Annotated in this window: 36 protein-coding genes and 1 rRNA gene (1 of these 37 cut by a window edge); 23 read left to right on the top strand and 14 right to left on the bottom strand. The window is 63.6% G+C overall.

Annotated elements, in window-relative coordinates; genetic code table 11:
* The 3 genes from rrf to ACQ4WL_RS20835 all read left to right on the top strand — a co-directional run.
* Positions 1-102 (top strand): 5S ribosomal RNA (rrf, locus tag ACQ4WL_RS20845); the annotation flags it as partial.
* Positions 103-340: 238 nt separating this feature from the next.
* Positions 341-814 carry a MarR family winged helix-turn-helix transcriptional regulator gene (locus tag ACQ4WL_RS20840; RefSeq protein WP_436511433.1) on the top strand — a complete coding sequence of 158 codons (474 nt, stop codon included), beginning with the start codon at positions 341-343 and terminating at the stop codon, positions 812-814.
* Between the two features lie 18 nt (positions 815-832).
* Positions 833-1684 (top strand): CPBP family intramembrane glutamic endopeptidase, encoded by an 852-nt coding sequence (locus ACQ4WL_RS20835; RefSeq protein WP_436511432.1) that lies wholly within the window; start codon positions 833-835, stop codon positions 1682-1684.
* A gap of 15 nt (positions 1685-1699) precedes the next feature.
* On the opposite strand, the gene dacB is transcribed toward ACQ4WL_RS20835, so the two are convergent.
* Positions 1700-3202 (bottom strand): D-alanyl-D-alanine carboxypeptidase/D-alanyl-D-alanine endopeptidase, encoded by a 1503-nt coding sequence (dacB, locus tag ACQ4WL_RS20830; protein ID WP_436511431.1) that lies wholly within the window; start codon positions 3200-3202, stop codon positions 1700-1702.
* An 8-nt stretch (positions 3203-3210) separates the two neighbouring features.
* A complete protein-coding gene (locus tag ACQ4WL_RS20825; RefSeq protein ID WP_436511430.1) occupies positions 3211-4449 on the bottom strand; it encodes a nucleoside recognition domain-containing protein in 1239 nt (412 codons plus the stop codon).
* Between the two features lie 217 nt (positions 4450-4666).
* Between ACQ4WL_RS20825 and ACQ4WL_RS20820 the strand changes: the two genes are divergently transcribed.
* The 4 genes from ACQ4WL_RS20820 to ACQ4WL_RS20805 all read left to right on the top strand — a co-directional run bounded on the left by ACQ4WL_RS20820 (position 4667) and on the right by ACQ4WL_RS20805 (position 11629).
* Positions 4667-6469, top strand: coding sequence for an ABC transporter substrate-binding protein (locus ACQ4WL_RS20820; RefSeq protein ID WP_436511442.1), 1803 nt, complete (start codon positions 4667-4669; stop codon positions 6467-6469).
* A 217-nt stretch (positions 6470-6686) separates the two neighbouring features.
* Complete coding sequence (locus ACQ4WL_RS20815) at positions 6687-9479, top strand: TonB-dependent receptor (RefSeq protein WP_436511429.1); 2793 nt, start codon at positions 6687-6689, stop codon at positions 9477-9479.
* 89 nt (positions 9480-9568) lie between these two features.
* The gene (locus ACQ4WL_RS20810; protein WP_436511428.1) at positions 9569-10648 is read left to right on the top strand and encodes a S66 peptidase family protein; all 1080 of its coding nucleotides are present in this window, start codon (positions 9569-9571) and stop codon (positions 10646-10648) included.
* Positions 10649-10735: 87 nt separating this feature from the next.
* Positions 10736-11629 (top strand): YihY/virulence factor BrkB family protein, encoded by an 894-nt coding sequence (locus tag ACQ4WL_RS20805; RefSeq protein WP_071074951.1) that lies wholly within the window; start codon positions 10736-10738, stop codon positions 11627-11629.
* Between the two features lie 365 nt (positions 11630-11994).
* On the opposite strand, the gene ACQ4WL_RS20800 is transcribed toward ACQ4WL_RS20805, so the two are convergent.
* From ACQ4WL_RS20800 to ACQ4WL_RS20775, 6 genes are all read right to left on the bottom strand, one after another.
* Complete coding sequence (locus tag ACQ4WL_RS20800; RefSeq protein ID WP_436511427.1) at positions 11995-13122, bottom strand: acyl-CoA dehydrogenase family protein; 1128 nt, start codon at positions 13120-13122, stop codon at positions 11995-11997.
* Positions 13123-13161: 39 nt separating this feature from the next.
* Positions 13162-13830 (bottom strand): SDR family oxidoreductase, encoded by a 669-nt coding sequence (locus tag ACQ4WL_RS20795; protein ID WP_436511426.1) that lies wholly within the window; start codon positions 13828-13830, stop codon positions 13162-13164.
* Positions 13831-13905: 75 nt separating this feature from the next.
* Positions 13906-15102, bottom strand: coding sequence for an acetyl-CoA C-acyltransferase (locus ACQ4WL_RS20790; protein ID WP_436511425.1), 1197 nt, complete (start codon positions 15100-15102; stop codon positions 13906-13908).
* Positions 15095-16897 (bottom strand): bifunctional isocitrate dehydrogenase kinase/phosphatase, encoded by a 1803-nt coding sequence (gene aceK, locus ACQ4WL_RS20785; RefSeq protein WP_436511424.1) that lies wholly within the window; start codon positions 16895-16897, stop codon positions 15095-15097. Before aceK ends, ACQ4WL_RS20790 begins: the two co-directional genes overlap by 8 nt.
* Before the next feature lie 53 nt (positions 16898-16950).
* A complete protein-coding gene (locus ACQ4WL_RS20780) occupies positions 16951-18135 on the bottom strand; it encodes an isovaleryl-CoA dehydrogenase (protein ID WP_436511423.1) in 1185 nt (394 codons plus the stop codon).
* A gap of 123 nt (positions 18136-18258) precedes the next feature.
* Positions 18259-18663: a MerR family transcriptional regulator gene (locus ACQ4WL_RS20775; protein ID WP_436511441.1), complete on the bottom strand. Its 405-nt coding sequence runs from the start codon at positions 18661-18663 to the stop codon at positions 18259-18261.
* Positions 18664-19374: 711 nt separating this feature from the next.
* Between ACQ4WL_RS20775 and ACQ4WL_RS20770 the strand changes: the two genes are divergently transcribed.
* Entirely contained in the window at positions 19375-19782 is a 408-nt protein-coding gene (locus ACQ4WL_RS20770; RefSeq protein ID WP_034753756.1) for a hypothetical protein, read from the top strand.
* A 62-nt stretch (positions 19783-19844) separates the two neighbouring features.
* Here the strand turns inward: ACQ4WL_RS20770 and ACQ4WL_RS20765 are convergent, their stop codons facing one another.
* From ACQ4WL_RS20765 to ACQ4WL_RS20740, 6 genes are all read right to left on the bottom strand, one after another.
* Positions 19845-20246, bottom strand: a complete 402-nt coding sequence (locus tag ACQ4WL_RS20765) for a hypothetical protein (protein ID WP_436511444.1) — start codon at positions 20244-20246, stop codon at positions 19845-19847.
* Between the two features lie 64 nt (positions 20247-20310).
* Entirely contained in the window at positions 20311-20925 is a 615-nt protein-coding gene (locus tag ACQ4WL_RS20760) for a UbiX family flavin prenyltransferase (protein WP_436511422.1), read from the bottom strand.
* Entirely contained in the window at positions 20918-21229 is a 312-nt protein-coding gene (gene grxD, locus ACQ4WL_RS20755; RefSeq protein ID WP_436511421.1) for a Grx4 family monothiol glutaredoxin, read from the bottom strand. Before grxD ends, ACQ4WL_RS20760 begins: the two co-directional genes overlap by 8 nt.
* Positions 21230-21334: 105 nt before the next feature.
* Entirely contained in the window at positions 21335-21796 is a 462-nt protein-coding gene (locus ACQ4WL_RS20750; RefSeq protein WP_436511420.1) for a GNAT family N-acetyltransferase, read from the bottom strand.
* Positions 21797-21814: 18 nt separating this feature from the next.
* Positions 21815-24163 carry a Tex family protein gene (locus tag ACQ4WL_RS20745; protein ID WP_436511419.1) on the bottom strand — a complete coding sequence of 783 codons (2349 nt, stop codon included), beginning with the start codon at positions 24161-24163 and terminating at the stop codon, positions 21815-21817.
* 94 nt (positions 24164-24257) lie between these two features.
* The gene (locus ACQ4WL_RS20740; RefSeq protein ID WP_436511418.1) at positions 24258-24623 is read right to left on the bottom strand and encodes a hypothetical protein; all 366 of its coding nucleotides are present in this window, start codon (positions 24621-24623) and stop codon (positions 24258-24260) included.
* A 257-nt stretch (positions 24624-24880) separates the two neighbouring features.
* Between ACQ4WL_RS20740 and ACQ4WL_RS20735 the strand changes: the two genes are divergently transcribed.
* The 15 genes from ACQ4WL_RS20735 to ACQ4WL_RS20665 all read left to right on the top strand — a co-directional run.
* Positions 24881-25543 carry a secretin and TonB N-terminal domain-containing protein gene (locus ACQ4WL_RS20735; RefSeq protein WP_436511417.1) on the top strand — a complete coding sequence of 221 codons (663 nt, stop codon included), beginning with the start codon at positions 24881-24883 and terminating at the stop codon, positions 25541-25543.
* A gap of 2 nt (positions 25544-25545) precedes the next feature.
* Positions 25546-26103, top strand: coding sequence for an RNA polymerase sigma factor (locus ACQ4WL_RS20730; RefSeq protein ID WP_131689786.1), 558 nt, complete (start codon positions 25546-25548; stop codon positions 26101-26103).
* A gap of 16 nt (positions 26104-26119) precedes the next feature.
* Positions 26120-27043, top strand: coding sequence for a FecR family protein (locus ACQ4WL_RS20725; RefSeq protein ID WP_436511416.1), 924 nt, complete (start codon positions 26120-26122; stop codon positions 27041-27043).
* Between the two features lie 192 nt (positions 27044-27235).
* Positions 27236-40924 carry a filamentous hemagglutinin family protein gene (locus tag ACQ4WL_RS20720; protein ID WP_436511415.1) on the top strand — a complete coding sequence of 4563 codons (13689 nt, stop codon included), beginning with the start codon at positions 27236-27238 and terminating at the stop codon, positions 40922-40924.
* A gap of 153 nt (positions 40925-41077) precedes the next feature.
* Entirely contained in the window at positions 41078-42709 is a 1632-nt protein-coding gene (locus tag ACQ4WL_RS20715; RefSeq protein WP_436511414.1) for a ShlB/FhaC/HecB family hemolysin secretion/activation protein, read from the top strand.
* Between the two features lie 56 nt (positions 42710-42765).
* Complete coding sequence (locus ACQ4WL_RS20710) at positions 42766-44547, top strand: DUF2341 domain-containing protein (RefSeq protein ID WP_436511413.1); 1782 nt, start codon at positions 42766-42768, stop codon at positions 44545-44547.
* 13 nt (positions 44548-44560) lie between these two features.
* Entirely contained in the window at positions 44561-44971 is a 411-nt protein-coding gene (locus ACQ4WL_RS20705; protein WP_034753784.1) for an ExbD/TolR family protein, read from the top strand.
* A gap of 10 nt (positions 44972-44981) precedes the next feature.
* Complete coding sequence (locus ACQ4WL_RS20700; protein ID WP_436511412.1) at positions 44982-45698, top strand: energy transducer TonB family protein; 717 nt, start codon at positions 44982-44984, stop codon at positions 45696-45698.
* 37 nt (positions 45699-45735) lie between these two features.
* Positions 45736-47475, top strand: a complete 1740-nt coding sequence (locus ACQ4WL_RS20695; RefSeq protein WP_436511411.1) for a putative porin — start codon at positions 45736-45738, stop codon at positions 47473-47475.
* Positions 47476-47481: 6 nt separating this feature from the next.
* Positions 47482-48174: a hypothetical protein gene (locus ACQ4WL_RS20690; RefSeq protein ID WP_436511410.1), complete on the top strand. Its 693-nt coding sequence runs from the start codon at positions 47482-47484 to the stop codon at positions 48172-48174.
* 25 nt (positions 48175-48199) lie between these two features.
* Positions 48200-48688 (top strand): YbjN domain-containing protein, encoded by a 489-nt coding sequence (locus tag ACQ4WL_RS20685; protein WP_436511409.1) that lies wholly within the window; start codon positions 48200-48202, stop codon positions 48686-48688.
* 208 nt (positions 48689-48896) lie between these two features.
* The gene (locus tag ACQ4WL_RS20680) at positions 48897-52001 is read left to right on the top strand and encodes a DEAD/DEAH box helicase (RefSeq protein ID WP_436511408.1); all 3105 of its coding nucleotides are present in this window, start codon (positions 48897-48899) and stop codon (positions 51999-52001) included.
* 51 nt (positions 52002-52052) lie between these two features.
* The gene (locus ACQ4WL_RS20675; RefSeq protein WP_436511407.1) at positions 52053-53195 is read left to right on the top strand and encodes a PAS domain-containing sensor histidine kinase; all 1143 of its coding nucleotides are present in this window, start codon (positions 52053-52055) and stop codon (positions 53193-53195) included.
* Between the two features lie 137 nt (positions 53196-53332).
* Positions 53333-54013 carry a response regulator transcription factor gene (locus tag ACQ4WL_RS20670; RefSeq protein WP_034753797.1) on the top strand — a complete coding sequence of 227 codons (681 nt, stop codon included), beginning with the start codon at positions 53333-53335 and terminating at the stop codon, positions 54011-54013.
* A 154-nt stretch (positions 54014-54167) separates the two neighbouring features.
* Positions 54168-54867, top strand: the 5' portion of a protein-coding gene (locus ACQ4WL_RS20665; protein ID WP_436511406.1) for a transposase. 8 nt of this gene lie beyond the right edge of the window; only the first 700 of its 708 coding nucleotides appear in the window; the start codon lies at positions 54168-54170; its stop codon lies off the right edge, out of view.

Genomic DNA, 54867 nt, shown 5'->3' with positions numbered 1-54867 from the left:
TAGCAAGTTGGTCCCACCCCTTCCCATCCCGAACAGGACCGTGAAACAACTTTGCGCCGATGATAGTGCTGCAACCAGTGTGAAAGTAGGTTATCGTCAGGCTTGTTATTTGGTGAAACAGCCCCCGGCTGTTTCTCCTAGAGAAAAACCCCGCCAGCAATGGTGGGGTTTTTTTTCGTCTGGTGGTTTTATATCGTCAAACCACAAATGTGAATGGCCATCCATCTTCTCCACCGCTTTCCCTATAGCATCCAGGCACTCACCTGGCACGTTGTGCATGAAATGCAACGGCTTCCAATATTTATATAAGTGCTTATATAAATGCTGCTACTATCACTACATGAAACAAGGACTCGGAACACAACTACGCCATCTGATTGAACTGCTCGACGGTGCCGTCCAGCAGGCTTATGCGGACGCGGGTCTCGATTACCGGCCGCGCTACACGCCGGTGATGCGGGTACTGGCGCAACAGCAGAGCGCGACCATCGGTCAATTGGCCGAACTGGCAGGCATCACGCAGCCAGCCGTCACGCAAACGGTGGCATTGATGAAAAAGGAAGGCTTGCTGATGGTGGCTGCCGGTGGCGACGATGGCCGGCAGCGTGTGGTACGCCTGAGCAGCCAGGGCGAGGCCTTGCTGCCCCATTTGCAGACTTGCTGGCAGGCGACCAAGTGTGCCGCCGACAGCCTGGATGCGGAACTGGCATTTCCTTTATCCACATGCCTGGCGCAAGCCATCACGATGCTGGAACAGCGTTCATTCGGCGAGCGCATCCGCGATGCAAACAAAAAAGAAACAGCCACTCCCTGACAACCCACGAGGAACGCGATGATGGATAACACCCTGAACATGGCAACGAAAAAATCCCCTTTGGTGCGCCTGATGGCCTATCCCCTGGTGCAGATCGTGCTGGGCATGGTGTTGACGTTTGCCGCAGTACCACTGACGATGATCATCGCGTCCCAGCTGGTGGACAAGTCCTACCGCATCCTGTGGCCACAATTGCTGGCGGCGGTACTGGTGTGGTGCGGCTATCGTTTCTATGTGTGCCACATCGAAAAGCGCCAGCCGGCCGAACTGGCGATGCCGGGCATGGCGCGTGAACTGGGACGTGGACTGCTGTTCGGTGCCGGCCTGGTCGTCCTCACTTTTGCCGTGCTCGCGGCGCTGGGCGTGTATCAGTTTCGCGGCGTCAATGCCCTGAGCGTCTTGTTGCTGCTCCCGCTGGCCGAACTGGTGCTGGTGGGGATGGCCGAGGAGATGATGTTTCGGGGGGTGCTCTTTGGCGTGACGGCACGTGCGCTGGGCAACAAGGCTGCCATCGTGATTTCATCCCTGGTGTTCGCCCTGGCCCATTTGCCCAATGCGGGCTTTTCGCTGCTGGCAATCCTTGCGATTACCTCGTATGGCGTGCTGCAGGCCGCCCTGTACATGCAGACGCGCCGGCTGTGGGTGTGTATCGGCACGCATATCGGCTGGAATTACTGTGTCAGCCAGGTATTTTCATCGACGGTGTCGGGCCATGCGGCCACGGACGGCTTGCTGCGCGGCGAACTGGCAGGCAGTGCCATGCTGACTGGCGGTGCCTTCGGCGTGGAAGCTTCGCTGGTGACCGTCTTGCTGATCAGCACCGTCGCCGCGTACGTGCTGCGCCTGGCTTTTGCCAGCGCAGCACGTTAGGCGGCTGCACCGGCATTATTGGCCAGTCACCACCGGCGTGGCGCCGCTCCTGGCCACCCACTCGATCAGCGCATCGACGGCGGCGCGGCCGTTGCCGTTGCCCACCAGGTCGCTATTGATCATGGCGACCACCACGCACAGCTGGTTAGTTGCGTCGGGCACATAGCCGGCGATGGCGACGACATTTTTCAAGGTGCCCGTCTTGATGCGCGCGCGCGCGGCGGCCGGACTGTTCAACAGGCGCTTGCGCATGGTGCCGTCCAGCGCGACGATGGGCAGGCTGGACTGGAACTCGGGCGCCCACGGGCTTTGCTGCATCGCCTGCAAGACGCCGGCCATTTGCGCCGGTGCAATGCGTCCCGTTCGCGACAAGCCGGAACCGTTGTCGACCAGCATGCCCTGGGTATCGATATTGTGCCGCTGGAACCATTCCTGGATGACTAGCCGCGCCCGGCTGGCCGTGTCTTCCGGCGCCGCCATGGCGACGGGGCGGCTGCCCAGCCAGCCATCGCTTTGCAAGCTGCCCAGGCTCAGGAACAGGGTGCGGGCCAGGGTGTTATCCGACGTCTTGTTGATATCGCGCAGCACTTCCGGCAAGGCGCGCGCCACGTGGTCGGCCAGCATGCGCGTACCGACCGGTTCTGCCGTCGGCGGCAAGCCTGTTGCCGGCGCTTCGCGCACAGTACCCGTGATCGTGCCGCCCAGGCGTTTCCAGGTGGTACGGAACAAGCGGTCCGCATAATCGTTGCGGTCGAGCACATTGATGCTGGTGGCTTTGCTGCAATTTTGCGGGAAGGTGCCGTGCAAGATCACCTGCAGCTTGCCGCTCGCATCGCGCCGGTATTCGGGCGGGCGCCAGCCATCTTCCCACCGGGCGCAGCTGCCCTTGACGAGCTTCATGTCGCTGGTGATGCTGACGTTCTCGAGCGGCGGCTGCATCAGGATGCTCAATTGCCGGTCCGTCGAGTTCATGTTGATATCGATCAGATTGGTGTTCAGCAATAAGGCATCGGGGATGACGTTGTAGCGGAACTCGGCCGACTCATCGAAGGGCGGCGTACCGATATCGGGCCGGGCCGGCTGGAACAGCTGGCGGTCGAGGATCAGGTCGCCCTTGATTTTCACGATACCCTGGTTGCGCAGGGTTTGCAGCATGTGTGCCAACACGTCCGCGTTGAAATCCGTGTCGGCGCCGCCGCGCAGGATCAGGTCGCCTTTCAGTACGCCATTGATGACGTCGGCGCTGGTGCGCAACTCCGTGCGGCCGCGAAAGATGGGACCCAATTGCTCCAGACCCACAGCCGTCGTCACCAGCTTCATGGTGGACGCGGGCTGCATGCTGCGCTCGGCGCCGTGCGACAGCACGGTGGTGTTGCCGCGCAAGACGATGGCGCCCATGGCGTCTTCGGGAATATTCGCGCTGCGCAGCAGCAGGCTGACGGATTCGGGCAATTGCGCGTGGGCAGTCGACAGGCCAAGACCCGCCAACAGCGCAGCCATCAGAACAGGACGTAACATGGTGCTCCTTAGTGGAAAAAGACGTAGGCGACAAAGACGGCCGTGACCACGCCAGCGAAATCGGCGATCAGGCCGGCCGTGATGGCATAGCGCGTCTTGCGGATGCCGACGGAACCGAAGTACAGGGCCACGATATAGAAAGTGGTGTCGGCCGAGCCCTGGAAGACGCAGGCCAGGCGGCCGACGAAGGAGTCGACGCCGTAGGTGTTCATGGCGTCAATCATCATGGCTTTCGAGCCGGAACCGCTGAGCGGCTTCATCATGGCCGTCGGCAGGGCCGGCACGAAGTCCGTATTGATGCCCAGGTTGGCAAAGAACCAGTTCATGCCGCTCATCAGGAAATTGAACACGCCCGCGTTGCGGATCACACTGATGGCCACCAGCATGCCGACCAGGTAGGGAATCACGGTGATCGAGGTCTGGATACCGCCTTTCGCCCCCTCGATGAAGGCGTCATACACGTTCACCTTCTTGCGCAGGGCGCCGATGATGAAGATGGCAATGACGCTGATCAATACCAGGTTGCTGACCACTTTCGAGACCAGCTCGATTTCCTGTTTCGTCAGGTATTGCGTGAAGTACCAGATCATGGCGACGATGGCGCTCGTCATGCCGCCCATCCAGCCCAGCACGACCCGATTGAGCAAGTTGATGCGCTGCTTGATGGACACGGTGATGATGCCGACCATGGTGGCCACATAGGTGGCGATCATGCAAGGGATGAAGATGTCGGACGGGTCGGCCGCACCGAGAATGGAGCGCTGCGCCATGATGGCCAGCGGAATCAGGGTCAGGCCCGAGGTGTGCAGCACCAAGAACATGATTTGCGCATTCGTCGCTTCTTCCTTGTTCGGGTTCAAGGTTTGCAGGCTTTCCATGGCCTTCAAGCCGAACGGCGTGGCCGCATTGTCCAGGCCCAGCAGATTGGCCGAGAAATTCATCACCATGTGGCCCGTGGCCGGGTGGTCTTTCGGAATTTCCGGGAAGATCCGTGAAAAGAAGGGCGCGATGACTTTCGCCAGCCAGCCGACGATACCTGCCTTTTCACCGATGTTCATGATGCCGAGCCACAAGGTCATCACGCCCGCCAGCGGCAGGGCGATATCCATCACGCCCATGCGCGCCGTTTCGAACGTGCCGTCGATGATGCGTTTGAAGATATCGTTATCGCCGAGAAACAGCCACTGCAGCACTGCGGCCAGGAAGCCAACGAGGAAAAAGCCGGACCAGATGTAATTAAGTGCCATATGCGATCAGTTCTGTGTGTCGGGAGTGAAAAATGTCTGCAAACAAAGTATAGGGGCAGCCCGATACGAGTTGATGAAAGAATGCAGCAATCGCATGCCAAAAAGTTATAAGCTGGCAGCCTGTTTTCATTGGCGCCCCGTACTTTGCCCGAGTAGTCTCGGTGATGCCTGTTCTTCACGTTTGTTTGTTACCCCTGTCTGCACTGGATCACTGATGATGTTTTTACGCAAAACCGCCTGCGCCGCCGGCCTGGCCCTGTTGACGCTGTTCGCTGTACCGGCCCACGCCGCCACCGATGCCCGCGCGAACAAGACCTTGCACTTGTTTTTGAGCACCAGCGAGACGGGCCTGGACCCGGCCGTGGCCTCCGACCTGGCCAGCCTGAACTTGATGGAAAACATCTTCGACCCGCTCTTGCGTTATGACTACCTGGCGCGTCCGGTGCAACTGCAGGGCAATACGGCGCGCGGCTTGCCGACCGTGGAAGACGGTGGACGCACGTATACCTTTCACTTGCAGCCCGGTATTTTCTTTACACCCGATCCCGCCTTCAAGGGCCAGCCGCGCGAAGTGACGGCGCAGGACTATGTTTACAGTTTGACGCGCTTGTATGACCCCAGCCTGAAGTCGCCGTGGTTGTTCTTGCTGGAAGACAAGCTGGTGGGCGATGCGGCCCTGAAAGCCAAATTCAGCTACGACACGCCGATCGCCGGCTTGCAGGCGCTGGACAAATACACCTTGCGCATCCGGCTCAATGGCGTCGACCCGAACTTCCTGTTTTACCTGGCCATGCCGGCGACAGCTGTGGTGGCACGCGAGGTGGCCGAAGCGTATGCTGCGCCCGGGCAGATCGGCAACCATCCCGTGGGCACGGGGCCGTTTCTGGTGAAGGAATGGAAGCGCAGCGACAAGATCGTGCTGCAGGCCAATTCGACTTTCCGCCCCACCGTATTCCATACCGAGGCCAAGGCGCTGGCCGCCTTGCCGCCGGACGCGCGCGCCATCGCCACTGCACTGGAAGGCCAACGCTTGCCCCTGGTCGAGCGCATCGAGGTACGCATCGTCGAGGAATATCAATCGCGCATGCTGGGCTTTTTGAAAGGCGAATTCGATTACCTGGAGCAAGTGCCGGAATCGATGACGGACATGGTGCTGGAAAACGGCGCGCTGAAACCGGCGCTGGCTGCCAAGGGCTTGCAGCTGACGCGCTTTCCCGTGCTGCAGACGTATTACATGTGGATGAACATGGACGACCCCGTTCTGGGCGGCACGAGCAAGGACAAGCTGGCCCTGCGCCGTGCCATCGCCCTCAGCTACAACAGCCGCGAAGACATCGCGTTATTAAAAAAAGGGCTGGCCTTGCCGGCCCAGTCGCCGCTGCCGCCGAATGTGCTCGGTTACGACAAGCACTACCGCAGCCCCGTCGGCTACGATCCCGTGCTGGCGCGCGCCCTGCTGGAGCGCTTCGGCTACAAGGCGGGTCACGATGGTTTCCGCACCCAGCCGGACGGCACACCCTTGTTGCTCACCATGCACACGGAGCCGAGCACAGTGGGACGCTTGCGCGACGAATTGTGGCGCCGCAACCTGAACGCCATCGGCCTGCGCGTGGAATTTAAAAGCGACAAGAAGACGGAAATCATCAAGGCGTCGCGCCTGGGCAAGGTTCAGATGTTCGAGACCAACTGGATCGCCGACTTCCCCGATGGCGATAATTTTATGCAATTGTTGTATGGCGGCAACGTTGGCCGCGCCAACTATGCCCGCTTCAACTTGCCCGATTACAATAAACGTTATGAGGAGGCGCGCCTGCTATCCGATACGCCGCGCCGACGCAGTCTGTACTTCGACCTGTTTCAGCTGATCCACGCTTACACGCCGTGGGTGTTGCTGACGCATCCCATCTCTGCCGACCTGCAGCAACCGTGGCTAAAAAACTACAGGCGCCACCCCGTGGAATTCACGTCCTGGCGCTACCTGGACGTCGATCCCGCCAAGGGCCGCCCCGCAGGTAAGTGACCACGTCGCTGAAAAGGGCATTCATTCCAAAAAGTTATGGTTAGGAAAGCATTTTTCATTGGCTGGCGGCGGATGCATCGCGCTACTCTGAAAATGAAAACAAATAAAGTCATGCGCAAATGTCATAAAAAAATGTACTGCGAGACAGACGTTGCGACATATCTAACAGCCTGACTTGAGAACTCAAGTTTCGATTGCCCAAATAAAGGAGAGACCCGTGAAATTGAAGAAGCTAGCGCAATTGGTGGCATTGATGGGGGTGGTGGGTCCGGTGGTGGCACAGCAAGCGGCGGCGCCGGCGATGCAACGGGTCGAAGTCACGGGCAGCAGCATCAAGCGCGTCGCCAAGGAAGGCGCGCTGCCGGTGCAAGTCATCACCTTTGACCAGATCGAAAAGCAGGGTATCACGACCACCGAGCAACTGGTGCGCACCCTGTCGGCGAATGGCACGGGCGCCGATAACATGACTTCGGGCAATAACGTCTTTGGCGCCGATGCCGACAGGGTCAGCGGCGGCGCTTCGTTCGCCTCGCTGCGCGGCCTGGGGCCGTCGAGCACCCTGGTGCTGCTGAACGGCCGCCGCATCGCCACGCACGGCGCCAGCGGCAAGTCGGTCGACCTGAACTCGATTCCGCTGGGCGCGATTTCACGCGTGGAAATTCTCAAGGATGGCGCCTCGGCCATCTACGGCACGGACGCCATCGGCGGCGTGATCAATTTCATTCTGAAAACCAATTACAGCGGCGTGGAAGCGTCCGTTTCCACCAACGATACGCAAGCGGGCGGCGGCGCCACGCGCCGCGCTTCCATCCTGGCCGGCACGGGTTCGCTGGAAGAGGACCGCTACAACATCATGGCCAGCCTGACGGTCGACAAGGCCGAGCGCCTGAACGGCAGCGACCGCTCCTTCGTCAACGGCTACCAGCCGGGCCGCGGCCTGTCGCCCGATACCACGGGCACGCCATTCGCCAACCAGATGTCGGGGCCGGGCACGGCACTGCAAATCCCCAATCCTGATCCGAAAAAACCAGGGACGTTTATTGGCGGTTACACCTTGCCTGGCGACCCGACGGTGTATCTGCAAGCCAATCCGCTGAGCTTCCAGGGCAAGTGCGACAGCATCGCCGGCATGTCGCAATACCAGACGCAACTGTGGAAAGACGTGACCTCACCGCGCAGCACCACGCATTCGTGTGCGTATGACTACGGCGCCGACTACGTGCTGCAATTCCCTGTCGAACGGGCCAATCTGTTGTCGCGCGGCACCTTCCAACTGGCGCCCGACCACCGCATGTTTGTTGAAGTGCTCGGTTCGCGCACCAAGGCCACGGCCATTTTGACGCCGATGCAGGTGCAGGCGACCGTTGCCAACAAGAATTTGTACCCGGTCGGCGGCGCGTATTACCAGGATCTGTCGGCCTACATCCCCACGTTTGACAATACCAAGCCGATTGCCTACAAATGGCGCGCCAATGACGTGGGCAACCGTACGCAGGAAAACACCACCGACAATGCCCGCGTGCTGGTGGGCTTTGAGGGGAACTTTGGCAAGTGGGATTACAAGGCCGGTATTTCGCGCGCCGAAAGCAGCACCAAGACCAAGCTGACGGATGGCTATTCCTATACAGACAAGCTGTACGCGGCACTGGCCAGCGGCATCATCAATCCGTGGGTGGGCGCGGGCCAGAGCCAGACGGAAGCGGCCAAACAATTGATCGAATCGACCAAGTTCCGTGGCGACTTCCAGCACGGCAAGACGACCCTGACCCAGATCGATGGTTCCGTTTCGGGCGAACTGTTCCAGTTGCCGGCCGGGGCGCTGGCGATGGCGGCCGGCTTTGATTTGCGCCGCGAAGGTTACAGCTTCGGACAAGACGTCGACGCCACCCAGATCCTGCTGGCGCCAGGCAATGCCGCATTAAAAGATGCCAGCCGTACCGTCAAGGCCGTGTATGCGGAATTGCTGGTGCCGGTCACGAAGGACCTGGAAATGCAGCTGGCCATCCGCCGCGACGATTATAGCCTGGTGGGCGCGACGACGAATCCGAAGATTGCCTTCCGCTACCAGCCGACCGACTTCCTGCTGTTCCGCGGTTCGGCCAGCAAGGGTTTCCTCGCGCCAAGCTTCCAGCAGCTGTATTCCGGTTCGCTGAGCCAGGAATTGCCGAACGGCGTGATCGACCAGGAAGGTTGCGCCAAGCATCCGGGCGTGCCCGAATACTGCGCCATCGACCGCCTTGACTACAAGACGGGGGGTAACACGAATCTGAAGCCGGAAACGTCGAAGCAGGGTAGCGTCGGTTTTGTGATCGAGCCGGTGAAGGGATATTCGGCCTCGTTCGACTACTGGGCCATCAACACCAAGGACCGCATCCTGAACCGCACGCCGCAAATCGTGCTGGCCAACTACCAGGCGCTGAACCAGTACATCCACCGCAATCCGGACGGCACCATCGAGTACGTGCAGGCGGGCTGGATCAATGCGGCAGGCAGCCGCGTGCGCGGCCTGGACGTGGGCTTGCGCGGCGAAGGCAAGGTCCAGGACGTGAAATGGACGGCGACCCTGGACGGCACGTATATGGACAGCTTCAAGTTTGCGGAATATCAAGGCCAGGAATACCAGGAACTGGTCGGCAAGTTTTATACGCGCGATCTGTACCTGCGCTGGAAACACAATGCCAGCTTCGGCGTGTCGCGCGGCGACTGGAGCGGCTTGCTGATCCAGAGTTTCTCGTCGGGCTACAAGGACCAGTTGCCGAACGGCGGCAAGGGCGCGCCGCCACCGGGCTTCAAGCCGGACGTGTCCAGCTACACGACGTATAACTTGTCGGGCACGTACACGGGTTTCAAAAATACCACCATCACCGTGGGCATCCAGAACTTGTTCGACCGCGATCCACCGTTCACCGCGCACAACGTGGATGAAGTGGTGGGCGCCGGCTGGGATCCGCGCGTGGCCGACCCGCGCGGCCGTTCGCTGTCGTTCCAGCTGAAGTACAAGTTCCTGTAAGGCAGCCATGCCGGCGGCGATCCTGCCGGCATGCTAACCTCGTGCGGCGGCGCCTGGCGTCGCCGTTTTTTGTTTCAGGAAAGGGCCGCATGTCCAGTCAGACCAATCTCAGCCGGCGCCGCTTCGGCGGCTTGCTGGCCGCCACCTTGGGGGTGGCAGGCACACCGGCATGGGCGGCGGCCGCGCAAGGGAAGGGCAAACGCATGCAACAGCAACACGCATTGATCAAACCGGCGCGCCTGCGCGAAGGCGACCTGGTCGCCATCATCGCACCGGGCGGTTTTACAGATGAGGACGCCATCGCCAAGGCCCAGCGCAACATCGCATCGCTGGGTTTGCGCGCCAGCCTGGGTGCGAATATCCGCGCCGTGCACGGCAACTATGCGGGCACGGTGCAGCAGCGCCTCGACGATTTGCATGCGGCCTTCGCCGACCCGGACGTCAAGGCGATCTGGGCCATCCGTGGCGGCTCTGGCTGCATTTCGCTGCTGGCGCTGCTCGACTATGCCTTGATCCAGCGCAACCCGAAAGTGCTGATCGGCTATTCCGACATCACGGCCTTGCACCTGGCCATCGGACGCCAGACGGGGCTGGTGACGTTTCACGGCCCCGTGGCCTCGTCCTCGTTTTCCGACTACACGGTGACGCAACTGCGCAACGTGCTGATGACGCCGCAAGACAGCTACACGATTCCGATGGCGCTGGAGAATCACCGCCGCGCGCAGACGCAGCCGAATTTCGCCATCCGCACCGTGCATGGCGGCCAGGCGACGGGCCGCTTGACGGGCGGCAACCTGTGCATGGTCAGCGCGCTGGCTGGCACGCCGTATGCGGCCGATTTCCGCGAGCGCATCCTTTTCCTCGAAGAAATCAATGAAGTGCCCTACCGCATCGACAGGATGTTATGCCAGCTCGACCTGTCCGTGGGGTTCAACAAGGCGGCGGCGCTGATGCTGGGCATTTTCGAGCATTGCGAGGCGGCCGAGGGTGATACTGCGCTGACCCTCGATGCGACCCTGGACCAGCATCTGCAGCCGTTGACCGTGCCGGCCGTCAGCGGCTACTCATTCGGCCACATCCGCCACCAGTTCACGCTACCGATGGGCATTCTCGCCACACTCGATGCGGACCGGCAAACCTTGACCTTGCTGGAGCCCGGCGTCTGCTAGCGCACGGTGCAGCAAGGCGATTGTCAGTATGCTAGTGTGATGGCAGGCGTGGCATCAGGCTGCGCCGCTTTCTTCACCGCACCCGACATGATCAACCGCCACGCCAGTACCTACATCCTCAGCCACCCGCTGGCCTTCGTGCTGCAGGTGCTGAAGGGTTTCCGCGCCAACCAGGGCCTGCTGCTGGCGGGCGCCGTCGCGTATTACTCGCTGCTCTCCATCGTGCCCCTGCTGATGCTGGTGGTGGTGGCCCTGTCGCACGTGATCGCGCAAGACGAATTGCTGCAAACCATAGGCCATTACCTGGAATGGCTGGTGCCGGGGCAATCGAAAGCCATCGTGGGCGAGATCGCGCATTTTCTCGACAACCGGGGCGTGATCGGCTGGCTCTTGCTGCTGACCATGCTGTTTTTCAGCTCGCTGGCGTTTACCGTGCTGGAAAACGCCATGAGCGTGATTTTCATTCATCGTGTGGCCATCCGCCGCCGCCATTTCCTCATTTCCGCCGTGCTGCCGTACTGCTACATCCTGTGCCTGGGCATCGGTATTTTGCTGATCACCCTGGTGGCGGGCGGCTTGCAGGTGATGGGCGAGGAAAGCGTGCGCTTCCTGCGCCACGACTGGGGCCTGGAAGGCGTATCCGGCGTGCTGCTGTATTTGCTGGGGCTGGGGGGCGAAATCCTCGTGCTCAGTTCGATCTACCTGGTCATGCCGGTCGGAAGATTGTCGATCACGCATGCGCTGATCGGCGGCGTGACGGCGGCGCTGCTGTGGGAAATCGCCCGCCATGTGCTGGTCTGGTATTTCTCGACCTTGTCGCAGGTCAACGTCGTGTATGGTTCGATGACGACGGCCATCGTCGTCATGTTCAGTCTGGAAATCGGCGCCACCTTGCTGCTGCTGGGCGCGCAAGTGATTTCCGAATACGAAAGAGTGGCCCGTGGCGGCGAAGAGGACAAGCCGCTGGCGCTAAGGACTTGATTTAAAAAGAGTATTGCACCGCACAAAAAGCTGTGCTATACTCCGTTCAGTGATTGAGATTTGGCAGCAAATCATCTCACCATCCAGTTTCAGCGCGGCGACCGACAGGTGTAATGTCGATGGCGTGACAGAGCGAAGAGTGGATTTTGTAATTCCGGATACGATGGTCGATTTACACCTTGGAGTCACCATGCAGATAGCATGGGAGTCCGAAAATCAGGAGGCACTTTGCAGATAGCACTGGCGTCCATGACACGATTAAAGCATTGGTAATACATTGGAACGAAGCCCGCGCTAGCGGGCTTTTTTTTCGTCCATTGTTGGCCCGTATTTGGGGTCAGACCCGGCGGGTCTGACCCCAGCATTTACAAAGCCCTCGCAATCAAAATTTTCTGGATATCGCTGGTGCCCTCGTAAATCTGGCAGACGCGCACGTCGCGGTAGATGCGTTCGACGGGGAAGTCGGACACATAACCATAGCCGCCGTGTACCTGGATGGCGTCCGAGCATACTTTTTCCGCCATTTCTGACGCAAACAACTTGGCCATGGCCGCTTCCTTCAGGCAGGGCAGGCCCGCATCCTTCATGGCTGCGGCATGGCGGATCAGCTGGCGTGCCGCTTCGATCTGCGTGGCCATGTCGGCCAGGCGGAATTGCACGGCCTGGTGTTCATAAATGGGTTTGCCGAAACTTTCGCGCTCGCGTGCGTACTGCAGGGCCGCTTCATACGCGGCGCGCGCCATGCCCACGGCTTGTGAAGCGATGCCGATGCGTCCGCCTTCCAGGCCGGACAGGGCGATCTTGTAGCCTTGTCCTTCTTCGCCGATTAAATTTTCCGCTGGGATACGGCAGTTGTCGAACAGGATTTGCGCCGTGTCCGACGAATGCTGGCCCATCTTCTGTTCCAGTCCCGCCACGATGTAGCCAGGTGTGTTCGTCGGCACCCAGAAGGCGCTGATGCCGCGCTTGCCGGCCGCCTTGTCGGTGACGGCCATGACGATGGCAACGTCCGCATACTTGCCGCTGGTAATGAATTGTTTCGTGCCGTTGATGACGTATGCATTGCCGTCGCGTGTGGCCGTGGTGCGCAGGGCCGAGGCGTCGCTGCCCGTGTGCGGTTCCGTCAGGCAAAACGCCCCCAGCATGGCGCCTTGCGCCAGCGGACGCAGCCATTGCTCTTTCTGTGCGTCATTCGCGTACATCATGCCGATGCTGCACACGGGGCAATTGTTCACGGAAATGATGGTCGAGGTGCCGCCATCGCCGGCGGCGATTTCTTCCAGCACCAGGGCCAGCGACACGTAGTCGAGGCCGGCGCCACCGAGCGCGTCCGGCACGGCCACGCCGAAGGCGCCCAGCGCGGCCAGTTCCTGCAATTCTTCCTTCGGGAAATGATGTTCCTTGTCCCAGCGGGCCGCATTGGGCGCCAGGCGCTCGCGCGAAAAACTGCGCAGTGCTTCCTGGATCATCGATTGTTCTTCATTGAGTATCATGGGACGTCGTCTCGTATATTTTTATAGTGGATGCGGGAATTACCAGGCGATGGGCTTGCCATCGTAGTTGCGGAACACGGCCTTGTCCGTGGCCGGCAAGCTGGCCAGGGTGGCGCGGATACCGGCAGCGCTTTCCTCTGGTGAAATATCGGCGCCGGCGCCGCCCATGTCCGTGCGTACCCAGCCCGGGTGGAAGGCTACGCAGCTGACGCCTTGCGGACCATGCACGAGGGCCGTGTCGATCAGCACGGAATTCAAGGCGGCCTTGCTGGCGCGGTACAGCGAACCGCTGGGGTTGCCCCGTTCGCTCAAGGAGCCCATGTGCGAGGACAGCACGGCGAGTTTCCCTTTGGCATTGGCCACCAGCGGCGCCAATATGGGCAGCAGCCGCATGGCCGCCAGCACATTCGTGTGCATGACGGCATCGAAATCTTCTTGCGTGGGGGAACCGTCGTGACGGGGACCATACACGCCCGCGTTGAGGATGGCCACGTCGAGCTTTTCATCGTCGAGCTTCCAGCCCAGGGCGGCACAGCCTTCCACATCCGTCACGTCGAGCTGGTGCGCTTCCGCGCCCAATTGCCTGAGGGCATCGCAAGCGTCCAGTGTGCGCGCCGTGGCGATCACTCTCCAGCCAGCGTGGCGGTATTGACGGACGATGGCGTGGCCGATGCCGCGCGAGGCGCCGATGATCAATGCGGTAGGCATGTGTTTTCTCCCTGGAAAGTCAAATGAAAAGGCGCGCAACCAACAACCATGCGCGCCTGTCGTCAACAGAGCAGCTTATACCAGTTCGATCGCCATCGCCGTCGCTTCGCCGCCGCCGATGCACAGGGCCGCCACGCCGCGCTTGCCGCCGGTTTTCTTCAAGGCGCCCAGCAGGGTGACGATGATGCGCGCGCCCGAGGCGCCGATCGGGTGGCCCAGTGCGCACGCGCCGCCGTGGATGTTGATCTTGCTGTGCGGAATATCGAGGTCGTGCATGGCGGCCATCGGCACGGCGGCGAACGCTTCATTGATCTCGAACAAGTCGACATTGCTGCTGCTCCAGCCCGTTTTTGCGTAGAGCTTTTTCACCGCGCCGATGGGGGCCGTGGTGAATTCGTTCGGCGCCTGCGCATGCGTGGCGTGGCCGTGGATTTTTGCAATGACGGTGCAACCGAGTTTTTTCGCCATCGATTCGCGCATCAGCACCAGGGCTGCTGCGCCATCGTTGATCGACGAGGACGAAGCGGCCGTGATGGTGCCATCCTTCTTGAACGCCGCTTTCAAGGTGGGGATTTTTTCCAGGCGGGCTTTTTGCGGGCCTTCATCGATGCTGACGATGGTGTCGCCGCCGCGGCCAGAAACGGTGACGGGCACGATTTCCCATGCGAAACTGCCATCCTTGGTGGCCGCTTGCGCGCGTTTCACCGATTCGATGGCAAACGCATCCTGCGCTTCGCGCGTGAAGCTGTACTGGCTGGCGCACTCTTCGGCAAACGTGCCCATCGAGCGGGCATTGCCCTTTTCATCGCGGCTGTAGGCGTCTTCCAGACCATCCATCATCATGTGGTCATAGATCATGCCGTGGCCGATGCGGTAGCCGCCGCGCGCCTTCGGCACCAGGTAGGGGGCGTTGGTCATCGATTCCATGCCGCCCGCCACCACCACGTCGGCGCTGCCGGCGAGCAAGGTGTCATGCGCGAACATGGTCGTCTGCATGGCCGAACCACACATTTTCGACAAGGTTACGGCGCCGGTGGAATCGGGCAGGCCAGCCTTGCGCAAGGCCTGGCGCGCGGGCGCCTGGCCTTGGCCGGCCATCAGGCAATTGCCAAAATACACGTGGTCAACGGCATCCGGCGCCACGCCGGCCCGTTCCACGGCGGCGCGGATGGCCACGGCGCCCAGGTCGCTGGCGGTGACATTGGAAAAATCGCCCTGGAAGGCGCCCATAGGGGTGCGTGCGGCACCGACGATTACGACTGGATCATGCATGTTGGATCTCCGGTTGGGGGTGGGAAGGTGCTTGCTTACAAAAACGCAGGTGTTGCGGATACGGGAAGACGTCCTCGATATGGCCGTCTTCGATGCGCTGCTTGCGCGCCTGCCAGTAGTGCGCCGTCAGCAGGTCGGCATGGTGCTGCATGAAATAGTGGCGGATGCGGGGATTGCCCAGCAGGAAGGTGCCGAATTGTTCGGGAAACACATCGTGCTTGCCGATGGGATACCACGGTTCGGCCGACATTTCTTCCTCCTCCGTGCGCGCCTGGGGAATGACGCGGAACTGGCAATCGGTGATGTACTCGATTTCATCGTAATCGTAAAAAACGACACGCTGATGACGTGTCACGCCAAAGTTTTTATACAGCATATCGCCCGGGAAAATATTCGCCGCGACCAGCTCCTTGATGGCGTTGCCGTACTCGATGATGGCGTGTTCGACCAGGTCATCGCGGCCTTCCTTCTCAGCATTGCTCAGCCACATGTTCAGCGGTACCATGCGCCGCTCGATGTACAGGTGGCGGATGATGATCTGCTCCTGGTCTTCTTCGATCAGCGAGGGGGCGAACTGCTTCAGCTCGGCCAGCAGTTCCGCGGCAAAACGGGCACGGGGAAAGGCCACGTTGGAATACTCGAGCGTGTCGGCCATGCGGCCTACGCGGTCGTGGTGTTTCACTAGCAAGTACTTTTGCTGGACTTGCGCGCGCGTGGTTTCCTTGGGCGGCGGGAAAAAATCCTTGATCACCTTGAAGACATACGGAAACGATGGCAGGGCAAACACCAGCATCACCAGGCCGCGGATGCCAGGTGCGCTTTCGAAGTGGTCCGATGAGTGTTTCAAGTGCTGCAGGTAGTCGCGGTAAAACAGCGTCTTGCCCTGCTTTTGCAGCCCCAGTATCGTATAGATTTCGCTGCGCGGTTTGCGTGGCAGCAAGCTGCGCAGGAATTGCACATAGGCCGACGGCACTTCCATATCGACCAGGAAATAGGCGCGCGTAAATGAAAACAGCACGGCGATTTGCTGCTGCTCGAACAGCACCGTGTCGAGCACCAGCTTGCCGTGACGGTTGTGCAGGATCGGCACGACAAACGGGTATTCGCGGTTGCCGTTGATGCCCTTGCCGACCAGGTAAGCGCCCTTGTTGCGGTAGAACAAACTGGTCAAGACCTGGAGCTGGTGGTTCGGCTCGATCCGGTCGCCGCCGAAGAGCTGCTGCAAACGCGCTTCCACCTGGGCCACGTCACGCTCCAGGTCGGCAAATGCGCAGTCCAGCTGGAAGTTGCCCAGCATGCGCATCAGGGTGTGGCGCAAGCCATCCTTGCCCGGGTAGTACACGCGGTAGGTGGGCACCGGGTCTTGCGTCTCGATGTATTCCGTGGAAACCACGGGACGCACGAAAATATAGTCGTTATTGAAATAGGTGCGGTGCAGGATGTTGCAGCAGACGGAATTGAAGAAGGTTTCCGCCAGTTCTGGCTGCTTGTGTTCCGTCAGCATGCCGATGTAGTGCAGCTTGAGTTCGCGCCACACTTCGTCGCTCAACTCCGACTCTTCGTACTCATCTTCGAGCATCTGCACGCATTCTTGCACGCGCTTGTCATAAAAGTCGATGCGTTCGCGGGCCGCCGTCTGTGCCGCGGCCCAGGCGCCTTGCTCGAAATACCGCTTGGCGTGCTGGCTCGTTTCACGGAACAGACGGTAATGCTTGTCAAAGCCGTCGCGGATGGTGCGCGCGATATCGAATGCAATCTGGGAAGAGAGCAATTTGGGGAAGGCAATGTGCGTCATAGTTGTGCTCGCATGAATGGCTCATCACCCAGTCGATCGCCGCGCGCCCGTGCTTACTTGGTTTCCGCAAACAATTCGCGGCCTATCAGCATGCGGCGGATTTCGCTGGTCCCGGCGCCGATTTCGTACAGCTTGGCATCGCGCCACAGGCGGCCGGCCGGATACTCATTGATGTAGCCGTTGCCGCCCAGGGCCTGGATCGCTTCACCCGCCATCCAGGTTGCCTTCTCCGCACTATACAGAATGGCACCGGCCGCGTCCTTGCGCAACTGGCGCACGGCTTCCGGGGTGGTGGCGCGGTCGCAGGCCTGGCCCACGGCATACACATAAGCCTTGCACGCCATCATGGTCGAATACATATCGGCCAGTTTTCCCTGCATCAACTGGAATTCACCGATGGCCTGGCCGAATTGCTTGCGGTCATGCACGTAAGGCACGACCAGGTCCATGCAAGCTTGCATGATGCCCAGCGGTCCGCCGGACAGCACGGTACGCTCGAAGTCGAGGCCCGACATCAGCACGTTGACGCCCTTGCCCAGGCCACCGAGCACGTTTTCGGCCGGCACTTCGCAATCCTGGAATACCAGTTCGCCCGTGTGCGAGCCGCGCATGCCCAGCTTGTCGAGCTTTTGCGCGATGGAAAAGCCCTTGAAATTCTTTTCGACCAGGAAAGCCGTCATGCCGCGCGGGCCCGCTTCCAGGTCGTTTTTCGCGTACACCACCAGCACGTCCGCATCGGGGCCATTGGTGATCCACATCTTGGTGCCGTTCAAGACCCAGCGGTCGCCCTTGAAGTCGGCGCGCAGCTTCATGCTGACGACGTCCGAGCCCGCGTTCGGTTCCGACATGGCCAGGGCGCCGATGTGCTCGCCTGTGATCAGTTTCGGCAAGTACTTCGCCTTTTGCTCGGCCGTGCCGTTGCGCTTGATCTGGTTCACGCACAGGTTCGAGTGGGCGCCGTAGGATAGGCCGACGGAGGCCGAGGCGCGCGAGATTTCTTCCATGGCGATGATGTGCGCCAGGTAACCCATGCCGGCGCCGCCGTATTCTTCGCTGACGGTGATGCCGAGCAAGCCCATGTCGCCCATCTTGCGCCACAGGTCCATGGGGAACTGGTCCGTGCGGTCGATTTCAGCCGCGCGCGGCGCGATTTCGGCGGCGGCAAATTGTTGGATTGCTTCGCGCAGGGAGGCGATGTCGTCGCCGTGGTCAAAGGTCAAGCCTGGGAGATGGAGCATGTCGTCCTCGTCGTTATAAGTGTGGCGGTCATGGATGCCGGGTCAGTGAAGCTATGATACTCAGTTGTGACGTTTACGTAAACGTCAAGTGAAGCGCGCGGCAGTAGTGCGCCGCGTGCCCGCCTAGTTTGTTTGCGTCTTATCCAGGTTCAAGTCCGCCAGCATGCGCGCGCAAGCGTCTTCATGCGCGCTGATTTCCGCCAGCGCCATTTCGATATCAATGCGCTGCTGCTCCAGCGTCTGCCGGTGCTGCGCCAGCACGCCCAGGAAACGGTCCATTTGCGCGCGCGTGTCCTTCGGCGACTCGTACATGTCGACCAGGCTCTTGATCTCCGATAGCGCCAGACCCAGGCGCTTGCCGCGCAGGGTCAGTTTCAGGCGGGTGCGGTCGCGCGGTGTGTACACGCGGCTACGCCCGCCGGCGCCTTCGCGCTTCGGGCTGAGCAAGCCCTGGTCTTCATAGAAGCGGATGGCGCGCGCCGTGATGTCGAATTCCCGCGCCAGTTCGGTAATGGTATAGGTCGTCATTGCTGCGGGCGGTGTCGGTTGCATGGGTGATCGGTCATAGATTGGGTGCTGCGAGGCACGCGGATGGCAAAGTGCCGTTTACGTCAACGTCAATACCATTGTAGCGTGCCATGTCCGTGCTGCAACAAAGAAAAAAGAGGGTACGGACAGGTAACTTGGCGAATAAGACAACAGTTACTGAAAATAAATTGATTCTTCTTGCGCAAACACGCTTAAGATCGAGAGTTGGTGGCCAAGATGACACCAAAAAGAGCTTTCCTGGCATAACGGCGACATTCTTTTCGTTGCGATGGCAGTAAAATTTTTGAGCGCAGATTCTTTCCAGTAGGCACGATCAAAAAACAACGTTTCACTATGAGCATGTTGTTTAGATTATTTCTATATTGGAAACAAAATGGCCCTTCTGAAAACTTTGTCTACAAGAAATTGTATGACATGGCCATTGCGCGTAACGGTAGAGGAGGGCATTATCCGATACCGTACGTTGTAATGCCAAACCGAGGCTTTGAATCGTGCTGCAGTGCGAAAATCAAGGCTAACCGCGAATTTGAACCGGAGCCACACAGAATCACAAGAGAAAATTCGGCCATATTTTTACCCGAAAAGGCCGGCTGGAGTGTTAATTGTTAATTGATACTTTTTTCAAATGTAACAATCTGTATGGTCATTCAAGAAACTGACTTTCATGTTACAACATGAAATAGTACACCTATGAATTCTTCTAACGAACGCGAAAGCTTCAGCCAGCGACTTCAGTTGGCTCTCAAAAACGCCCATTACTCTCCAGACAGCCCGACCAGACTGGCCCGGGAATTCAACATCCGTTTTGACGGACGCCCGATTACCGTGCATGCAGCTAGGAAATGGTTAGTAGGTGAAGCAATTCCCACGCAAGAAAAATTGCGCATGATTGCCCAATGGTTGGGCGTTCCGGCGGAATGGTTGCGTTTTGGCGGCCCGGAAAGCGCCACGCCGAATGGCGAAGCGGGCAGCGCTTTATCGCGTTTTGAGTCCGCCGATGTGAAATTAATTGCCGATTTGCAAAGATTAGATGAACATCATCGTCAAATCGCGCGAGAATTTATTCGCATGCTGGTTAGAGTCAACTACCAAAAGTAAGCATTCAGGCCATCCCCGGCCGGCGTCGTCCGCCTTTCGCTGACGGTGCTTCTCCTGTTCTTTTATTTGCGCAGAGTCATACTGGAGACATGATTTTGCCGCACAATAAGATCTCGCATGTTGCGCTGCAGCGGAATTATTTGACAATAATCCCGTACGCAGCGGCGCAGCGGCCAATACCAGCGCATAATCACAGCAGAAGTAGCCAGTTCATCCACTACGGAGCCGAGCATTTGAGCCGTCTTATGAAAAGTAACTACAGCAATACCGCGCAGCTGAAGGACTTGATGACCGTGCCCCCCATGACTGCCGCGCAACATGCGGAAGTGATGCGCAAACGGATCGCCCACCGCAGGATGGTTGAAGAAGCCAGGGATTTGAAGCAGGCCAGTGCTGTTCAGTTTGAGAAGCGTTGAGTGGTGGATGCCTGAGCGAAGCTGCTGCGCGTTGCGCTTCTCAGCCACAAATCGCTGCCGCTTGCTACGCTTTTGTCAGGCGTCGTGACGCCAACTAAGTCGTGACGTCAAACTACAGGATAGGGGTGTCGCCAGTGGACTTAAGACCATTCCAGCGCGGCGCCAGGCCGTGCTCGATACCGAGCAGGTCGATGACGCGCGCCACCGTATGGTCGACCATCTCCGCAATGCTGTGCGGGTGGTGATAAAAGCTGGGGAGTGGCGGGAAAATGATGCCGCCCATCTCGGTCACGGCGGTCATATTGCGCAGGTGCGCCAGGTTGAACGGCGTTTCGCGTACCATCAAAATCAGGCGCCGGCGCTCCTTGAGCACCACATCGGCGGCCCGCGTAATCAAATTATCCGACAAGCCATGCGCCACGGCCGCCAGCGTCTTCATCGAGCACGGCGCGACGACCATGCCATCCGATTGAAACGAGCCACTGGCAATACTCGCGCCGATATCGCGCAGCTTGTGCACCACGTGCGCCTGCGCTTCGATTTCCTTGCGCCCTACGCCCGTTTCCTGGTGCAGGGTCAGTACGGCCGCATCCGACAAGACCAGATGCGTCTCAACGCCGGGAATGGCGACGAGCAATTGCAGCAGCCGCAAGCCATACACGGCGCCCGTGGCGCCCGTGATGGCCACGACGATACGGCGCGGCTGCGCAAGCTGGCTATCAGGCATCGATCAGGGATTTCAATTCGCCCGATTCAAACATTTCATTCATGATGTCGGAACCACCGATGAACTCGCCTTTGATATACAGCTGTGGAATGGTCGGCCAGTTCGAGTAATCCTTGATGCCCTGGCGCACTTCCGGGTCGTCCAGCACGTTGACGGTGGCGATGTTTTCCACGCCGCAGGCCTTCAGGATCTGGATGGCGCGGCCGGAAAAGCCGCACTGCGGGAACTGGGCCGTGCCCTTCATGAACAGCACGACAGGCGTGCTCGTCACGGTTTCTTTGATCCAGGTTTGTACGTCGCTCATAGCTGCCTCTGATGGGTAAATAAATAGATGCCGTCATTTTATAAGAAAACGACGGCACGGGTATGCGCTCAAGTCATAAATCGGGCAAGTCAGCCACGTTGGGGCTTATACGGTCTTGCCCAGGCACACCGATTGTGCCGCGCCCACGTATTTGCCCCAGGCAACGACGGGTGCATAGCCGTGTTTGGCATAAAACGCCACGGCGCGGCTATTTGCCACGCGGGTGGACAGGTGTACGGCCTGGTAGCCATGCCGGCGCGCCTGCGCCTCCACATGGGCCAGCAGCGCCGCGCCCACGCCAGCGGCGCCCGGACGCGCATACATGCGCTTGAGTTCTGCCGTGGGACTGTCCGGCTCGCCCAGCGGCCGCAGGGCAGCGCAACCCAGCAGGTTTCCAGCACCGTCGCGGGCCAGGTAAAAGCCGCCGCGCGGCGTTGCCGCTTCGACATCGAAGGAGGAACGGCCGCTGTCGCCATTCAGGCGCAGCAGCACGTCCGACAATTCGTCGAGCAATAACTGCGCCCCGGTACTGGCGGCGTCCACCGCCACAATGACGATAGTTTCCACACTGCGCCTGGCGGCTGCTTAACCGCGCAGCTTGGCGAACGCGGCGGCCATGCTGCCGGCCGGCTCGGGCGCGTTGCGCGACTGCGACTGGTGCTGCGCCATGCTGCGGCGGTCGTTGCGGTCGCCCTTTTGCTCGGGCTTGCTGCCCGCCTGCGGCGCACTGTCCGTCAGACGCATGGTCAGTGCAATGCGCTTGCGCTTTTCATCGACTTCCAGCACTTTCACGCGCACGACCTGGCCAGCTTTCACCACCGTGTGCGGGTCCTTGACGAAGGTGTTCGACAGGGCCGAGATGTGCACGAGGCCATCCTGGTGCACGCCGATATCGACAAAGGCGCCAAAGGCGGCCACGTTGGTGACGACGCCCTCGAGGATCATGTCCGGGCGCAAGTCGCGGATTTCTTCCACACCCTCCTTGAAGGTGGCGGTGGTAAATTCAGGACGCGGGTCGCGGCCTGGCTTTTCCAGTTCCTTCAAAATGTCGGAAATGGTTGGCACACCGAAGGTTTCATCCGCGTACTTTGCCGGACTCAAGGTTTTCAGCAGCGCTGTTTCGCCGATGACGGCCTTGATATCCTTCTTGATGTCGGCCAGGATCTTTTCCACCAGCGGGTACGATTCCGGGTGGACGGCCGAGGCATCCAGCGGGTTTTCTCCGCCCATCACGCGCAGGAAACCGGCCGCCTGTTCGAACGTTTTATCGCCCAGGCGCGGCACGGCTTTCAAGGCCGCGCGCGAGGTGAACGCGCCCTTCATGTCGCGGTAGCTGACGATGCTTTGCGCCACGCTGGCCGACAGGCCGGACACGCGCGCCAGCAGCGGCGCCGAGGCCGTATTCACATCCACGCCCACGGCGTTGACGCAATCTTCCACCACGGCATCGAGCGAGCGGGCCAGCTGGCTTTGGCTTACGTCGTGCTGGTACTGGCCCACGCCGATCGATTTCGGATCGATTTTGACCAGTTCGGCCAGCGGGTCTTGCAGGCGGCGTGCAATCGAGACGGCGCCGCGCAGGGACACATCCATGTCCGGTAACTCTTTCGAGGCGAATTCGGACGCCGAATACACCGACGCTCCCGCTTCCGAGACGACGATCTTCGTCATCTTCGCTTCCGGGTGCTGCTTGATCAGGTCCTGCGCCAGTTTATCGGTCTCGCGCGAGGCGGTGCCGTTGCCGATCGAAATCAGGGACACATTGTGTTTGGCGGCAAGACGGCCCAGCGTGTGCAGCGAACCATCCCAGTCATTCTTCGGCTGGTGCGGGTAGATCACGGCCGTGTCGACGACTTTACCGGTGGCATCGACGACGGCGACCTTCACGCCCGTGCGCAGGCCAGGATCGAGACCCATGGTGGCGCGCTGGCCGGCCGGCGCGGCCAGCAGCAACGCTTTCAAATTGGTGGCAAAGACATTGATCGCGTCGAGTTCCGAGCGTTCGCGCAGCGCGCCCATCAGTTCCGTTTCCAAATGCATGAAGCTTTTCACGCGCCAGGTCCAGCGCGCCGTATCAAGCAACCATTTGTCGGCCGGGCGGCCGAGGCTCTTGATGCCGAAGCGGGCGGCGATGCGGCCTTCGCACGGGTTGTGCGGCGCATCCCATTTTGGTTTTTCCGCTTCCGTGTCCAGGCGCAGGGTGACGTCGAGGATGCCTTCGCGGCGTCCGCGCAGCAGGGCCAGGGCGCGGTGCGATGGCACGGTGGAAATGGTTTCCGAGTAGTCGAAATAATCGGCGAATTTTTCGCCTTCATCCTGCTTGCCTTCCACCACTTTCGATTCGACGATGCCGTGCTCCTGCACGTATTCGCGCAAGGTTTGCAGCAGGGTCGCATCTTCGGCGAAGCGCTCCATCAGAATCTGGCGCGCGCCGTCGAGGGCCGCCTTGGTGTCAAGCACGCCCGGGTTGTTGCCGTCGGCACTCGTAAATGCGTCGCGCAGGAACTTGCCCGCTTCCATTTCCGGCGTCAATTCCGGATTGTCCAGCAAACCGTCGGCCAGCGGCATCAAGCCCGCTTCGATGGCGATCTGCGCTTTCGTGCGGCGCTTTTGCTTGTAGGGCAGATACAAATCTTCCAGGCGCGTCTTGTCTTCCGCATGCATGACGGCATCGAGCAGCTCGGGCGTCATCTTGTTCTGTTCCGTGATCGAGGCCACGATGGCGGCGCGCCGCTCTTCGAGTTCGCGCAGGTAGCGCAGGCGCTCTTCGAGCAGGCGCAGCTGGATATCGTCGAGGCCGCCGGTCGCTTCCTTGCGGTAACGGGCGATGAAGGGCACGGTGGCGCCTTCGTCGAGCAGTTCGATGGCGGCGGCAACTTGCACCGGTTTGGCGGCAAGTTCAAGGGCAAGGCGTTGTTCGATAGTGGGCAGCATGGTTGTTTCCAGAGCGATCAAGCCTGGAATGATACGCAATCGGCGCGATTGCGCAATCTTGACAGCGCAAATGGACTGTGCGTTGACAACACTGTCAACGGGGCGGCAGCAGCGGGCTGGCGGGCGGCGGTGGTGCCGGCCTCTGCGGCGTGACGGATTTGCCAAAGGCATTGCCCATGCGGTGTTCGAGGGCGGCGCGGTTGTACAGGCCCAGCTGGTTGGACGGGCGCTGCACGGTCGCTTCCGCGCCGGACAGGGTGGGCGGCGGCCGGTTGACGGTGTTGCTGTTGGGTAATAATTTTTCACTCAAGCAAGACATCGATTGCGCGCGCTTGCCATTCACTTCCACCTCCACGCAGCCCTTCTCCGGCGCGGCGGCCTTGACGACGACGGTGTGCTCGTCCGCCTGCGCGGGCAGGGTGGCACAGGCCAACAGCAACAGTGATAACAGGCGCGCCATGGCGGCTCCCGGAGCGGTGGGGAAGCGCTCAGCATAGCAAAGTCATATGTCGCAGTGATGACACGCAAGCCCGGTCGCCAATGACCAATGTCATACAGTTGTCATTTTATGAAGCTACCATGCTGCCATTCTGCTTGAACTAGCGCAGTCAAGACACTTCATGAGCAGGCTCTCGTTGATTTCCCTGGACAATGACACGAATCCACCGCCGCACCGCAACGGGCAATGCCCTGTCCGCCTGCTTGCTGATGACATTGATGACATTGATGACATTCGTGCGACCGGCTGCCAGTGCATCCGGTAATGACGCCGGCACGCAGGCCACCGTGCGCTTCGACTTGCCCGCCCAGCCGCTCGATGCGGCCCTGGTGGCGTTTGGCGAAGTAACCGGGTATTCCGTGCTGGTCAGCAGCGAGCTGGCGGCCGGGCGCGTGGCCTCGCCCGTGCGCGGCGACTACACGCCGGCCGAGGCGCTGCAGCGTTTGCTGGCAGGTACGCAGCTGGGCGCGCGCTTCAGCGGCAGCAACGCGTTTACCCTGCTGGCGCTGGCCGACGCGCCCGTGGCACCCGCGCCCGCGCCAGCCGAGGCGGCCCCTGCCACGCCACCGTTACAGGGCTATGCAGCCATCCTGCAGCGCTCGCTCACGCGCGCCCTGTGCCGGCTGCATCCGGACGCTTTCGGCCGCTACCGGCTGGCTTTTCAGCTGTGGCTCGACGAGAGGGGCAAGGTGCGCGCCGTGCACGTGCTCGAACCGAGCGGCGTGGAACAGCGCGACCGCGCCGTGCTGCAGCGCCTGCGCAGCCTGCTGATGGATGGCGCGCCGCCGGCGGGCTTGCCGCAGCCGCTGACGATTTTACTCACGCCGCGGCCCGACCCGGGTGCCGATTGTGCGCCGTATCTGCTTGCCGGGGCGCCTTGAGCATGTCGGATTTGCTGAAAGCCACCTTGCGCAAGCTGTTCCTGGAACGCTATGGACAGTTTCGCCGCCACCTGCAGCGCCGCCTGGGTTCGGAAGACCTGGCCAATGATGCGCTGCATGAAACGTATTTGCGGGTCGAGCGGATGAACGCGCCGGAAGCGATCAGCTATCCGTCCGCCTACCTGATGCGCATCGCCATCAACATTGCGGAAGATCAACGCCGCGACAATGCGCGTCTGCTCAGCCTGCCGGACATCGATGACCTGTACGAGATGGCCGATGAATTGGCCGACCCGGCCCGCACCTTCAGCGCGCGCGCCGAGCTGGAGGAACTGGAACGGGCCTTGCAGGAGTTGCCGAAACGCCGGCGCGCCATCGTCATCGCCGCCCGCGTCGATCAATTGCCGCACCGCGATATCGCCGAACGCTTCGGCATTTCCGCCCGCACGGTGGAGAAGGAATTACGCGCCGGCCTGGAACATTGCTGCGAACGCATGGGACGCGATTTCATTCAGCGCTTCGGTCCCGGCGCGGGAAAGACGTCTAAACATCATGACTGAACAAGCGGAAGACGACATGAGTGTCATCCAACAGGAAGCGCAGGCGTGGGTCGTGCGGCTGGCCTCGGGCCAGGTCAGCGAGCGCGACGCGCAAGTGTTTCGCCACTGGTGCGCGCGCAGCCGCAAGCATGCCAACGCGTTTGCCGAGGCGCGCGCCGTGTGGGGCGCCATGGCGCCGGCGGCACGCGCCGTCAAGCGGGCGCAGGCGCCCGTCAACACGGCGCGGCGCGCCTGGCTCGGCGGTGCCGTGGCCGCCTCGCTGGGCTTGCTGGTGCTGCGCCCGCCCACGGACTTGTGGCCGGCCGTGGCGGGCCTCGCTGCCGACTACGCCACCGGCACGGGCGAGCAGCGCGCAGTGGCGCTCGATGGCGGCGTGCTGGTGCAGATGAATACGCAGACGCGCCTCGATGCGGCGCCGCTGCAGGACGGCGCCGCGGCGCTGGTGCTGCTGGCGGGCGAGGCGGAATTCCAGGCTGGCTTGCGCGGCCCGGCGACGGTGCGCGTGCAGGCGGGCGACGGCACGGTGTCGGCCGGCAGCGCGCGCTTCAATATCCGGCTATTCGGCCAGGAAGTGTGCGTGACGTGCCTGGCAGGCCGCCTGCGCGTGGTGCAGGCCGGTAACGATGCGGAACTGGCTGCCGGCCAGCAGCTGCGCTACCGGCCCGAGCATTTTGGCATCGCACGCACGGTGGCCAAAGGCGAGGTCAGCGCGTGGCGCCAGCGCCTGCTGGTGTTCAAGCAAAGCACGTTGGCCGAGGTGGTGGACGAAGTGAACCGCTACCGTCCCGGCAGGCTGATCCTCAATGGCGACACGTTGAAAAACACACGCGTGCAAGCGAGCTTTTCCCTCGACCGCCTCGACGACGTGATCGCCCTGATCCAGGATGCGTATGGCGCGCGCGTGACGCGGCTGCCGGGCGGCATCGTGCTGTTTGGCTGAACCTGGCCAGTCCAGCCCGGCTCTTTCGGGCTGCGCCAATTATGACATTTTGATGACCTTTTGCAGTCCCGGACCTTGTTCCCTGTCAATGCTGCTGGAAGCCGCGAATCAGTGCCTGCCGCCCGCCCCGTGCGTGCCGCGCGCCGCCTCGCGATATCGGTCAGCAACGGAACATGAAAAGGGAATGTCGCCATGCAGCGAAGCAAGTCGGTCACGAAACACGCATCCTCCTCCGCCATGGCGGGCAATCGGACCGGTCGCCCGGTGCGCTTGAAACCGCTGGCGCTGGCCATCGCCATGCTGCTGCAGGCGGGTGGTGCGCAGGCCCAGCAGCCGTTCAGCGGCGCCTGGTTCGCCGGCAAGGGCGCGCAGCAGGGCACGGCTGCCGCCACGGGACGCTTGCCGAATGGCCAGGCCATCCTCGGGATGGACAATAAGCAGGCGCAGCAGCAAAAAGCCAATGTACAGCTGCAAAGTTCGCTGAACAACCTGCAACTGGCCGCGCGCGCCATCGCCGTGCAGCAGGCGGCCCAGCAGGCGGCACGCCAGGCGGCCATTGCCGCCGGCTCGAAGGTGCCGGAAGGCCTGGCCGAAGGCGGCTTGAAAGTCGACAGCAACAGCCTGACGGCCGGCTGGTTCAATGCGAATGGCCCCACGCAGGCGCAGGCCGACGGCAAGACCGTGGTGACCGTCAAGCAGACGGCCGACAAGGCGATCCTGAACTGGGAAACATTCAATATCGGCCAGAACACCACCCTGCAATTTGACCAGTTGGCGAACTGGTCCGTACTCAACCGCGTCAACGATCCGCTGACCCGCCCCAGCCAGGTGCGCGGCCAGATCAAGGCTGACGGCACGGTGATGCTGGTCAACCGCAACGGCATCGTGTTCTCCGGCAGCAGCCAGGTCGACACGCGCAGCCTGGTGGCCGCCGCCGTGGGCATGAGCGACAGTCAATTCAAGAAGGGCATCTACAGCGAAACCTTGGGCTCGGGCTTCAAGCCCACGCTGGCCAACGACCTGGTGCTCAACGGCAGCGTGGCCACGCACGCCAGCGCCACGGCCGACGTGGTGGTGCAGGCGGGCGCACAGATCAGCACGCGCAAGCCGCAGACGGTGACGGAAGGCGGCGGTTACGTGCTGCTGGCCGGGCGCGAAGTGCATAACGGCGGCAGCCTGTCGGCGCCGAACGGCCAAGTCACGCTGGCCGCAGGCGACAGCTTCGTCATCCGCAAGGGATTGGGCACGGACGCCAACCAGACCTCGAGCACGCGTGGCAACGAGGTCGACGTCAAGTTCAACGCGCAGAGCGGCGCCGGCAAGGTGACGAATGCCGGCCTGGTGCAGGCGCTCACCGGCGACGTCACCCTGACGGGCCGCGACGTGAAGCAGGCCGGCGTGTTGCTCAGCAGCACCAGCGTGACGACACGCGGCACCGTGCACCTGAAGGCCGATGGCAGCGAAGGCCTGGTGACCCTGGCCCCGGACAGCCTCACCACGGTGCTGCTCGACGACAGCGGCGCCACCGCGCTGGACGTGCAGCGCGACGCGCTCATCAAGGATTCGGCGCTGCCCAGCGACGGCGCCTACAACCGCCGCGACCTGTCGCTGATCCAGATTGCCTCCGGCGGCGATATCGCCTTCGATACCGGTTCGCTGACGCTGGCCACCGGCGGCCAGGTCAATGCGCTGGCCACGCGCCGCACGCAAGTGGCGCGCGGCGCCAGCATCGACGTCTCCGGCGCCGTCGGCGTCAACGTGGCGATGGCATCGAACAATGTGCTGATCAATGCCCAAGGCAACGAGCAGCGCGACGCGCCCGGCAATCGCGACAGCAAGGCCCTCAACAGCACCGATCTGTGGGTCGACCGGCGCGACCTGGTGCGGGTGGCGGCCGGCACGAATGGCTATCCGACCGACCGCTGGTACACGGGCGGCGGTTTGCTCGAAGTGAGCGGCTATCTCAACACCAGCGGCCATGGCATCGGCGAATGGGTGGCGCAGGGCGGCACGGTAGCCTTCCAGGGCGGCGAACTGGTGACCCAGGCCGGATCCCGGCTCAACGTGTCCGGCGGCACTTTTGACGTCCAGACGGGCATGATTCGCCAGAGCTGGCTCAGCGGCAAGGATGGCCAGCTCTACAGGCTGTCGACGGCACCCGGCGACATGCTGTATACCGGCGTCTACCAAGGCTACGCCGCGCACCACCAGCGCTGGGGCGCAGAAGTGACGGAAAATTTCGCCAATCCCCTGATCGGTGCCCAGCAACGGCTGGAAAACGGCTATACCGTGGGCCGTGACGCGGGCCGCGTGCTGGTGGGAACCACATCCGCCGTGCTCGAAGGCGCGATCGAATCGAGCGTGTTCCAGGGCGAGCGCCAGCAGGACGCGCGCGACGCCACCCTCGACAGCTACCGCCAGTCGCAACTGGCCGCCGCCCGCAACGGCCAGCTGGTGCTGGGCCAGTTGGCGCCCGTGTACGACGCCGCCAGCGCGCAGCTGCGCGACAATCCCGCGGCGCTGCTGCAGGCCATCCATATCGGCACCGGCGGCGCCAGCGCAGGCGCCGGCAATCTCCTGCGCGAAGACGCGCTGCCCGAGAACCTGGTCGGCAAGACCTACCTGGACGCCGGCTGGCTCAACGCGCAACACCTGGGCGGCATCAAGGCCTACGCCGGCAACGCCATCGAGGTCGACGCCGCAGTGCAGGTCACGCCTGGCGGCGACATTGCGCTGCATGCGCCCCAGGTCAAGGTCAACGCCGGGCTGACGGCGCGCGGCGGCAGCATTGCGCTGGGCGACATCGTCAGCAAGCTGTCCACCGGCACCAGCGGCTGGCTCGATACAACGATCACCACGCCAGCGGCCGGAGCCAAGGCGGGCATCGATGTGGCGGCCGGCGTGACGCTCGACACGCGCGGCCTGTGGAGCCAGCTCAAGCTGGATCCGGGCAACACGTCCGGACTGCCGTATGTCAACGGCGGCGCGGTGGCGCTGGTCAGCAGCGGTAGCGTCAAGCTGGCGGCCGGCAGCGCGATCGACACGTCCTCGGGCGCAGCCGTGCTGGCCGATGGCAAACTGAAAGGCGGGCGCGGCGGCGACATCAGCTTGCGCGCGAATCAGAACGATCTCAACGGCGTGAAGTCGGAGACGCTGGTGCTCGATGGCGAACTGCGTGGCTACGGCGTCAACGGCGGCGGCACGCTGACCATCGACAGCGGTACCGGCGTGGCGCTGGGCGGCGGCGTGCTGGCCGGCAATGGCGTGTTGCCTGCAGGCCAGTCCGTGCCCGTGCACCTGACCCTGGCAGAAGCTTTCACCATCCAGGCCGGCACCGTGCTCGATACCGACTTCAGCTATGTGAGCAGCCAGGTCCATCCCGGCCAGCCGCTGCTGGATTTGCCGGACTTTAGCGCGGCGCGCCCCTACACCCTGCCGGCCGCCTGGGTGGTGCCGCCCGCCTCGATTAGCTATGAATTCATCTTCGTCACCGACAGCAAAGGCATCATCTACAGCAGCGGCATGACCGTGCCGTCCGGCGTCACGCTCACGGGCGTGCGCGGCAAGCTCGGTTCAGGCTACCTGGTGCCGGCCGACGCCTTCCCGCACGGCATGCCGGTGCCCGCTTTTAACGCCAGGGTCGCCGCCGGTACCGCGTTCGCGTTTGATGTGACCTTGCAGGCGGGCGATCGCTTGCTGGCCGGCAACCGCGCGCCGAAGGACTTGGCGGTCAAGCCGCTGCTGGTGCTGGACAATGACCTGTTCCAGCGCGGCTTTGCGCACTACAACATCAACGGCCAGCAAGGTGTGCAGGTGGCGCAGGGCGCCACCATCGATGTCAGCATGCCCTTGCTGCGCGCCGACCTGGCGCTGGCGGGCCAATTGCCTACCGGCGTCGATCCAGCCGCCGTCCTGCAACCGTGGCTGGCGCCGCTGTGGCAGGAGAATGCCGTGAAAGGCGTGCTCAAGCAACGGGCCGGCGCCGATATCGCGCTGTCGGCCGGCACCCGCAACGCCAAGGCGCCGCTGGTGGTGGGCCAGGGCGCCACGCTGCGCGTGGACGACGGCAAGAGCATCAGCCTGACCGGCAACGGCCAGATCACCGTGGAAGGCACGCTGAGCGCGGCCGGCGGCCGCATTTCCGTGTTGCCGGGCATGCTCGTCACCGGTGGCGAGATCAACCGTCCAGACGGCAGCGCCAATACCCAGTCGATCTGGATCGGTGAGCGCGCGGTGCTCGACGTGGCCGGACGCGCCGCCACCGCCACCGACGCCCAGGGCGGCGTGTATGGCCATGTGGGCGCTGGCGGCAGCATCGAGATCGGTGCAAAGCACAATCTCGACGCCACCCAGGTCGAGGCGGCCGATGCCTTCGTCATCGTGCGCCCCGGCGCGCGCCTGGAAGCGTCCGGCGCCGCCGCCGTGCTCGACCTGCCCGGCCAGGGCAGCGTGCAGGTGGCCGGTGACGGCGGCGCCATCGCGCTCAGTTCCTACCGCGGCTTGCTGCTCGACGGCAGCCTGCATGCGGCAGCCGGTGGCGCCGGCGCGGCCGGCGGCACGCTGGCGCTCAACCTCGAAGCGCCGAACTACGGCATCGTCGGCAAGCTCGACTTGAAGGGCCTGGGCGTGGAAGACGCGGTGCGCGTGCCACGCGAGCTGCTGCTGTCGCGCCTGCAGGGAGAGAGTGGCCTGGCCACCGACCTGCAGGTGGGCGATAATGATCCGGCGCTGCGCTACGGCGTGGCCCGGCTGGGTGCGGACCGTGTGACCGCCGGCGGCTTCGACCACCTGGCCTTGCTGTCGAACGGTTTGATCAGTTTTGATGGCAACCTCGACCTGTCGCTGGGGCAGAGCCTGCGCCTGACCGCCAGCGCATTGGCCCTGGCCGAGCATGCTGATGCCGCCACCACCGCGCAAGTCAAACTGGCGGCGCCCTACATCCGTCTGGCCGGCACCAGCCGCACCCAGAGCGACGACCACCTGATGCCGAACCCGGTGCGCGGCTCCGGCAATGGCGGCGTCGGCGCCGGCAAGCTGGGCGTGCCCAACGTGGACGACCACGCCAGTCTGACGCTGCATGCCGCACTGATCGACCTCGCCAACGCCGTCAATGTCGGCAGCAATGGCGTGATCGCGCAAAACGTGGCCGACGACCTGGTGGTCAAGCGCGACGCCTTCGGCGAACTGGCGCTGCGCTCGAGCGGCGACATCCGCATGCGCACGGCGGCCGCGCTGTACACGCCCGGCAATCTGACCCTGGCGGGCGCGCAAATCTATCCGGTGAGCGGCGCCATCGGCAAGGTGGAGGTGGGCAAACGCAACGTGATCAACGAATTCGGGCAACTGGCGACCGAATTCGATCCGGCCCGCAAGCTGACCATCGAGCGCAGCGGCGATCCTGCTGCGCCTTTGCCAGCCCTGCCCTACTCGGTGTTCGGCTCGCTGGAGCTGGGGGCCGCCACGGTGAACCAGGGTGGCGTGCTGCGCGCGCCGCTGGGCAAAATCACGCTGGGCCAGAATACGTTTGGCGCGGTGACGGGCCAGACCAATCTGCTGCCTGGCAGCGTGACGTCGGTCAGCGCCAACGGCCTGGTGATGCCGTACGGCGGCTCGCTCGATGGCCTGAGCTACATGATGGACGGCGTCGATGTCGCGTACAAGGGCGTGGGCAATGACCCGGCCGTCGTGCTCACCGGCGAGCACGTCGATGTGCGCGCTGGCGCCGTGCTCGACCTGTCAGGCGGCGGCACCCTGACCGGCGCGGCCTTCCTGGCCGGTCGCGGCGGCTCGACCGACGCCCGCCTCAATCCGCTGGTACAGACGTCCGGCAAAGGCGGCTTCGTGCTGCCCGGCCTGGCCACCAATCCCGTCTACGCCATCGTGCCGGGCGCGCAGGCGGGCTATGCGCCCATCGTGGCCGAAAATGGCGCCGGCGATCCGGCGCTGGGGCGCCAGATCAGCATCGGCGCCGGCGTGCCCGGCCTGGCTGCCGGCACGTATACCTTGCTGCCATCGAGTTTTGCGCTGTTGCCCGGCGCGTTCCGGGTGGAGCTGAACGGTCTGGCCGCCGGCGGTTTGCCCATAGGCTCGGCCACGGCCATGCGCAACGGCTCGTTTACCGCCGCCGTGCAGCTGGGCACCAGCCATACCGACCGGCGCACGGCGCTGCCATCGCAGGCGGTACTGACGCCGGCCGACGTGCTGCGCAGCTATTCGCAATACAATGAAACGAGCTACAGCGCCTTCGCGCTGGCGCAGGCGGTGCGCGACGGCGTGCCGCGGCCGTTGCTCGAGCGCGACGCCAAGGCGCTGCACATCGAACTGGTGCTGCCCAAGGCCGGCACCGAGGACGCGCTGCGGTTTGCCGGCACGGCCAACTACACGCCAGGCAAGGATGGTTTCGGCGGCAGCGCGCTGCTGCTGGGCGGCTCCGGCAAGAACTACGAAATCATCGGCGCCGCCGCCGCGCCCACCGTCGGCTTCGAGGGTATTGCCGTGCGGGTCGACGCCCTGAACGCCATCGGCGCCCCGCGCCTGGGCATCGGCGGCTTGCCCACCGTCAACTACAGCAGCAGCAACGGCAACCAGCAAGCCAATATCGCCCAGTTCCAGGGCGGCGTCGACAACATCGTGGTGCGCGACGGTGCCGTGCTCAAGGCTGGCGAAGTGTTCCTGGTGACCAATAGTAAGGTTGGCGGCATCGTCATCGAGCAGGGTGGCGGCATCAATACCCTGGGCCGTGGCGCCGCGGCCTGGGATTCGGGCAACGGCTACGTGTATGCGCCGGGGACGTCCAGCGTGCTGGCCGTGTCGAATGGCCGGCTGGACATGCTGGCGCCCGGCGTGAGCACCGATCCGCGATCCGGACCGGGCCGCATCGACATCGGCGCCTGCGCGGCGGGCGTGGTGTGCAGCGGTAGCACGCCGCTGTATTCGGAAGGCAGCATCGCCGCCGCCACCGACCAGAGCTTCAACCTGCGCGACGCCACCACCTACGGCACCCGCAACCTGGTGCTGGCCGTGGGCGGCATCAATGTGGGCAGCACAGCGTCGCTGGCCGCCATGGCCGCGCGCGACGCGCTGCCGGCCGGACTGACCCTGAACCAGGGCATCCTTGACCGCCTGCTGCGCGGCGACGCCAGCGCGGGTGCGCCGGCGCTGGAAAGCCTGGTGCTGACGGCGCGCGACGCCATCCATTTCTACGACAACGTGGAACTGTCCACCATCGATGCGGCCAGCGGCAAGTCGTCGCTGGAGCGGCTGGTGATCGGCACTCCGGCGATCTACGGCGCCGGGGGCAGCGACGCCGTGGCGCGCATCAAGACCGATGTGCTGGTGTGGAACGGCGCCACGACCGCGCCCGGCCTGGTCGCCGCCGGCGGTGCCGGCAGCGGCAGCGGGCGCCTGCAGGTCGACGCCCGCCAGGTCGAGTTCGGCTACGGCCCGAACAGCCGGCCCGACACCGTCCACAGCATGGACCGATTGATCCTCGGCTTTGCCGATGTCGCCATCAACGCCAGCGAGCGCATCACGGCCAACCACACGGGATCGTTGTCGGTGTACCAGTCGCAAAGCGGTTGGGATACGGCCAGCAAGGGCTATCTGCGCAGCGGCGGCAACCTGGCGCTGAACACGGCGCTGCTCACCGGCACCGCCGGCTCCGTCAACAAGATCAAGGCAGGCGGCGACATGCATGTCGCCAAACCGTCCGGGGCAGCCGCAACGGCCCCGGGCGCGGCCACCTTGGCCGGCGCACTGGGCGCCGAAGTGGCGCTGGACGGGCGCAGCGTGGTGCTTGACACGGCAGTGCTGCTGCCAAGCGGCAAGCTCAGCGTGTCCGCCGAGCAAGACGTGGTGCTGGGCGACGGTGCCCAGCTCGACCTGGCCGGCCGCAAGATCGATTTCAACGGCGTGGCCAAGTACAGCTGGGGCGGCGACGTGGTGCTCGACAGCCGCCACGGCGACGTGCGCCAGGCGGCCGCTTCCAGCATCGATTTCTCGGCCGTCAACAACCGCGCCGGCAAGCTCACCGCCAGCGCGCTGGACGCGAAGGCGGGCAGCGTGGCGCTGCTGGGCAGCATCGCCGGCGGCAGTAGCGGCCATTACGACGCAGGCGGCACCGACGTGCCGTTCGCGGCGGGCGGCTTCGATGTGCGTGGCCAGCATATCGCCGATTTCAAAGGCTTGAACCAGCGCCTGACCAAGGGCGGCGTGTTCGGCAGCCGCAGCTTCCAGCTCAAGCAGGGTGACCTGGTGCTGGACAATGAATTGAAGGCGCGCGAAATCACGGTCTCGGTAGACGGCGGCCATCTGGCCGTCAACGGCACTGTCGACGCCAGCGGCGAGCAGGTGGGCAGCATCCGCCTGGCCGCGCGCGACGGCGTCAGCGTGGCTGGCAGCGCGCTGCTCGACGCCCACGGCAGCGTGCTGCGGGTCGACAGCTATGGCCAGGTGATCGAGGCGCCCAACCGCGCCGTGATCGACATCGATGCCGGCAGCGGCCGCCTGGTGCTCGATAGCGGCGCGCGCATGGACTTGCGTGCCGGTACGGCTGGCAAGGCCGACCGCATCGCCTCGCTGGGCACGCTGGAGCTGAGTGCGCAGCGCCTCGGTGGCGCCACCGGCAACGACGTCTCCATCGATGCGGCCGGTGCGCTGGCCATCGACGGCGCCCGTGCCATCACGGTCAACGGCTTCTGGTCGTACACGGACGCCCGCCCGGGCACGGAAACGACGGCCGACGGCCGCCCTTACCAGGTCATCGACCAGGCCTACCTGGACCGCAAGCATGACGATAGCGTGGCGTTCATGACGGGCGCCCTGGCCAACGACGGGCTGATGAATGGCCGCCTGTCCGGCTTGCGCAATGACAAGGACGCCTTCCACCTGCGTCCCGGCGTGGCCATTCTCAGCGCCACGCCGGATGGCGACCTGCACGTCGATGGCGACATCGACCTGTCGGGCCACCGCTACGCCAGCGTCAATCCGCACACGCAGAAGACCGGCGTGGCCGGCTCGGGCGAAGCGGGCGCGCTGGTGCTGCGCGCCGGCGGCAACCTGAACGTCTTCGGCAGCATCAATGACGGCTTCGATGGCAAGGCCTTGCCGGTCACGCCGGACGAGAAGGGCTGGATGCTGGCCAAGGGCCGGGTGCCGTTCGGCGCCGACGTCATCGTGCCGCATGGCGAGCTCGTCACGCTGGCCGACGACACCTTTTTCCAGTCCGGCCGCACCTTGAACTACGACCTGCCGATGAAAGCCATGCGCTTGCGGGCCGGCACGGCGCTGCCGTCGCAAGCCACCCTGATGGCCGAGGTGGAATTGCCGGCCGGCACGGTGCTGGGCGGCGCCGTGCGCAATGCCGCTGGCGATGTCGTGTATGCGGCCGGCACCGTGCTGGCGAAGGCGGTCACGCTGGGCAGCGGCACGCGGCTCGACGCCGGCACCCGCTTGCCTGTGGGCATGTCCGTGGCGGCCATGACCTGGCCCGGCGGCGTGCCGTTGCCGTACCCGGTGGGCGCCGTCAAGGATACGCCGAGCCCCGACTACGATGGCGACGGCTTCCCTGATACGCCCGCCAATGGCGTGGCGCTGGCCGGCGAACTGCAGCTGCGCAAGGGCGCGCTGGTGCCGAGCGAAACCTGGGTGCGGCTGCCTGGCGGCGCCGACTCGGTGGCATTGCGTGCGGCCGATGCCGACGGCAACCAGGGCCGCAACTGGGCGCTGGCGCCGATGCTGGCCAGCGGTTCGCAGTCGTGGTCGATGCGCCTGGTGGCCGGTGCCGATCTGCAGGCGGCCGATACCCGCGCGCTGCGCCCCATGGGCGACAACCGCAGTCTGCTGCTGACCGACCACCACTACGGCGCGGTTCTGGCGCCTAGCTTGCCGACAGTGGCGGCGCCGCCGATCGAGGGCGTGGCGGGCAATTTCTACTGGATGGGCGACTCGGAACTGTATGCCGGCTATCCCGCCGGCACGCTGATCAATCTCGCCGACTTTGCCAGCGTGGAGGACCTGCTGGCGTACAACCAGTGGGGCGTGGGTGACCTGGTGACCTGGCTGCCTGAAGGCGGCAGCTTCCCGATGGTATCCATGCCGGCGCGGCAACAGCTGTTCAGCGTGCTGCGCACCGGCACGGGCGACCTCGACCTGCTGGCCGGCGGCAACTTCAGCCAGAGTTCGCCGTACGGCGTGTATACGGCCGGTACCCAGGCGGCCAATGTGGCGGCGGCTTACCGGCTGCCGCGCGCGGCGGATCGCAAGGGTTCCATCCTCGGCCCCGATGGCGACGCCTTCAAGCCCTATGTGGACGGTGGCGCGCAAAGCCTGTACCAGGCCTGGTATCCCGAGCATGGCGGCAATGTGCTGGTGCGCGCGCAGGGCGACGTCACCGGCGACCTCGTGGGGGCCGGCTACGGCACCGAGCGTCGCCCCGACGACCTGGGCTATTTGCGTCCGCAGCAGGACAGCAGCGCCGTCGGCACCTGGCTGTGGCGCCAGGGCACCGGCAGCGCGGTCGCCCAGGGCGATGGCGTGCCCACCGCCTGGTGGATCAACTTTGGCAGTTACGTCGCCGGCGGTCTCGGCACGAACTACCTGTACGAGACCCAGCCCGTGATGACCGGCTTCACCGGCATCGCTACCCTGGGTGGCGGCAACCTCGTGCTCGAGGCGGGCAGGGCCGCCGGCATGCTGTCGCCGCGTACTGACCAGAGCGGTAAATTCGTCATGCGCAGCCAGGGCCTGAACCTGGCGGTGGCCAGCACCGGCCGGGTATCGGCCGACGGTTCCGTGCTGACCCTCACCGGCGGTGGCGATCTCGACGTGCGCATTGGCGGCGGCCTCAATCCGGTGGCCGAAATGCGCTCGTTTGCCGACACGACCGGCGAGATCACGCCGGATACCCGTTTTGCCGGCAACCGTGGCGACCTCAATAGCACCTTCGTCAACCTGCGCGGCGCCTTGCGCATGGCGGCGGGATCGGTGGGCGGCATCGAGCTGCGCTTCGACAAGGGCGATACCCAGGAGTCGCGCGCCTATCAGGTCTACACCGCCACCTCGTCCATCGCGGGCGGCGGGCCGGTGGTGGTGCCGGGCGACTCCGGCGTGCGCATCGATGCGCGCGGCGACCTGGTGCTGGGCGGCGTGGGCGATGCCGGCCGCGTCACCCAGATCAACAACGGCACGCCGTTCACCGCGCAGGGCGTGGCGCAAGACGGCGAGGGCTACAGCTGGTTCTCGCTGTGGACGCCGTCGACCGCTATCGACCTGTTCAGCGCAGGCGGCAATCTGACGCCGTCCACGGCCTGGAGCGACGACCGCGCCAGCGGCAACCAGGCTTCCAGCGGCGGGCGTTTCGTGATGCCGTCGCAATTGCGCGCGGTGGCCGCCAGCGGCAACCTGTATATGGGCAACTCGGCCCAGGGTGCGGAGGATGCCGGCACCAATGCGCTGGCGCGGCCGGCCACCGGCATGCTGCTGGCGCCGTCGCCGGTCGATGCGCATTTCACGCGCCGCACGCCGGGGCAGCTGGAACTGCTGGCTGCCGATTCGATCTACGCGGGTGGCTATTCGGTGACGGCGTCGGGCGCCGACCCGAGCGCGCTGCCGAGCCCGTTCAATCCGGGCTTCGCGGGCGTTTCCGGCACTACCGCCTATGGCGACATGTACACGCATAACGTCAACCAGGAGGCACAGGCGCCCAGCCTGCTGTTCGCCTCGCGCGAAGGGGGCGCGTCACCGCAGCGCTATCCGCTGTTCACGCTGACGCCGCCCACCGCCTCGGGTTACGCGGTGCAGGACCAGTTGCCGGCGCGCTATTACGCGCTGGCGGGCGACATCATCGGGCTGCGCACCGGTTCCATCATCACGCGCGGCGGCGGCAACGCGGCCAGCCACAGCACCTGGTACGAGGGCGCCGGTCCGGTCGATATCCGTGCAGGACGCGACATCGTCAACTCCGGCACGGCGCTGGGGCTGGTCGAAGCCACGCCACAGGGACTGCTGGGCTGGACTTCGGAGATAGCGTACGCCAATCCTTCGCTGCCGCTGCGGCCGACGGAAATCCTGGTTGGTTCGGCGCGCGGCAATCTGGCGCTGCACAACAATCCGGACGAGGTGTCGGTCGTGCATGCCGGCCGCGACATCCGCTATGGCACCTTCTATGTGGCCGGTCCCGGCACGCTGGAAGTGACGGCCGGGCGCGATATTGACATGGCCGACAAGGCGGAGCTGAAAAGCATCGGGCCGGTAGCCAACGTCACGCCGGGCGACCGCAGCAGCGGCGCCGGCATCGTGGTCGCTGCCGGGGTGGGGGCGCATGGCCCCGATTACGCCGCCTTCGCGGCGCGCTACCTCGATCCGGCCAACTTGAGCGAGCCGGGCAAGTCCCTGGCCGAGCAGCCGGGCAAGGCGGTCGCCGTCTACAGCGGCCGGCTGGGCATGAGCGACTGGTTGCGCACGGAGTTTGGCTACAGCGGCGACGAAGCGGGCGCGCCGGCCTTCCTGGCCGCGCGCCAGGCCGAACTCGAGCAGGTGCGCCAGGGCGGCGCCAGCGGTGCCGCCAAGCGCGACCTGCAGCGCGAGTACGGCCTGTCGAGCCAGTTGCACCTGGTCAACTGGCTGGAAACCCGCTATGGCGCCGGCCAGCGCAATGGCCTCGGACTGCGCTTTGACGCGGCCAGCATGGACGCACGCAAGTTTTTCACGGCTTTGCCGGCCGAGCAGCAGCGGGTCTTCCTGCGCAACGTCTATTTCGCCGAACTCAAGGCGGGCGGGCGCGAGTACACGGCGGCGGGCGGCGTGCGCGAAGGCAGCTACCTGCGCGGCCGCGAAGCCATCGCCACGCTGTTCCCGAGCAAGGATGCGCAGGGCAAACCCGTGACCTATGCGGGCGATCTGACCATGTTCAGTGGTGCCACCTACTATGCGGACGGCGCCGAGAGTACCAGTACCAAGCGGCCGCGCAAGGGCGTCAATTATCTGACGCGCGAACAATATGCGCTGTTGGGCGACACCCACGCCCCGGTATTCGACCTGGCCGATGCCGGCATCCACACCGACTTCGGCGGCAACATCGACATCCTGACACCGGGCGGGCGCACCTTGGTGGGCGTCGACGGCGGCTTTGTGCCGGGCGAAGGCTCGGGCGTGCTGACGCAGGGCGCCGGTGAAATTCAGATCTACGCAAGGGACAGCATCCTGCTGGGCCAGAGCCGCATCTTCACCACCTTCGGCGGCAATATCCTGGCCTGGTCGGCGCAGGGCGACATCAATGCCGGCCGCGGCTCCAAGTCCACCGTGGTGTTTACACCACAGCGCCGGGCCTACGACGACATCGGCATGGTCAGCCTGTCGCCGACCACGCCGAACACGGGCGCCGGCATCGCCACCCTGAACCCGATCCCGGAGGTGCCGCCCGGCGATATCGACCTGATCGCCCCGCTGGGCACCATCGACGCGGGCGAGGCGGGCATCCGCGTCTCGGGCAACGTCAACCTGGCCGCGCTGCAGGTGGTGAATGCGGAAAACATCCAGGTGCAGGGCAAGTCCACGGGCATGCCGGTCATCGCCGCGGTGAACGTGGGCGCGCTCAGCAATGCCAGCGCGGCCGCTACGCAAGCCGTCACTGCGGCGCAGGACGTGCTGCAGCGTGAACGGGCTGCCACGCGCCAGGCGCTGCCATCGCTGTTCACGGTGAAAGTACTGGGCTTTGGCAACGAGCAGGCGGACGAGGGCGGTGTCGGCAAGCACAAGGGTGGCGAGCCGCAGGCGTCGAACTACCAGCCGGCCGGCGTGGTGCAGGTGCTGGGCGCGGGGCCCTTGACGGCGCCGCAGCTGCAGGCGCTCACGCCGAACGAGCGGCGCGGCCTGCAACCGTGAGTTTTATGAACATTTGATGACATTCGACAGTCGCCGCGCGCGGCGGCAGTCTAGGCATCAGTAGACAAGCTTCGGTGGACCACATCCGCAGTACAAAACGCCGGCCCAGCGCCGCAACACAGGGCAACCGTTTGATTTTAAGGTGAATGGAAGATGCGTGAGATGAAAAAACAGGGCAAGGGGGCAGCACCAGCGGCACCCGCGACCGCCTTGACGATGCTGTGCCTGGCCATGCTGGCGTTGCCCGGCATGAGCTGCGCTCAGGAAACAGTTGTCGCCGCGCCGGCCGTGCCGGAACGGCAAGTGACGATCGAGGAATACCTGGTGCGCGGCAATACCGTGCTCGATGCGCGTGCCATCGAAGAGGCGGTCACGCCCTTCCTGGGGCCGGGCCGCAGCCTGAAGGACGTGGAAGGGGCGCGCGACGCCTTGGTCGCCGCCTACCAGGCGCGCGGCTACCAGTCCGTCTACGTGGACTTGCCCGAGCAGCAGGTGGAGCAGGGCGTGGTGGTGCTGCAAGTGAGCGAAACCAAGGTGGGCCGCTTGCGTGTGGTCGGTGCGCAATACAACTCGCCGCTCGACGTGCGCCAGCAAGTGCCGGCACTGACGGAAGGCAAGGTGCCCGACTTTACACAGGCGCAAGTGGAGCTGACGGCCCTGAACCGCGGCCCCAAGCGCCAGGTGATGCCGCTGGTCAAGCAAGGCAGCTTGCCCGGCACCATGGACGTGGACTTGAAAGTGGAAGACAGCAGCCCGTGGCGCGCCAGCGTGGGCTTGAACAACGATTACAGCGCCGATACCAAGAAGCTGCGCAGCAGCGTCTCGCTGGGCCACGACAACCTGTGGCAGCTCGGGCATAGCGCCACCCTCAGCTTTTTCGGCACACCGGGCGACCTGAACCAGACCAAGGTGTGGTCCGCCTCGTACGTGGCGCCCATCGGCACGCAGGGCTGGAGCGTGGAAGCGACCGGCTACCAGTCGAACAGCAACGTGGCCAGCACGGGCGGTACCAGCGTGCTGGGCAAGGGCCACGCGCTGGGCATGAAAGTCAACTACACGGTGCCCAACAGCGGCATCTGGTGGCACAGCTTTTCTGCCGGCATCGATTTCAAGGATAACCAGGAAGCGCTGAAACTGAATGGCGCCGGCTCGAGCATTCCATTGAAGTATGTGCCGCTCAGCGTGGCCTACAACGGCTATGCGCAGACGGACGCGGCGACGTATGGCCTGGGCCTGTCGCTGGTGGCCGGCACGCGCGCCTCGTTCGGCTACGGCAGCGACAGCGCCGCCTACGACAACAAGCGCTACAAGGCTACACCCAGCTTCCTCGTACTCAAGGGTGATGCCAACGCCACCTACACCTTGGGCAGTGGCGCGCAGCTGTACGGCAAGCTGGCGGGCCAGCTGGCCGATGCGGCGCTGGTGTCGGGCGAGCAGATGGCCGCCGGTGGCGCCAATTCCGTGCGCGGCTATCTGTCAGCCGAAGCGACGGGCGACTACGGCATCTCCGGCAGCGTCGAATGGCGCACGCCACAGCTGACGTATTTCAGCCGCCTGGAAAACTGGCGTTTGTTTGCCTTTGCCGATGGCGCGCGCCTGCGCTTGCGCGATCCGCTGCCGGAACAGAAAGACTTGTTCGGCCTGGCGTCCGTGGGCGTGGGCAGCAGCTTCCAGTTCCTGCGCTACCTGAATGGCCGCATCGATTTTGCTTACCCGCTGCGCGATGGCCCGCGCACGCACAAACACGTGCGCCGCATCAATTTCAACCTGTCGGCCAGCTACTGACGGGCCAGCTCACCAGCACTGTACTTTTTTAGACTTTTCTTCGGAGAATCACTGTCATGCAACGTTTTCTTTTTCTGCTCACGATCCTGGGCACGCTCGTTCCCGGCCTGGCGCATGCCTGGTGGCAGCCCGACTGGGCTTACCGCAAACCCGTTACCGTCGATGCCGGCCCGAAGGCCGGTGCCGTGGGCGGCGATCCCGGCCGCATTCCCGTGCTGCTGCGCTTGCATTCGGGCAATTTCAACTTTGAAGGCGTCAGCGACAACGGCGCCGACCTGCGTTTCGTGGCAGGCGACGATAAAACGGTGCTGAACCACCAGATCGAGCAATTCAACCCGCTGCTGGGTATCGCCCTGATCTGGGTCGACGTGCCGGCCCTGAGCGCCGGAACACCGCAAAAATTGTGGATGTACTATGGCAATCCGAAGGCGCCCGCTTCCGGCAATGGCCAGCGCACTTTCGACCCCGACTACAGCCTGGTGTACCACTTCACCGAGCCGGGCGTACCCTCGCGCGACAGCACTGCCTACGGCAACCATGCCCAGACAGCCGTGCCGGCGCTCGACGGTTCCGTCATCGGCGCCGGCGCCCGCCTGGGTACGGCACCGCTGATGCTGCCTGCTTCGCCTTCGCTGGCGCTGGCCGCCGGTGCGCCATTTACCTTCTCGGCCTGGGTCCGTCCGGACAGCCTGGGCGCGCGACAAGTACTGTATGCACGCCGCGACGGCAGCAGTGAATTGCTGATCGGTATCGACCAGGGCGTGCCGTTCGTGCAGGTGAATGGCCAGCGCAGCAAGCCCGGCCAACCGATCCAGGCCGCGCAATGGTCGCACCTGGCCGTGAAAGCCGATAAAGCCAATGTGGCTTTGTATGTTGGCGGCCGTCCGGCCGTGTCGCTGGCCACCACCCTGCCGGCGTTCAGCACGGCGGCCTCGATAGGCGCCGATGCGTCGCCGGCCGCCTCCGGCGCCGAGACCCTGGCCAACTTCACCGGGGCCATCGACGAGCTGCGCCTGTCGCGCACGGCCCGTCCCGATGCGCTGCTGCTGGCCGACGCCGTCTCGCAAGGTTCCGAATCGCGCCTGGCCGTGTTTGGCGCCGATGAACAGCAGGCCGGTAAAAGCCATTTCGGCTTCATCATCGCCGCCATGCCGCTTGACGCCTGGATCGTCGTGGGCTTGCTGGGCCTGATGATGGTCTTGTCGTGGATCATCATGATCGGCAAGGGCCGCAGCTATGGCGCCATTGCGCGCGCCAACGCGCAATTCATGCAATCGTTCCACGAAGCGGCCGGCGCGCCGCTGGACCACCTGGCGCGCAACGGCAAGCTGAGCACTTCCGTGAAGACGGATTCCTCGCTGTGGCGTTTGTATGACGTGGCCATCGACGAGATGCGCCGCCGCCACGACCGCGGCTACGACTTGAACGCCGTTTCGAACGCCACCATCGGCGCCATCCGCGCCGCCATGGATGGCGTGATGGTGCGCGAAAGCGAACGCATGTCGAAACGCATGATCTGGCTCTCGACCACCATCGAAGGTGCGCCGTATGTGGGCCTGTTCGGCACCGTGATCGGCATCATGCTGGTGTTCGTCGTGGCCGCCATGGCCGGCGCCGTGGACATCAACTCGGTGGCACCGGGCATGGCTGCTGCGCTGCTGTGTACGGCTGCAGGCCTGGGCGTGGCGATTCCCGCCCTGTTCGGCTACAACTGGCTGTCCTCGCGTTCGGACGCCATCGTCGCCGATATGGCTGTTTTCGTCGATGAATTTGCCACGCGCCTGGCTGAAGAGCAGGGCGACGGACGCCAGATGCGTTCCGTGCTGCAACAGGCGTGAGGGGCGCATAACCATGGCCACCTCCGCCAAGTTTACCCCCCGCAAGCGTAGCGGCGGCATCAACATTACGCCCTTCGTCGACGTGCTGCTGGTGGTGCTGGTGATCTTCATTTTGACCAGCAACGCCAGCATTCCCGGCATCAAGGTCGACCTGCCCAAGGCCAGCTCGGCCATGGCGCTGGAAAAACCGAAGACCAAGGCCATCACCATCGACAACGCTGGCCAGGTCTTCCTCGATGCCTATCCCGTCACCTTGCCCGAGCTGGAAGAGCGCTTGCGCACGGAAAAGGCCTTGACGCCCGACTTTCCCGTGATCGTGCGCGGCGATGCCGCCGTGCAGTACGCGAAAGTGGTCGAAGTGCTCGACTTGCTGCGCCGCATCGACCTGAACCAGGTGGGCCTGGTGACCGGCAAGCCGGCATGAGGAGCGCAAGGTGAAGCGTGACGACATGATGAAGAAGGCCACCTCGGAACCGTCGGGTGCGGCGCAGTGGTGGCGCCGCTGGGGCGGCGTGGCCGGCGGCACGCTGCTGGCTGGTGCGCTGGCCGCACTGGTCTGGTATTTGCTGTCCGACACGGCGGCCACCAAGCGCGAAGTGGCGGCCCCGACGATGCTGATGCTGCCACCGACGCCACCGCCGCCGCCGGAACCGGAAAAACTGCCGGAACCGACACCCGACAAGGTGGTGCCGGAAGTGTCGGAACCGGAACCGACGCCGGCCGACAAGCCCATGGATGACGCGCCGGAAAGTCCGTCGCCGGACAAGGGCGACCCCGTCACCATCGATGGCGCGGCGCAGGCGGGCAGCGACGCCTTCGGCATCCAGGCCGGGCGCGGCGGCGGCATGAGCGGTAGCGGCGGTGGCGGCGGCCTCGGCGCTGGATCGTATGGCCGCTATGTGGCCAATGCCTTGCAAATGGCGTTCGCTCGCGACCCGCGCACGCGCCAGCTGGCGTTTAGCGACATCCGCGTCGACCTGTGGCTCGATACCGAAGGCAAGACGACGAAAGTGCAACTGGTGCAAGGTACGGGCAATGCGCAGACGGATGAGCAGGTGCTGGCCATGGTGCGCGATTTCCGCGCCGATGAGCGGCCGCCGGCATCGTTGCGCTTCCCGGCCCGCGTATCCATCAAGGGCCGCCGGCCATAGCGTCCTTAATTCATATTAATTTTTACCGAAAGAAGCGATGAACCTCATATTTTCTTCCCCACAGCGCCTGCGCCGCCTTCCGCTGGCGCTGGCTGCCTTGGCCCTGAGCATGGCGGCTGGCGCCGTGCAAGCCCAGGCGCAAGCACCGGCCGACAGCACCATGGTCAAACTGATCCGCGGCCTGATCCAGAGCGGCGCCCTGAACAAGGATGCCGGCGAAGCCTTGCTGGCGCAGGCGCAGAGCGAAGCGCTAGCGCAAGCACAGCAGCGCCCTGCCGCCGCACCGGCCGCCCTGGCGCAGGTGCAGCCGGGCGACGTGCGTGTGCCGTATATTTCGCAAACCGTGCGCGAGCAGATTCGCGACGAGATCAAGGGCCAAGTGCTGGCCGAGGCAAAAGCGGGTGGCTGGGCCGCACCGAATGAAACGCCAGCCTGGACCAAGCGCATCCGCCTGGAAGGCGATGTGCGCGCGCGCTACGAATCGCGCTATTACGACATGGCTAACAGCAATATCGAGATCGACTGGCGTTCGCTTAACAGCGGCAGCGGCTACGACGTCAATTCGAACACCAACCTGGCCCTGCCGGCGCTGCTCAACACGCGTGAAGATCGCAAGCACTTGCTGCGCGCGCGTGCCCGCCTGGGCATCCTGGCCGACATTTCCGACAGCACGCAAGCGGGCATTCGCCTGGCCAGCGGCAATGATGACAGCCCGGTTTCCACCACGCAAACCCTCGGTGGTGGCCTGGGCAAGAAAAACATCTGGCTGGACCAGGCCTGGCTGTCGTATCAGCCCGCTTCCTGGCTGAAACTGACGGCGGGCCGCTTCGACAATCCGTTCGTCTCCGGCGATGAACTGTTTTCCAGCGAACTCAATTTCGACGGCATCGCCGCCAAGGTGCAGCAGCCTGTCGGCGACAGCAAGGACGTCACCGTGTTCGGCACGCTGGGCCTGATCCCGCTCGAGTATTCGTCCGACAATGCGCCTAGCCGCAGCCAGGCAAAAATGTCCAGCGAAAACAAATGGCTGCTGGGCGCGCAAGTGGGCGCCTCGTGGAAGATCAATAGCGAGCATCAATTGCGCGGCGCCCTGGCCTACTACAACTTCCGCAACATCAGCGGAGAATATTCGCAGCCGTGCGCGCTGTATGCGGGCGCCGATGGCTGCAATACGGACTGGTCGCGTCCATCGAGCATGCAAAAGGGCAATAGCTTGATGTTGCTGCGCAATATCGCGCTCAATCCGCTCGACCCGGCAAATACGCCGCAGCCGCAATTCGTGGGCCTGGCCTCGAAATTCCGCCTGGCCAACCTGAATGCGCGTTGGGATAGCAAGGTGGCCGGCGGCACGGACTTGCGCATCGAGGGCGACTATGTGCGCAACATGGCCTACGACAAGAACGAAATGTGGGCGCGCGCCAAGGGCGGCATCATGAACAACTTCGGTGGCACGGGCGGCGTCTCGCAAGCCGATTTCAGGAGCGGCGGCAATGCCTACATGCTGCAGGCGACCCTGGGCAAGGCCAGCCCGGCGGCGCGCGGCGACTGGAACGTGCTGCTCGGCTACAAGCGCATCGAACCGGATGCCTTGCCTGACGCCTACAACGATTCCACCTTCCACCTGGGCGGCACGAATGCGCGCGGCTACTACCTGGGCGGTGCGTATGCGCTCGACAAGAATACCTGGTTGAACGGTCGCTGGACGTCGAGCCGCGAAGTGTTCGGTTCGGCGCTGTCGATCGACACCCTGCAAATCGAATTGAACGCGCGTTTTTAAGGAGCCATGATGTTGATATCCAACAAAATGCGCGTGCCTCTACTGCTGCTGAGTTTGCTGGCTGCCAGCACTGCGCAGGCGCAAAAGGGGCAAAGCATGGAAGAGCGCCTGCGGGCCGAGTTGCGCAATGTCACGGCGCAATTGCAGCAGACGCGCGGCGAGCTGGACCTGCTCAAGGCCAAGGGCGGGCCTGCCGCCAAGGCCGCGCCCGCTGCTGCCGCTGCGCCCGCCAGCGATGGCTTGAAAAAGGAGCTGGCACGTAGCCAGTCGCAGCTGGCGCAGGAGCGCGCGCAACGGGAAAAACTGGGCGAGCAGCAACAGCGCAGCGCTACCGCCGCGCAAGAATCGGCCGCCCACCTGGCGCAATTGCGCCAGGCCAGCGAGCAACTGGCTGCCACGGGCAAGCAGATCGAAGCGGAGCGTGCGCGCCTCGACGGAGAAGTGAGGTCGCAGCGCGGTGCCCTGGCGCGCTGCGAAAGCAAGAATGCCCAGCTGTATGCGGCCGGGCAGGAAATCCTGCAAGCGTATGAATCGCTCGACGTGCTGGGTGTGATGCAGGCGCGCCAGCCGTTCGCCGCGCAAAGCCGCGTCAAGCTCGAGCAAATCGCCCAGCAGTATGGCGACCAGTTGTACCAGGGCCGCTTTGATGCGCGTCAAACAAGTGAAACGCCGGCCGCTCCCGCGCCGGCACCCCAATAATATTATTTGCTGAAATGGAATGACGATGGAACACACCAACAACTTGCTGACCACCCTGAATGCGGAGCAAACGGCCGAGGCCATCAAGGCGGCCGGCTGCGCCGTGACGAGCATCGAACACGATGGCGTGGTGCGCCTGCACAGCGCCAGCCATGGCATCGGCTTTCAAGTGCTGTGGGGCAATGAAGCATCGCCTGGCCAGTACGCGGACCTGACCCTGAGCTGCCCGCTGCGCGTGCAGGGCGGCGACTTGCCGGCCGGCTTGCTGGCCGAATGGCACCGCAGCAAGCGTTTTGCCCGCGTGGCCCAGCATGGCGATTTTGTCGTGCTGGAAATGGATGTACTGGTCGCCGGCGGCGTCAGCCGCGAATACCTGAATATCAATCTGCAATTGTGGACGCAGATGATGGGCCAGTTCTTCTTGTTTTTGCGCAACTTTACGCCGGCCGATACGAGCACTGCGCCGGTAGTCGAGGCTGCCAGCGTGGCAGAAGAAGAAACTGTGCCGGCCTGATAAGCCATCCACTGGCGGTGAAAAGGGCCGATGCAGGGCCCTTTTTGCCGTCTGCGGGTCCCAAGTGTCGTATTAAATACTTATTTTTTAGGCATCGCGCATTAAAACTGTTCAAAGAGCGTGTGTGAATCAAGCCAGCAACGCCTGTATGGCGGATAATATTGCCTGTTGCCGATTTGGATACGACCTTTACACAAAAATGCGCCCCATGGATTTTACCCGCGACGAAACCAGTGAAACCCCAGTTGCCCCGGCCAGCGCGCCGGGAGCGCCTTTGCCGTATGCCGTCGCCACCTGGCTGCAGCGGGTGGAGGCTGCCGCCCATCCGAAGGCCGTGCTGAGCATTGCCGAACCAGACCCCAAACTCAACCAGCATCGATTGATCTACGTGCTGGCGCCCACCAGCGGTGGCCGCCACGTGGCCCTGTGCCTGTACAAGGCGCGGCTGCGGCCGAATGGCGACGTGGCGGCAGCTTCCCCCATCAGCGAAATCTTTTCGCTGCTGTCGGCGCCGCCCACCTTTTTGACGCCGGCCGACGAAGACCTCGTGCGTTTCTTCGTGGCCATGCGCAGCGGGCAGAATTCGCAGACGGGCAGCGCCACGGAGCCGAAGGGCAAGGTGGGCGCGGCCCTGCTGAAAATGCTGGCCGAGCAGGATAAATTGTTGTGGGCCAATTCCTGGGCCGATGTGGGCAATGGCCTCGTGTACCCGTTGAAGGAAGGTCCCGTGCGTCCCGCGCGCCTGTTCTGGCGCGACGAAGGCAAGACCATGCGCCTGGGCTGGCAAGTGGACCCGCCGGAAGGCGCGAAGCACCATGGCGCCGACCAGATCGACTACATGCTGCCCACCGATCCGCCGTGGTACATCGACAACCTGTCGTGCGGCGTGCTGGAACTGAACCAGGGCGGCTCCGACATTTCCCTCGCCGATTTACAAGCGCTGGTGGCGCAGGCGCCGCCGTTGAATGCGAACGACAAGGTACGCGTGTCGCAACTGCTGCTGGCACAAGGCTTGCAGCATTTGATGCCGCTGCCGCAACCGTTGCCGCAGCGCTTGCGCAAGGATGTGCCGGCGCAACCGGTCTTGCTGCTCGACAGCGCCATGCTGGCCGATGGCAGTAACCAGCGCTGGAGCGATTTCGCCGTGCTGTCCTACGACTACGATGGCGAGCGCGTCGCGTTCGACCCGTCGCAGCGCGTGGTGCGGCAAGTGGGCGAGGTGACGGAAATTATCCAGAGAAATACGCTCGATGAAGCGCGCGCGCTGGCCACCCTGGCCGAGCTGCAATTCAAGAAGCCGGGCTCCGCCCCCTTGAGCGGCTTGAAGGGCGCCTTGCTGCTGCCGTCCCAGGCGGAATGGCTGCGTTTTGCCGAGTCCGGCATCGACGCCTTGCTGGAGCAGGGCTGGATCGTGGAAAAGACGGCCAAGTACCGCTACGACGTGAGCGAGGTGGGCGACTGGTATGCGGAGATCGACGACCAGGACCCGGACAGCGGCAACGCCTGGTTCGAGCTGGAACTGGGCATCGTCGTCAACCATGAGCGCGTGCCGCTGCTGCCCGTGCTGGTGCAGCTGATCCGCAACGCGCCCAACGATTTCAACCCGAAAGTCATCGAAGCGCATGCGGACGATGACCAGATGCTGGCAACCTTGCCGGACGGCACGCGCGTGGCCCTGCCGTGGGGCCGCGTGCGCCCCATCTTGAACACGCTGGGGGAACTGTATTTCAGCGACAAGATCAAACATGCGGTGCGCATGTCGACCCTGGACGCGGCACGCCTGGAAGAACTGGCGCGCGGCCTGGAACTGCGCTGGACGGGCGGCGAGCAATTGCGCGCCATGGGCCGCAAGCTGAGCCAGTTCGGTGCCGTGCAAAAAGTGGCGGCACCAGCCGGGCTGCAAGCGACGCTGCGCGATTACCAGGCCGATGGCCTGGCGTGGATGCAATTCCTGCGCGACCATGACCTGGCCGGTATTTTGGCCGATGACATGGGGCTCGGCAAGACGGTGCAAACCCTGGCGCATATCCTGGTGGAAAAGGAAGCGGGACGCCTCACGCATCCGGCCCTGGTGATTGCGCCGACGAGTTTGATGGGCAACTGGCAGGACGAGGCGGCAAAATTTGCGCCCAGCCTGAAAGTGCTGCTGCTGCAAGGCAAGGATCGCGCCCAGCAATTCGACCAGATCGACCAATGCGACCTGGTGCTGACCACCTACGCCCTGTTGCCGCGCGACGAGGAAATCCTGCGCGAGCACGATTTCCACCTGGTCATCCTGGACGAATCGCACTACATCAAGAATACGCGCAGCAAGGCGGCGCAAAGCGCGGGCCTGTTGCGCGCGCGTCACCGCCTGTGCTTGTCCGGTACGCCGCTGGAAAACCACCTGGGTGAATTGTGGTCACAATTCCACTTCCTGCTGCCGGGCTTGCTGGGCGACGAGAAGACGTTTAACACGCAGTTCCGCCATCCGATCGAGCGCCAGGACGATCCGCTGCGCCGCATGCTCCTGAACCGCCGCATCAAGCCCTTCCTGCTGCGCCGCACGAAGGATAATGTGGCCAAAGAGCTCCCGCCGAAGACGGAAATGGTGCGCAAGGTGGAATTGACGGGACCGCAGCGCGACCTGTATGAAACCGTGCGTCTGGCGATGGATCAAAAAGTACGCGAAGAAATCGACAAGAAGGGCGTGGCGCGCAGCCAGATCGTCATCCTCGAAGCGCTGCTGAAACTGCGCCAGGTCTGCTGCGACCCGCGCCTGGTGAAATCCTTGCCGGCGAAGAAGCAGTCGGCCGGTTCGGCCAAGCTGCTTGATTTGATGCAGATGGTGGAAGACTTGCTCGACGAAGGGCGCAAGATTCTCGTCTTCTCGCAGTTTACCAGCATGCTGGAATTGATCGAGGAAGAGCTGGAATCGCGCGATATTCCCTACGCCTTGCTGACGGGCGAAACGAAAGACCGGGGCGCGCAGGTGGCGGCCTTCCAGCAGGGCGCCGTGCCGATATTCCTGATCAGCCTGAAAGCGGGTGGCGTGGGCCTGAACCTGACGGCGGCCGACACGGTGATCCACTACGATCCGTGGTGGAATCCGGCGGCGGAAAACCAGGCCACCGACCGCGCCTGGCGCATCGGCCAGGACAAGCCCGTGTTCGTGTACAAGCTGATCGCGAAGGGCACGCTGGAAGAAAAAATCCAGCTGCTGCAGCAAAAGAAATCGGAGCTGGCGCAATCGATCCTGGCCGAAGGCGAAGCGCAGAAGATGGCGCTCACGCAAGAAGACTTGCAGCAGATTTTTGCCCCGCTGGAAGATTAAGGGCGCCGCACGCTTATACTTGGCGCATTCAATTCTCGCCAGGCATAACGCATGCTGACCTTCCTGCCCTTTCTTCTCCTGCTGCTTGCCGGCGTCATCCTCATGGCGCTGCGCTTCGTCCAGTTGCGCCGCGCCCTGCTGCGCGCGCGGGCGGGCGAAACGCAGTTCCGCCTGCTGGCCGAACACGGCCGCGACGCGGCCTTCCTGCTCGACGCCACTACCCTCGAATTGCTCTACATCAGTCCCGCCGCGCAGCGCCTGACGGGCCATGACCTGGCCGCCTTGCGCGAGCACGCGGCGCGCCTGGCGCAAGACTTGCCGGCCCGGCTGCAGCGCTGGCGCGATGGCGATGCCAGCCGGTTGACCCTGTTGCGCGAAGTGGAATTGTCGCACGCCGACGGCCATCTGCTGGCGCTGGAAATCAGCTCGACCATCGTGCCCGCCGCTGCGGCGATGGGGCGGGGCGTGACGGTGGTGGGCACGCTGCGCGACGTCAGCGCTGCCCAGGCACAGGAAGCGGAGCGGGAAAAGGAGCAAAAGCGCTTCGCCTCGATGCTGTCGCATGAATTCCGCACGCCGCTGGCGACCATCGACGGCGCCATCCAGCGCCTGGTCTCGACATCGAAAGACGCCGACGAGGCCACGCGCAAGCGCTACGTGAAAATCCAGACGGCCGTCGACCGCCTGCTGGGCATGATAGACGACTATTTGTCGCCCGAACGCATGGCGGCGCTTGGGCGCGAACGGGCTGCCGACGGCATCGCGCCGCTGGCCTTGCTGCAGCAGGCGGCCGCCACCGTACCGGCCAGCCACCGCGTGCAACTGGACCTCGACGAGGACTTGCCGGCCAGGCTGCGCTGCGACGTGCCCGGCATGGCGCTATGCCTGAAAATCCTGCTCGATAACGCCGTCAAGTTCAGCCCGCCGGGCAGCGCCATCAGCGTGTCGGCCAGGCTGGTGCCCGAGGGTGGTGTGGCGCTGTGCGTGCGCGATTCGGGGGCCGGCTTGCGGGAAGAAGAACTGGCGCAGCTGTTCGAGAAAGGAAGCCGTGGAACCTATGCCACGCATCCGGGTGCCGGCCTGGGCCTGTACATGGCGCGCGCCGTCGTCGAGGTGCACGGGGGGAGTTTGCAGGGGCACAATCTGCCCGAAGGCGGGGCGCTTTTCCGGATTTGGCTGCCGCTTCCTGTCTAGGCAAGGAAAAGCCTTGCTTCCGCTGAAGGCAACCGTGATAATTCCTTGACGTAAACCTATTGTGCCGTCCATCATGATGCAGAAGTGAATGGCATGGTTTGCCCACGGTAGCTCACTAACGGAAGAATGGCGTTGCAATGACGAAAATACTGATCGTCGAAGACAATCTGGACTACGCAGAAGACATGGCGGAGTTTCTCGTTGAGCTCGAACACGAAGTGCATATCACCAGCTCCGCTGGCGGGATGTGGACGGCGTTGAGTCATGGCAATGTCGGCGTGGTCGTGCTGGACCTGGGCTTGCCCGATGAGGACGGCTTCAACGTCATCCCCCGCATGCGTCAGCTGTATCCGCAAATCGGCGTACTGGTGCTGACGGGGCGTGTCGCTTTCGACAGCCGCATCCTGGGCTTGCGCCTGGGTGCCGACCATTACCTGACCAAGCCGATCAAATTTCCCGAACTGGCCGCCCACATCGAGGCGCTCGACCGCCGCGTGGGGCCGCAAGATCCCGTGCCTGAGCCGGGCAAGTGGACCTTGAAAGTAAGCGCTCGCCAACTTGAACTGATGGGCGCCGTCATCGCCCTGACGGAAAAGGAATTCAACTTCCTGCACCTGTTGACCATCAATACCCGCCCCGTGCCGCGCGACGTCATCGTGGCCGGCATGGGTGGCGAAGATCCCGATGCGGGCCGCCGCGTCGATATGCTCGTGTACCGCCTGCGCAAGAAAGCCAAGACGGGCCTGGGTCAGGACTTGCCGCTGCGCAGCGCGTATGGCGAGGGCTACAGCCTGTCGGCCAGTTTTAACCTGTCCTGATGACCTTGTTGCGCCGCCCGCAAGTGGCTGGTGCAATAAAAGGGACAGAGTTATCGAATTTTTCCAGTATTTCAAATAAAACAGGGTCAGAGTCGAACCTTGCGCATGCAAGTGTGTAAAATCAAGGCCTTAGCCTTCATTTTGCGACTCTGCCATGGCCCGTTTGCCCCGCCTCATCATTCCAGCATTGCCTCATTACGTGATCCAGCGCGGCAGCAACCGCCAGCCCGTGTTCCTGGAGGCAGGTGACTACGCGCAATTTTTATCCTGGCTGAAAACGGGCGCGAAAATGTTCAAGGTGGCCATCCACGCCTACGTCTTGTTGCCAGATCAATTACATTTATTGGCCACCCCAAGCGATGCAACGGGCCTGGGACAGTTGATGCAGTGGCTGGGACGCTATTACGTGCCGTATTTCAATCAAAAATACGGCCGCGAAGGCGCTTTGTGGCAGGGACGCTACAAAACCTCCGTCATCGATCCCGACAATTTCTTCCTCCTGTGCTGTCGCTACCTGGAGTGCGTACCCGTGCAAACGGGTGTGGTGGGCCAGGCATTGGACCATGCATGGTCCAGTTATGCCCACCATGCGGGCGTGCGTCCCGATCCCGTCATCACCGACCATGCGCTGTACTGGGCGCTGGGCAATACGCCGTTCGACCGCGAGGCAGCGTATCTGCGTCTGTTCGAGCAAGGCCTGGGCAGCAGCCAGGTAAAAACCCTGGAACAGGCTGTACTCAAGGGCTGGCCGCTGGGTTCCGAGTCATTCAAGCAGGCGTTGGAACTGAAAATGCAGCGGCAAGTGCTGCCGGCCAAACGGGGCCGTCCCCGCAAAGTCGTGGTCGAAGCGGACG

The organism is Janthinobacterium kochi, assembly GCF_051380715.1.
In the GTDB taxonomy this organism is placed as follows: Bacteria; Pseudomonadota; Gammaproteobacteria; order Burkholderiales; family Burkholderiaceae_D; genus Janthinobacterium.
The sequence above is the reverse complement of the archived record's forward strand: the minus strand, read 5'-3'. Positions and strand labels throughout refer to the sequence as shown.

Bases quoted from the DNA above. Each gene is read 5' to 3' on its own strand.
- ACQ4WL_RS20840 (WP_436511433.1), top strand. From the start codon at position 341: ATGAAACAAGGACTCGGAACACAACTACGCCATCTGATTGAACTGCTC.
- ACQ4WL_RS20835 (WP_436511432.1), top strand. From the start codon at position 833: ATGATGGATAACACCCTGAACATGGCAACGAAAAAATCCCCTTTGGTG.
- dacB (WP_436511431.1), bottom strand. From the start codon at position 3,202: ATGTTACGTCCTGTTCTGATGGCTGCGCTGTTGGCGGGTCTTGGCCTG.
- ACQ4WL_RS20825 (WP_436511430.1), bottom strand. From the start codon at position 4,449: ATGGCACTTAATTACATCTGGTCCGGCTTTTTCCTCGTTGGCTTCCTG.
- ACQ4WL_RS20820 (WP_436511442.1), top strand. From the start codon at position 4,667: ATGTTTTTACGCAAAACCGCCTGCGCCGCCGGCCTGGCCCTGTTGACG.
- ACQ4WL_RS20810 (WP_436511428.1), top strand. From the start codon at position 9,569: ATGTCCAGTCAGACCAATCTCAGCCGGCGCCGCTTCGGCGGCTTGCTG.
- ACQ4WL_RS20805 (WP_071074951.1), top strand. From the start codon at position 10,736: ATGATCAACCGCCACGCCAGTACCTACATCCTCAGCCACCCGCTGGCC.
- ACQ4WL_RS20800 (WP_436511427.1), bottom strand. From the start codon at position 13,122: ATGATACTCAATGAAGAACAATCGATGATCCAGGAAGCACTGCGCAGT.
- ACQ4WL_RS20795 (WP_436511426.1), bottom strand. From the start codon at position 13,830: ATGCCTACCGCATTGATCATCGGCGCCTCGCGCGGCATCGGCCACGCC.
- ACQ4WL_RS20790 (WP_436511425.1), bottom strand. From the start codon at position 15,102: ATGCATGATCCAGTCGTAATCGTCGGTGCCGCACGCACCCCTATGGGC.
- aceK (WP_436511424.1), bottom strand. From the start codon at position 16,897: ATGACGCACATTGCCTTCCCCAAATTGCTCTCTTCCCAGATTGCATTC.
- ACQ4WL_RS20780 (WP_436511423.1), bottom strand. From the start codon at position 18,135: ATGCTCCATCTCCCAGGCTTGACCTTTGACCACGGCGACGACATCGCC.
- ACQ4WL_RS20775 (WP_436511441.1), bottom strand. From the start codon at position 18,663: ATGACGACCTATACCATTACCGAACTGGCGCGGGAATTCGACATCACG.
- ACQ4WL_RS20770 (WP_034753756.1), top strand. From the start codon at position 19,375: ATGAATTCTTCTAACGAACGCGAAAGCTTCAGCCAGCGACTTCAGTTG.
- ACQ4WL_RS20760 (WP_436511422.1), bottom strand. From the start codon at position 20,925: ATGCCTGATAGCCAGCTTGCGCAGCCGCGCCGTATCGTCGTGGCCATC.
- grxD (WP_436511421.1), bottom strand. From the start codon at position 21,229: ATGAGCGACGTACAAACCTGGATCAAAGAAACCGTGACGAGCACGCCT.
- ACQ4WL_RS20745 (WP_436511419.1), bottom strand. From the start codon at position 24,163: ATGCTGCCCACTATCGAACAACGCCTTGCCCTTGAACTTGCCGCCAAA.
- ACQ4WL_RS20740 (WP_436511418.1), bottom strand. From the start codon at position 24,623: ATGGCGCGCCTGTTATCACTGTTGCTGTTGGCCTGTGCCACCCTGCCC.
- ACQ4WL_RS20735 (WP_436511417.1), top strand. From the start codon at position 24,881: ATGACATTGATGACATTCGTGCGACCGGCTGCCAGTGCATCCGGTAAT.
- ACQ4WL_RS20730 (WP_131689786.1), top strand. From the start codon at position 25,546: ATGTCGGATTTGCTGAAAGCCACCTTGCGCAAGCTGTTCCTGGAACGC.
- ACQ4WL_RS20725 (WP_436511416.1), top strand. From the start codon at position 26,120: ATGAGTGTCATCCAACAGGAAGCGCAGGCGTGGGTCGTGCGGCTGGCC.
- ACQ4WL_RS20720 (WP_436511415.1), top strand. From the start codon at position 27,236: ATGCAGCGAAGCAAGTCGGTCACGAAACACGCATCCTCCTCCGCCATG.
- ACQ4WL_RS20715 (WP_436511414.1), top strand. From the start codon at position 41,078: ATGCGTGAGATGAAAAAACAGGGCAAGGGGGCAGCACCAGCGGCACCC.
- ACQ4WL_RS20710 (WP_436511413.1), top strand. From the start codon at position 42,766: ATGCAACGTTTTCTTTTTCTGCTCACGATCCTGGGCACGCTCGTTCCC.
- ACQ4WL_RS20705 (WP_034753784.1), top strand. From the start codon at position 44,561: ATGGCCACCTCCGCCAAGTTTACCCCCCGCAAGCGTAGCGGCGGCATC.
- ACQ4WL_RS20695 (WP_436511411.1), top strand. From the start codon at position 45,736: ATGAACCTCATATTTTCTTCCCCACAGCGCCTGCGCCGCCTTCCGCTG.
- ACQ4WL_RS20690 (WP_436511410.1), top strand. From the start codon at position 47,482: ATGATGTTGATATCCAACAAAATGCGCGTGCCTCTACTGCTGCTGAGT.
- ACQ4WL_RS20685 (WP_436511409.1), top strand. From the start codon at position 48,200: ATGGAACACACCAACAACTTGCTGACCACCCTGAATGCGGAGCAAACG.
- ACQ4WL_RS20680 (WP_436511408.1), top strand. From the start codon at position 48,897: ATGGATTTTACCCGCGACGAAACCAGTGAAACCCCAGTTGCCCCGGCC.
- ACQ4WL_RS20675 (WP_436511407.1), top strand. From the start codon at position 52,053: ATGCTGACCTTCCTGCCCTTTCTTCTCCTGCTGCTTGCCGGCGTCATC.
- ACQ4WL_RS20670 (WP_034753797.1), top strand. From the start codon at position 53,333: ATGACGAAAATACTGATCGTCGAAGACAATCTGGACTACGCAGAAGAC.